We start from the raw sequence: 56,445 nt of genomic DNA on the forward strand, positions 1-56,445 counted from the left end.
CCGGGGGTGAAGACGCCGTAAGGCTGGCCGTTGCCCGGCGGCGCCGTGAGCGCGAACCCGGGGTAGCTGGCCAGCGCCATCTCGACGGCGACCGAGGAGAACGGCCGGCCGATCACCGCGGCATCCGGATCGCGAACCACGCAGCGCAGCAACGCCGTTGCCGTCTCCTCGGTGTCGGCGTCGGGATGGTCGGTGCGCGCGAGGGTCCACTCGAGCTCGGCGGGCCGGGTCGGCAGCCAGGCCTCGAGCTGCCGCTTGGCCAGCTCGGCCTTCGCCTCCACGTCCAGACCGGTCAGCAGGAACGTCGCCTCGTTGCGGAAGCCGGCGAGCGTGTTGAGCGAGACCTTGAGCTGCGGCGGCGGCGCTTCGCCGGTCACTCCGCTGATGAGGACGCGGTCGGGGCCGAGCTGGGTGAGCGTCGCGGTGTCGATGCGCGTCGTCACGTCCGGGCCGGCATACCGGGCGCCCGTGATCTCGTAGAGCAGTTGCGCGGTGACGGTGCCGACGCTGACCTCGCCGCCCGTGCCGTCGTGCTTGGTGATCACCGACGAGCCGTCCTCGCGGATCTCCGCGATCGGGAACCCGGGGCGGTCCAGGTTCGCCACCTCGGTGAAGAACGCGTAGTTGCCACCGGTCGCCTGGGTACTGCACTCGATGACGTGCCCGGCGGCCACCGCACCGGCCAGCCGGTCGAAGTCGTCGGGGCGCCAGCCGAAGTGGTACGCGGCCGGGGCCACGATCACGGAGGCGTCGGTGACCCGGCCGGTGACGACGACGTCCGCACCGGAGGCCAGGCACTCGACTATCCCCCACCCGCCGAGGTAGGCGTTCGCGGTCAGCGGGCTGCCGAGCCCGAGTTCCGCGGCCCGGGCGACCAGGTCGTCACCCTCGACGTGCGCGACGGTGGCGCCGAGCCCGAGCTTGTCGTTGACCCGGCGCAGCGCGGCGGCCAGGCCGGCCGGGTTGAGCCCGCCGGCGTTCGCGACGATCTTGACGCCCTTGTCCATCGCGAGGCCGAGGGTGTCCTCGACCTGCCGCAGGAAGGTCTTGGCGTACCCGAGCGACGGGTCCTTCATCCGGTCCCGGCCGAGGATGAGCATCGTCAGCTCGGCCAGGTAGTCGCCGGTGAGGTAGTCGAGTTCGCCGCCCTCGAGCATCTCACGCATCGCGGAGATGCGGTCGCCGTAGAAGCCGGAGCAGTTGCCGATCCGGACGCTCATGCGTCGGCCTTTCGTTCACGGCCGCCGCCGGACGGACCGGCGAAGACCTGCGCGATGCCGAGCCAGGTGGCGGCGTCCGGGCCGACCGCCACCAGGGCGAGGTCGTCGGGGTGCGCGCGCTGGGTCACCAGCAGGCAGAAGTCGTGGGCTGGTCCGGTCACCCGCTGGGCCGCGTCCTCGGGTCCCCAGGTCCAGAGCTCGTCGCCCTCGGGTGCGGTCAACTCGAACCGGAACTCCTCCGCGGGCGGGGCGAGAGAGTTGACGGCATAGGCGAAGTCGCGGGTCCGGACGCCGAGGTGCGCGATCGCGCGGAGCCGGTTGGTGGGCGCGGACGCGGCGCCGAGCGCCTCCGCGACGTCCTGCCCGTGCGCCCAGGTCTCCATCAGCCGGGCCGTGGCCATCGACATCGCACTCATCGGCGGCCCGTACCACGGGATCTTTGCGCCGGCGGGCACCGCGGCGAGCACTGCGGCCAGTCGGTCCCGGCCGTCGCGCCAGTCCGCGAGCAGTTCGGCGGGCGGCCGGGCCGCCTCCACCTCGGCGGCCACGTCGACAAATCCGGCCGGGTTCTGCCAGGCCTCGACCAGTCCCTCCGCGAAGGCATCGGGGTCGGTCACCGCCGTCAATGCGGCGCGGTCGGTCCACGCCAGGTGCCCCACCTGGTGCGCGACGGTCCACCGGTCGGCAGGGGTGGGCAACGACCACTGTTCGGGCGGCAGGGCCGCAACCAGCGCGTCCAGCGCGTCACCCTCGGCGCGCAGGTCATCGATGACGGTGCTCAGGTCGGCCATGCATACTCCCTCGACTGGACTGAGAGCAGCATCACACCGGCGGACAAAAAAAGCAAGCACGAATGCTTGTTATTTGACGGAGCCCGGCCGCCGGCAGTCGAGATGCGTACGCACAACAGGGACCCCCCGCCCGAACGAAGAGTCCCGACCCACCCGCCGGAGCCCGCGCATGGCAGGCCCCTGCACCACCGAGCCTCCGACCCGGTCGCCGCACAGACCTGCCCGCCATCACTACCAAGCACCGCAAATCACCCATTGGCGTTAATCACTACGGCCACAAATTATGCTGCGCTACAACATTTTCAGAGGTTTGCCCGAGATCGGAGATTCGGCCCCGCGGTGCGGTAGAACTGGTCCGGCGTCCAGCCCGGGCGCCACAGCGTGAGCTCACGACAACACAGGAGTGCGCATGCCCCCGTTCGACGCACTGTTCGCCGCATGGACCAACCTCATCAACACCTTTGGCACCTTCAATTTCGGCGCAAGCCCCGACGCCAACGTCGGCAGCAGTCTCGGCATCCCCTTCTTCCCCACCATCACCATCGGCAGCTGACCCGCGGAGCCCGATCGCGCCCACGCAGCGCCGGTTGCGTTCCAGCCGCTCGCGATGTGATATATGTCACAGACAGCAAGCCCCCGCGAACTGTCGGCTAATCAGGTACAAATAACGAACGCATGTCCAGGCGTATCACAATTCAGTAAAGAATCCGCAGCAGTAAAGTAACCACAGGAGCGCACATGTCGTCTGATTTCTCTGACCTGTTCGGCGGACTGAGCACGGTCTTCGCAGCCCTCGACAAGATCTCGTCGGGCAGCAGCGACGGCGGCAGCAGCAGCACCGGTTCGCTGTCCTCGATGTCGGCTTCGGGCCAGTAGCAGCCGAAGACCCATCGCGCTGTGGGGGCCACCGACATTCGTCGGTGACCCCCACAGTGCTTTCCGGGACATCCAGACATTCCGGAAATTGCCCGCATCTCGCCGGACCCAGTCGGACCTCCGATCCAGAAGGTTCCGTTTTCCCTTATGTCGCAGCGTCATTCGCATCAATCTCGACCGGCAGGCAGGCACCCGAAAACGCCGCCGGCAGGCGGCAAATGCGATAGAAATTGACGGCGCCGCATTCGCGGGTACCCCGTCAAGACACAAGCACCTAGGAGCGACCATGGACCTGACCGCCCTCATCACCCTGCTGTACCCCGGATTCACCTCCACCCCCACCTCGAGCAGCACCGGCAATATCGGCAGCACTTTTCCGTGATCCTCAGTCGGGTTCCGCGCGACTGAGAATCCGGCCCGTCAAGCTGCTCGAGGCGGTCGTAGCCCTCGGGGCTACGACCGCTGCGCGGCCGGCCCGCCGTCGAGCTCACCGAGCAGGCCGGACGCCCACCCCAGCAGGCCGGCCACATCGAGGCCGTACGGCGGCTCCGCCGCGTAGGGACGGACCCGACCCGCGCCGCGCTCGAGCAACGACCTCGCCCCCACCGCATTCCCTCGCAGCAGATGCGTCAGCCCGACCGCCAGCTGCGCCAGTCCCTGCCACAACTCCCGCTCGGCCTCCGGCGCGGACTTCCACGCCTCCTCGAACACCTCGTGCGCATGGAACGGCATTCCGGCGTCGAGTAGCTCCTGAGCTCGCGACACGGTCTCCACCGGGGTCAGCCCCAGTCCCTCGGGGACCCGCGGGACCCCGGTCGCGCCCCGCGGCAACAGCCTGCCCAGGCCGTCACGGGGCCGTGCGTTCAGCGGCCGTCCACTCGCGTCCCGCTCCCGACCGTCCATGAATCGACTGTAGCGGTTGACAATTCATACCCTAACCTTTACCTGACTCTGGTCCGGCACACTACCGTCGAGTGGAGGCGGCGCACGGAGGCCGCCGGGACACCGAGGAGAGAAATGGGCAAGATCCACCGCACCGCGATTGCTCGGGTGCCCGTCGAGGCGGGTTTCGCCTACGTCGACGACTACCGCAACGTGCCCGCCTGGATGTTCGGAGTCACCCGGTTCACGCCCATCGGGGCGCAGACGCAGGGACTCGGCGCCACCTTCGACGCCACCATGCAGCTCGGCCCCAAGGCCCTGCACTCGAAGGTCCGGATCACGCAGTGGGAGGAGAACCGCCTGATCACCCTGGAGTCGGTCGACGGCATCAGCAACAGCTCCTCCTGGCGGTTCGCGCCGACCGCCGACGGCCACACGGAACTCACGGTCGACTTCGACTACACGCTGCCGGGCGGGATCATCGGCAAGGCCCTGTCGAAGATCGTCGAGCCCATCGTGGGGACCGCGATCAAGCACACCGAGTCCACGCTGCGGGCGCGGGCCGAGGAGCTCGGCAGCGTCGCCTGACGACCGCCACCACGACGAAGAACGCCGGGCCCACCTGCCATCGGCTCAGCGACTTCGCGTCACGCGCGAGCTGCTCCACCTTGTACTCGGCCATGTAGCCGTTGCCGCCGAACAGCTGGACGGCCTCCATCGCCACCTCGGTGGCCGCACGCGAGGAGTACAGCTTCATCGCCGACGCCTCCGCCAGGGTCACCTTGTTCCCGGCCGCGGTGCGCTCGACCGCGTTGAACACCATGTTCTGCACGTTGAGGCGGGCGACCTCCATCTCGGCCAGCTTGAGCTGGATGAGCTGGAACTGCCCGATCTCCTTGCCCCACAGCTTGCGGGTCTTGGCGTAGTCGATTGACAGCCGCTGGCACTCGTTGATGATGCCGAGCGCGATCGAGGCGATGCCGATGCGCTCGGCCGCGAACGACTCCTTCGCGCTCGACTTGCCGTCGCCCTTGGCCGGGTTCTCGGTCTCGCCGAGCAGTCGGTCCTTGCTGATGCGGACGTTGTCGAAGAACAGCTCACCGGTGGGCGAGGAGTTCATTCCCATCTTCTTGAACGGCGGGCTCTGCGTGAAGCCCTCCATCCCCTTGTCGAGGACGAATCCGAGAACCTTGCGGTCGCGGCGGTCGACGGACGCGTCACCCTCGTCGAGCTTGGCGTAGACGATGGTGACGTCGGCGTAGGGACCGTTGGTGATGAAGGTCTTCTGGCCGTTGAGGATGTAGTCGTCACCGTCACGACGGACGTAGGACTTCATGCCGCCGAACGCATCCGAGCCGGAGTCGGGCTCGGTGATCGCCCACGCACCCACCTTCTCCATGGTGACCAGTTCCGGCAGCCAGCGCTTCTTCTGCGCCAGGGTGCCCCGGCTGCGGAGGGTGCCCGCGGCGAGGCCGGTGCTCACACCCATCGACGTGATCAGGCCGAGGCTCACGCCGGCGATCTCGCTGTTGAGGATGACGCCCATGCTGCCGGCACCGCTGAAACCGCCGGAGCCCTCACCCGACTCGGGCAGGGTCTCGCCGCGCTCCTTTGCCTCCTCCTTGGCAAATGCCCGCTCGAGTCCCTCACGGGCCATCTCGTCGATGCCGAAGGTCGAGTACAGCTTGCGGATGATGTCGAACGGGGGCAGTTCGCCGCTCTCCAGCTTGTCGACGTGCGGCTTGATTTCCTTCTCGATGAACCCACGCAGGGCGTCGCGGAACATCAGATCGGTATCGGACCACTCGTACATGTCGTGAACTCCAGAGATCGGCGGTTTTCGGGATATTCGCAAATATAGAACACGTTCCTATTCCGGGTGGCATTCCGCCCCGACCGGCGCACACTGGGAGCACGGCGTCAGCGAGCCTCGCACCGAAGACGCCCCAGGAGCGACGATGAGCCTCTCGTTCACGAGTCTCGGAATCACCAACCTCGGCTACACCCTGGCCTACCGGCTCCGGGTCACCCCCTGGGAGCACCCCGGCACCGGTCTGCGCGCCCAGCTGGCCACCTACCTCGACCACGAGGAGCGCGCGGGCGGCCCGCTGGGCAAGGCCCTGGACGCGGGTTGTGGCACCGGAGACCACTCCATCGAGATGGCCGGACGGGGCTGGCACGTCACCGCGATCGACGCGGTGCCGCTGGCGGTCGACCGGGCCCGGCGCAAGGCCGCCGCCGAGAACGTGAGCGTCGAGTTCCGCGTCGGCGACGTCACCGCCCTCGGCTACTCGGTCGGCTCGGGCTACCGGTTCGTGCTCGACGTCGGCTGCTTCCACGGGCTCACTCCCGCACAGCGTCGCGCCTACGCCCGCGAGATCACCGGCATCACGGAACCCGGGGCGGCGCTGCTGATGTTCGCGTTCGGACCGGGGCGGCGGGGGCCGCTGCCGCGGGGCGCCAGCCCCGCGGAGGTCGAGCGCACCCTCGCCCAGTGGCAACTCGACACCGACGACCCCGCCGACACCAGCGGGATGCCGCCGATGGTGCGCCGGTCGAATCCCCGCTGGTTCCACCTCACCCGCACCGCATGACTCTTGGCGGACAATGACGACATGACTCGTAAGAAAACTCTCGACCCGCGCTACCGCGTGACCGTCATCCTCGCCGGCGTCGTGCAGGTGACGCTGACCGCCGCCGCCCTGCTCGACCTCCGCCGGCGCGGCCCCGACGAGATCCGGGGCTCGCGGAAGGCCTGGGCCGCCGCGTCGTTCGTGAACTTCGTCGGGCCGATCGCCTACTTCGCGCTCGGGCGCAGGCGGTCGTGACCCGCGGTGGACGCACCGCGACGGTCGTCGGCGGGGGTGTCATCGGCCTGACCTGCGCGCTGGAACTCGCCCGTGCGGGCCACCTGGTCACGGTGCTGACCGCGGACCCCGCGGAGCGCACCACCTCCGCGGTCGCCGCGGCCATCTGGTTTCCGTACGCCGCCGCCCCGCCCGGGCCGGTGCTGCGCTGGTCCGCGGAGAGCGCCGAGGTCTTCGCGGACCTGGCCGCGAACCCCGACGCCGGGGTGTCGATGCGTACCGGGCGGCTACTCGAACGCACAGAACCCGACAGGTGGTGGGCATCCGCCGTGACGGGCCTCGCCGAGGTACCCGCCGCCGAACTGCCGGACGGCGTCACCAGCGCCGCCCGCGTCACGGTGCCGATCATCGACATGGGCGTCTACCTCGGCTGGCTGACGGCCCAGTGTGTGAGCGCCGGCGTGCGACTGAGCAGTACGGAGGTCGCCGATCTCGCCGAGGTCGACGGCGACCTGGTGGTGGTCGCGGCGGGACTGCGCTCGGGCGCCCTCGTCGGCGACGACACCCTCGCCCCACTGCGCGGGCAGGTGGTCCGGTTGGCCAACCCCGGCCTGACCGACTGGTTGATCGACGACGACAACCCCGCTGGCATGACCTACGTCGTGCCGCGTTTCGAGGACGTGGTCTGCGGGGGCACGGCGGACCTCGGCGCGTTCGACACCCGCGTCGACCCGGATGTCGAACACGCCATCCTGGCCCGCGCCCGCGCGCTGGTCCCGGCGCTGAGGGACGCGCCGATCCTCTCGCGGGCGGTGGGGCTGCGGCCGTCGCGACCGGAGGTGCGGTTGGAGTGGCTGCCGGGTGAGCGACCGGTGATCTGCTGTTACGGCCACGGCGGCGCCGGGGTCACCATGTCGTGGGGCTGCGCCCGGGAGGTCGCCCGGCTCGCCGGGTGACCCCCGGAACCGGGAACGGGGGGGGGGGGGGGGGGCGCGGCGGCCTTGCGCCGGGGCAGCAACATCGCCGGAATCAGCGTCAGCAGGATGAGTACCAGCGCGACCATGAAGGTGTTGCCGAAGGCGTCCGCGGCCTGGTCCAGGCCCTGTTCGACGGCGCCCGGCGGCATCTGCGCGGCGATCGACGGATCGTGCTGGGCCGCGGTGGCCGGACCGGCCAGCGGCCGGGACAGCATCTGGTTGGTCAGCACCACGGACATGACCGCGGTACCGACAGACCCGGCGACCTGCTGAACGATGTTCATCAGTGTCGAACCGCGTGCCACCGTGTGATCGGTCAGCGTCTGCATTGCCGCGGTCATGATCGGCATCATCGTGCAGCCCATGCCCAGGCCCATGACGAACAGCGCGCCGAGCAGCAGCGGGTAGGGGGTGTCGGCCCCGACCTGGGTGAACACTCCCATGCCGACCGAGATCACCGTGATACCGGTCAGCACGATCTTGCCGGGGCCGATCTTGTCGACCAGGAAGCCGGCGAGCGGCATGGTGACCATTGCACCGATGCCCTGCGGCGCGAGCAGCAGTCCGGCCGTCAGGGTGCTTTCACCGCGCACCTGCAGGAAGTAGCTCGGGAACAGCAGGCCGGCGCCCATGAACGCGATCGCGAACAGCGTCGAGGTCACCACGGCGATGGTGAGCTTGCGGTTCAGGAACAGGCGCAGGTCGATCAGCGGGTGCTTCGCCCGAAGCGCGTGGAAGACGAAACCGATCACCAGCGCGAGACCGATCACGGCCGGGACCAGCACCCGGGACGACGCCACGGTCTGGGTCTCCGGGATCGACGAGACGCCGAACAGGAACAGCGCCAGGCCCGGCGAGAGCAGCAGCATGCCGAGGAAGTCGAACGACTCCGACGGGCTCGGCTGGTCGGAGGGCAGCAGCTTGAAGGCGGCGAACAGCGCGATGATGCCGATCGGCAGGTTGATCAGGAAGATCCAGTGCCAGCTGGCCGCCTCGATCAGCCAGCCGCCGAGGATGGGGCCGGCGATCGGGCCGAGCAGCATCGGGATGCCCAGCACGGCCATGAGGCGACCGATGCGCTGCGGTCCCGCGGCGCGGGTCATGATCGTCATGCCCAACGGCATCAGCATGCCGCCGCCGAGTCCCTGCAGCACCCGGAAGCCGATCAGCGACTGGATGTCCCAGGCCATGCTGCACAGGACCGATCCGGCCACGAACAGCACCAGCGCGGTCATGTACAGGCGCTTGGTGCCGAAACGGTCGGCGGCCCAACCGGTAACCGGGATCACCGTCGCCAGGGCCAGCGTGTAGGCCGTCATCGTCCAGGCGACGGTGGCGTAGGTCGCGTTGAACTCGCTCATGAACGTCGGCAGCGCGACAGACACGACGGTCACGTCGAGGATCGACATGATGGCGCCGAGCACCACCACGCTGGCAACCTTCAGCACCGCGCCGTCGAGCTTGTCCGGGACCGCCGCTGGCGCTCCCGGGGGTGTCGGCGATGTCATCTGTTCTCCTGACAGTGGGCTCGCAGGGTGTCGCCCGCAAGAATGGATTTCAACGAGTCGAACAGCTGGTTGCGGTCCGACTCCGGCAACCGTGCGGCGAAGGCCCGCAGCTCGTTGCGTTTGGTCTCGAGATGTCCCGACGCGATGGTACGACCGGCCTCCGACAACGAAATTCGCTTGATCCGCCGGTCGCGAAGGTCCTCCCGACGCTCCAGCAGGCCCTGGTTCACCAACTGGTCGACACTGCGACCGGTCGCGGCGACGGAAAGACCCAACCGCTCGGCCACCTCGTGGATTGCCACCGGCGCACCGCACTGCGCGAGCACGAACAGCGCACGCACCTGGGTGAAGGACAGGTCCATTGCGACGAGGTTGTCCATCGCCTCGCCCTCGCCCATGCCCATCAGTCGCATGAGGAACTCGTCCAGGGCGAGGTAGAGATCGTCGGGCGAGGCAGTCACTCCGGAGATACTAGCGTTCGTGCAACTATTGCTCAATTGCTAGCAATGTGAGTGCCGTCACCGCGACCCGCCCATCCGACCACGTCGACGGCGCGCCGTGCAACGGAATTTTCCCGTACACCTCGCCGTCGCTCGGAGCGGCTACGGTCGGCAGCATGCCCCCCGGTCCGCATCTCCCACCCCGGACGCTGATCCTGCTCAGACACGGCAAGTCTGCCTACCCGCCAGAGGTCGCGGACCACCGACGGCCCCTGGCCCCGCGCGGCGAACGTCAGGCCGGGATGGCCGGCGACTGGATCCGGCGGACCCAGCCGCCGGTCGACGCGACGCTCTGCTCGACCGCCACCCGCGCCCGGCTCACGCTCGCGGCCGCGCGGATCGGCGCGCCGGCCAGGCTGGCCGACGAGCTCTACGGCGCCACCCCCGCCGAGGTGATCGGGGAGATCGCCCGCACCGCGGACGAGGTGCGAACCCTGCTCGTCGTGGGACACGAGCCGGGAGTTCCCGGAGCGGCCGTCGCCCTCGACCCGGCGTCCCCGCTGGCCGAGGGCATCGCGGACAAGTTCCCGACGTCGGCGATAGCCGTGCTGACGGTCCCCGCCCCCTGGTGCGACCTGCCGCGCTCCGGCGCCACCCTCGTCAACTTCCACGTCCCCCGCTGAGACCGACCGGCCGCGAGTGCCGGGGCCGGCCCGGCCCGGCCGTGAGTACGGGGGCCGACCCGGCCGCGAGCTCTGAGGCCGACCCGGCCGGGGGCCGGAGGGACCTCAGTCCCGGACCAGTACCGCCTTGCCGAGCACCTTCCCGGCCTCGAGGTCGGCCAGCGCCCGGGGCGCCTCCGCCAGCGGGTACCGCGCCTTGACCAGCGGGCGCAGCCCCTGTGCGACCAGCCTGGTCAGCGCCTCGTGCGTCTGCGCCATCGCCTCCGGATGCGAGCGGAGGAACTCACCCCAGGCCGCGCCGACGATGCTGATGTTGCGGAACAGCACGCGGTTGACCTTCACCGACGGAATCCCGCCGCCGGCGAACCCGATCACCACCAGCCGGCCCTCCGGCGCCAGCACCCGTACCGCGTCGTCGAAGGCGTCGCCGCCGACCGGGTCGACGACGACCTGGGCACCGACGTTCTCGGTGAGCTCACTGACGCGCGCGGCCCAGCCGTCCTCCAGCGCGACCACCTCGTCCGCGCCGAGCTCGCGCAGGAACTCCTCGGCGCCGGCCCGGCGAACCACCGCGATGACCCGGGCCCCGTGGGCCTTCGCCAACTGGATCGCCGCGGTACCGACACCGCCGGCAGCACCGAGCACCACCACCGTCTCCCCCGGCACCAGCCCGGCCCGCCGGGCCAGGGCGAACTCCATCGTCTGGTAGTTGATGATCAGCGAGGCCGCCTCGTCGAAGTCGAGACCCTCGGGAATGCGCATCACCCGGGCGGCCGGGATCGCGACCCGCTCGGCATAGCCGCCGAGGTCCGACATCGCGAGCACTCGGTCACCCGGCGCGAGCCCGCTGTCGGCGGGTGCGGACACGACCACCCCCGCGACCTCCGCGCCCGGCACGAACGGCGGCTCGGGTCGCAACTGGTACTTGCCGTAGCTGATCAGCAGGTCCGGGAAGCACACCCCGGAGGCCCGGACGTCGATCAGGACCTTGCCGTCGGCGTCGGGGTCCGGCACCTCCTGCATCGCCATCCCCGCCGGACCCGTCAACTCCGTGACCACAACTGCCTGCACCACTGACCTCCATCTCTCGTTCCGTCACTGTTCCCCGCCGGCCACCCGGTGCGCGGCGGGGCGGGCGACGGGTCTCCCCCGACGCTAGCCGCCGGGAGCCGACCGCAATCCGGAACGAGCCCGCGGCCGCGCCGCGGGAGACCCGAGCCGGGACTACCGTGTGGGGAGCGCACTCCCGCCCCCTCGGCAAGGACCACCGACGTGGACATCAGCACGAGAACGGAATCGGGCCTCTACCGGCCGCTCGCCCCGCCGCCCCCGGACGGCCTCGGCTTCACGGCTTCCTGGCCGGTGCGCACCGGCGACGTGGACCCGGGCCACCGGCTCCGGCTCGACGGGGTTTCCCGATACCTGCCGGACGTGGGGTCCGACAACCTCGACGCCAGCGAACTGGCCGACAGCGACCCGGTCTGGATCGTCCGACGCACCGTGATCGACGTGGTCCGGCCCGCGTCATGGCCGGACCGGGTGCACCTGCGGCGCTGGTGTGCGGGCCTGTCCACCCGGTGGTCCGCGATGCGGGTCCGGGTCACCAGCGACAAGGGCGCGCTGATCGAGACCGAGGGGTTCTGGATCAACATCAACCCCGACAGCGGCATGCCGGCACGGATCAGCGACCGCGGACTCGAACACCTCGGCCGGACCACCGACGAGCACCGTCTCAGGTGGCGCGCCTGGCTCGACGAGCGGGCCCCGGACGACGACGCCCGTGGCCGGTCTGCGGGCTCCCCCGCCGACGTCCCGTTCCCCCTGCGTTCGACCGATCTCGACCCGCTCGACCACGTGAACAACGCGGCCTACTGGCATGCCGTCGAACAGCACCTGCAGGGCTGGGCCGCGGCACCCGGACGGGCCGACCTGCTGGCCGGCCCGCACCGAGCGGTGCTCGAGTACCGGGCACCGATCACCGAGGGCGAGAACGTCCGGATCCGGGCCCGCCACGACCCCGGCTCGATGACCCTGTGGTTCCTGGTCGACGACGAGGTCCGGGCGGTCGCCCGGGTGGCGGTTGTCGACCACTACCGCATTGACGACCGGACCTGGGACGGCGCCGACGACCGTCCCCCGGACCGCGTCACCCCTGCGGGCGGCTGAGCGCGACCATCTCGTCGAGGTCGAGGAGCTTGACGCGGGACCGGCCCGCGGCCTTGCCGAGTTCGCGCTCGCGGGCGTCGATCGCCTTCCAGCCCGTCCAGTCGACCTCGTCGGGCTGACGCTCGGCCACCAGCGCCGCGAACGCCTCCCGGTCGCCCTTCGGCGGGTCCAGCCGGTCGGCCGCCAGGTCCTCGAGGATGAGCGCAATGGTGTCGTGCGCGCACTGCCGGTTGGTGCCGATGACACCCGACGGGCCACGCTTGATCCAGCCGGCCGTGTAGGTTCCGGGCACCGGTTCGCCGTCGAGTTCGGTGACCCGTCCGCCGACGTTGCTGATGGTGCCGCGGGCCTCGTCGAACGGCAGACCCGCAACGGGCACTCCCCGGTACCCGACGGACCGCAGCACCATGCCCGTCTCGAGCAGTTCGGTCTGTTCGGTGGTGCGGGCACGCATCGTGCCGTCCTCCCCGACGACCATCTCGTTGCGCGCCACCAGCAGGCCGGTGACGTGGTCGGTGCCCTGCACCTCCACCGGCGAGGTCAGGAACCGCAGGACGATCCGCTTCCGGTGGCCGGCGAGCGGACGCGCGGCATACTCGCGCAGGAGCGTTATCTTGAGCCGCTTCGCCGGGCTCGTGTCGACCTCCGCGGCGCTGGAGTCGTCGAGCTCGAGATCCGCGGCGGAGACCACGATGTCCACGTCCGGCAGCTGGCCGAGGGCCAGCAGTTCGGGGCTGGTGAAGGCCGCCTGCGCCGGGCCACGGCGCCCGAGCAGCACAACCTCTTCGATCGAGCTCTGCCGAAGCGCCTCGACGGCGTGCGGGGCCATGTCCGTCTTGTCGAGGACGTCCGGGTCGAGGACGAGCAGTCGTGCCACGTCGAGCGCGACGTTGCCGTTGCCGACGATTACCGCGCGGGAGGACGTCAGGTCGAAGCTACGGTCCGCGTAGTCCGGGTGGCCGTTGTACCAGGCCACGAACTCGGTGGCCGCGAGGCTGCCCGGCAGGTCCTCCCCGGGGATGCCGAGGTGCCGGTCGCTGGGCGCGCCGACCGCGTAGATCACGGCGTGGTGGTGCGCGAGCAGGTCCTCGTGGGTGAGATGCTTGCCCACCTCGACGTTCAGGTGCAGCCGGAACCCAGGCCGCCGCGCGACCTCCGCGAACACGTCGGTGACGGACTTCGTCTCCGGATGGTCGGGTGCCACGCCCGCGCGGACGAGGCCCCACGGGGTGGGCAGCCGGTCGAACATGTCGACCTCGATGCCGGAACGCTTGAACGCCAGCAGTTCCCCGGCCGCGTAGAAGGCCGAGGGGCCCGAGCCGACGATCGCCACCCGGAACGGGTCCTGGTCGGTCTTCGGGAACTTGAGCGCAGGCGCGGGATCCGCGTACTCGGGCTCGTTGTCGGCGAAGTAGTCGGCGTTGATCGTCGAGTAACGGGTCATCGCCTCCGGCAGGTCGTCGTCGCGGAAGATCGCGTCGACCGGGCAGGCATCGACGCAGAGTCCGCAGTCGATGCAGGTCTCGGGGTCGATGTAGAGCATCTCCGTGGACTTGAAGTCACGCTCGTCGGGCGTCGGATGGATGCAGTCCACCGGGCACACCTCGGTACAGCTGGCATCGTTGCAGCACGGCTGGGTGATCACGAACGCCACTGTGGCCTCCTCGAAACTAGAACATGTTCCTGCTCACATTACGCGGCCGTACAGTACACGTCACAGCGGATGGGCCGTTTGCCCGTTCCACGCCGCCGACCTGGCTGAAAACGGGTCCCGGGCGGCTCAGCCGAGGAACTTCTTCCCCGCCACCACGACCACCCCGAGCAGCACGGTCACCAGCAGTGCCGTGCCGAACCCGGTCAACCACCACAGCAGCCCGAACACCACGACCGCGGGCGCCACCACGATCGCCGTGATGGCCGGGCTCTCGCGGACCACCTCGAGTGCTGTCTGTGCCTTCGTCCGATCGATTCCCTTGCCAGCCATCTCCGCCTCCGGGGGTGTGTTGCAGCGCCGGCGCTGTGTGTCCGGTTCGTCCCCCACGGTAGACGCGGAACGGCCCCCACACCCAGTGCAGGGTGTGGGGGCCGTAGTCGTCCAGCGGGACCGCAGCTCCAGTCCCGGTGCCGAAGCCTTCCGGGCTGTAGTACTGGTCGTCGTAGGACGGCACGGCGTACGCCGCGGCGCGCGCCTCCTCGGTCGGCTGCACCTGGATGTTCCGGTACCGGTTGATGCCGGTTCCGGCCGGGATCAGCTTTCCGATGATCACGTTCTCCTTGAGACCGATCAGCTTGTCCGAGCGGCAGTTGATCGCCGCATCGGTCAGCACGCGAGTGGTCTCCTGGAAGGACGCCGCCGACAGCCACGAGTCGGTCGCCAGCGAGGCCTTGGTGATACCCATGAGCACCGGACGACCGGCTGCGGGCTCACCACCCTCGGCGACGACGCGACGGTTGGACGCCTCGAACTCGGCCCGCTCGGTGAGCGAACCGGGCAGGAACTCGGTGGCGCCGGAGTCGATGATCGTCACGCGACGCAGCATCTGGCGCACGATCACCTCGATGTGCTTGTCGTGGATCGACACACCCTGGCTCCGGTACACCTCCTGGACCTCGTTGACCAGGTGGATCTGCACCTGGCGCGGGCCCATCACGCGCAGCACCTCGTGCGGGTCGGCTGCACCCTCCATGAGCTGCTGTCCGACCTCGACGTGGTCACCGTCGGCCAGCAGGCGCTCGGAGCCGTCCTCGTGCTTGAACACACGCAGACGCTGACGCTTCGAGAGCTTGTCGTACACGACCTCTTCGCCGCCGTCGTCCGGGACGATGGTGATCTTGTAGAAGCGGTCGCCGTCCTCGAGCTGCACCCGGCCGGTGACGTCCGCGATCGGGGCCTTGCCCTTGGGGACGCGGGCCTCGAACAGCTCCTGGACCCGCGGCAGACCACCGGTGATGTCGTCTCCGGCGACACCACCCTGGTGGAAGGTACGCATGGTCAGCTGGGTACCGGGCTCACCGATGGACTGGGCCGCGACGATGCCCACGGCCTCGCCGATGTCCACCAGCTTGCCGGTCGCCATGGAGCGGCCGTAGCAGGTGGCGCAGACGCCGGTGCCGGTGGTGCAGGTGAGCACGGAGCGCACCTTGACCTCGGTGATGCCGGCCGCCAGCAGCGCGTCGATGGCCGGGTCGCCCAGGTCGTGTCCACGCTCGACGATGACCGTGCCGTTGGCGTCGACCGCGTCCGCGGCCAGCGTGCGGGCGTAGGTGCTGGTCTCCACGTGCGCGTCCCGGATCAGCGTGCCGTCGGGCTGCTTCTCCGCGATGGTGGTGACGATGCCGCGCTCGGTGCCACAGTCGGTCTCGCGAACGATGACGTCCTGCGAGACGTCCACCAGACGACGGGTCAGGTAACCCGAGTCGGCGGTACGCAGGGCGGTGTCGGCCAGACCCTTACGGGCACCGTGCGTGTTGATGAAGTACTCGAGAACGGTCAGGCCTTCCTTGAAGGAAGACTTGATCGGCCGCGGGATGAACTCACCCTTCGGGTTCGTCACCAGACCCTTCATGCCGGCGAGCGAGCGAACCTGAGTCATGTTGCCGGCGGCGCCGGACTTCACGATCATCGGGATCGGGTTGTCGTCGGGGAAGTGGGCCTCCATGGCCTTACCGACCTCGTCGGTGGCCTCGGACCAGATCTTCACCAGGGCGCTGTTGCGCTCGGTGTGGTTGAGGGCACCGCGCTGGTACTTCTTCTCGATCTGGTCGGCCTGCGCCTCGAACGCGTCCATGATCTCCGCCTTGTTCGGCGGCACGAGCACGTCGGAGATCGACACCGTGACGCCCGAACGGGTCGCCCAGTAGAAACCGGCGTCCTTGAGCTTGTCCACGGTCTGCGCGACCACGATCATCGGGTAGCGCTCGGCGAGATCGTTGATGATCGTCGCCTGACGCTTCTTCGGCATCTGCTCGTTGACGAACGGGTAGTCCGCGGGGAGCAGCTCGTTGAAGAGCACCCGGCCGAGGGTGGTCTCGGCGACCCAGCCCTCACCGTAGTTCCAGCCCTCGGGGAACAGCTGGTCCTCGAGGTCGCGCGGCGGACGCTGCTGGGTCAGGCGCACCTTGATCTTCGCCTGCACCTTGAGCGCGCCACGATCGACGGCCATCTGCGCCTCGGCGGGCGAGGAGTACGCGCCGACCTCGGGGCGGTCCGTGCCGGCCTCGACGAGCTCGCCCTCCACGCCCTCGTCCAGACGGGTCAGGTGGTAGAGCCCGGTCACCATGTCCAGACGCGGCATGGCCAGCGGGCGGCCCGACGCGGGAGACAGGATGTTGTTCGAGGACAGCATCAGGATGCGGGCCTCGGCCTGCGCCTCGGCGGACAGCGGCAGGTGCACTGCCATCTGGTCACCGTCGAAGTCGGCGTTGAAGGCCTCACACACCAGCGGGTGGAGCTGAATGGCCTTGCCCTCGACCAGCTGCGGCTCGAAGGCCTGGATGCCCAGGCGGTGCAGGGTGGGCGCACGGTTGAGCAGCACGGGGTGCTCGGCGATGACCTCTTCGAGGACGTCCCACACCTGGGCGCGCTGACGCTCGACCATCCGCTTGGCCGACTTGATGTTCTGCGCGTGGTTGAGATCGACCAGGCGCTTCATCACGAACGGCTTGAACAGCTCGAGCGCCATCAGCTTCGGCAGACCGCACTGGTGCAGCTTGAGCTGCGGGCCGACGACGATGACCGAACGGCCCGAGTAGTCGACTCGCTTGCCGAGGAGGTTCTGACGGAATCGACCCTGCTTGCCCTTGAGCAGGTCGCTCAGGGACTTCAGCGGACGGTTGCCCGGACCGGTGACCGGCCGGCCACGACGGCCGTTGTCGAACAAGGCGTCCACGGACTCCTGCAGCATCCGCTTCTCGTTGTTGACGATGATCTCGGGGGCACCGAGGTCGATCAGTCGCTTGAGGCGGTTGTTGCGGTTGATCACGCGGCGGTACAGGTCGTTCAGGTCGGAGGTGGCGAAACGGCCACCGTCGAGCTGAACCATCGGACGCAGCTCCGGCGGGATCACCGGCACGGCGTCGAGGACCATGCCCATCGGCGAGTTGCCGGACATCTGGAATGCCGCGACGACCTTGAGCCGCTTGAGCGCACGCAGCTTCTTCTGGCCCTTGCCGCTGCGGATGGTCTCCCGGAGGATCTCCGCCTCGGCGTGGATGTCGAAGTTGCGCATGAGGATCTGGATGGACTCCGCGCCCATCGCACCGGTGAAGTACTCGCCGTAACGGTCGACGAGCTCGCGGTACAGGCCCTCGTCCACGATGAGCTGCTTGACGCTCAGCTTGGTGAAGGTCGACCAGATCTCGTCGAGACGGTCCAGCTCGCGCTGGGCACGGTCACGGAGCTGACGCATCTCGCGCTCGCCGCCGTCCTTGACCTTGCGGCGCACGTCGGACTTGGCACCCTCGGCCTCGAGCTCGGCGATGTCCGCCTCGAGCTTCTGGGCGCGAGCCTCGAGGTCGGCGTCGCGCTGGTCGGCGACCGACTTCTTCTCGACCTCCATCTCCGCCTCGAGCGTGGACAGCTCGTTGTGGCGGAGCTCCTCGTCGACCGCGACGATGACGTAGGCGGCGAAGTAGATGATCTTCTCGAGATCCTTCGGCGCCAGGTCCAGCAGGTAGCCGAGGCGGCTCGGCACGCCCTTGAAGTACCAGATGTGGGTCACAGGAGCGGCGAGCTCGATGTGGCCCATGCGCTCACGGCGCACCTTGGCACGGGTCACCTCGACGCCGCAGCGCTCACAGATGATGCCCTTGAAACGGACGCGCTTGTACTTACCGCAGTAGCACTCCCAGTCCCGGGTGGGGCCGAAGATCTTCTCGCAGAAGAGGCCGTCCTTCTCGGGCTTGAGCGTGCGGTAGTTGATGGTCTCCGGCTTCTTGACCTCGCCGTAGGACCACTGACGGATGTCCTCAGCGGTGGCCAGGCCGATGCGGAGTTCATCGAAGAAGTTGACGTCGAGCACGTAACTTCCTTTCCCCTGTTCGGGTTTGTCGCTGCTAGTTGTCGCTATCGCTGCCGGGCCCCGGAGGAGGGCACCGCGGTACGTGACCGCTGCGGTGCACCTCCTCCGGGTCGGCTCCTAGTTCGCGAGGTCGTCGACCGTCGCGGCTTCGTTCCTGGACAGGTTGATGCCCAGGTTCGCCGCCGCCCGCTCCAGGTCCTCGTCGTCGCCGTCGCGCATCTCGATGGCAGCGCCGTCCGAGGACAGCACCTCCACGTTGAGGCAGAGCGACTGGAGCTCCTTGAGGAGCACCTTGAACGACTCGGGGATGCCCGGCTCGGGGATGTTCTCGCCCTTGACGATGGCCTCGTACACCTTGACTCGACCCACCACGTCGTCAGACTTGATGGTGAGCAGTTCCTGCAGCGTGTATGCCGCGCCGTAGGCCTGCATCGCCCAGCACTCCATCTCACCGAAGCGCTGGCCACCGAACTGGGCCTTACCGCCGAGCGGCTGCTGGGTGATCATCGAGTACGGACCGGTCGAACGGGCGTGGATCTTGTCGTCGACCAGGTGATGCAGCTTGATGATGTACATGTAGCCGACCGAGACCGGGTACGGGAACGGCTCGCCGGAGCGGCCGTCGAACAGGGTGGCCTTTCCGTCGGGGCCCACCATCTGCTCGCCGTCGCGGTTTGGCAGGGTCGCGCCCAGCAGACCGGTCAGCTCGTCTTCCTTGGCACCGTCGAACACCGGGGTGGCGATGTTCGAGTCGGCCGGGGCGGAGAGCATCTCTTCGGGCAGGGTCGCGGCCCAGTCCGGACGGGTGCCGTCAGCCGCGATCTGGATGTTCCAGCCGGTCTTGCCGATCCACCCGAGGTGGGTCTCCAGAACCTGACCGATGTTCATACGACGCGGGACACCGTGCGTGTTCAGGATGATGTCGACCGGGGTGCCGTCGGGCAGGAACGGCATGTCCTCCTGCGGGAGGATCTTGCCGATGACGCCCTTGTTGCCGTGCCGGCCGGCGAGCTTGTCGCCGTCCTGGATCTTGCGCTTCTGCGCCACGTACACGCGGACCAGCTCGTTGACGCCGGGGGGCAGGTCGTCGTCGTCGTCGCGAGAGAACACGCGGATGCCGATGACCTTGCCGGACTCGCCGTGCGGAACCTTGAGCGACGTGTCGCGGACCTCACGGGCCTTCTCGCCGAAGATCGCGCGCAGCAGGCGCTCCTCCGGGGTCAGCTCGGTCTCGCCCTTCGGCGTGACCTTTCCGACCAGCACGTCGCCGTCACGAACCTCGGCACCGATCCGGATGATGCCGCGCTCGTCGAGGTCCGCGAGGACCTCGTCCGAGACGTTCGGGATGTCGCGAGTGATCTCCTCGGCACCCAGCTTGGTGTCGCGGGCATCGATCTCGTGCTCCTCGATGTGGATCGAGGTGAGGACGTCCTCCTCCACGAGGCGCTGCGACAGGATGATCGCGTCCTCGTAGTTGTGGCCCTCCCACGGCATGATCGCGACGAGCAGGTTCTTGCCCAGCGCCATCTCACCGTTCTCGGTGCAGGGGCCGTCGGCGAGGACCTGTCCGGCCTCCACGCGGTCGCCCTCGTCCACGATCGGACGCTGGTTGGCGCAGGTGCCCTGGTTCGAGCGCGCGAACTTGCGCATCTGGTAGGTCCGGCGGGTGCCGTCGTCCGCCATCACGGTGACGTAGTCGGCCGAGACCTCCTCGATGACACCGGTCTTCTCGGTGACGACGACGTCGCCGGCGTCGACCGCGGCACGCAGCTCCATGCCGGTGCCGACCAGCGGCGACTCGGAACGGACCAGCGGCACGGCCTGACGCTGCATGTTCGCGCCCATCAGGGCACGGTTGGCGTCGTCGTGCTCGAGGAACGGGATCATCGCGGTCGCGACGGAGACCATCTGCCGCGGCGAGACGTCCATGTAGTCGACGTCCGTCGAGGAGACGAACTCCACCTCGCCGCCCTTACGGCGGACGGTGACGCGGTCGTCGGTGAAGAAGCCGTCCTTGTCGACCGGCGAGTTGGCCTGCGCCACGACGTGGCGGTCCTCCTCGTCGGCGGTCAGGTAGTCCACCTCGTCGGTGACCTGGCCTTCGACGACCTTGCGGTACGGGGTCTCGATGAAGCCGAACGGGTTGACCCGTGCGTACACCGACAGCGAACCGATCAGGCCGATGTTCGGGCCCTCAGGGGTCTCGATCGGGCACATGCGGCCGTAGTGCGACGGGTGCACGTCTCGAACCTCGAGGCCGGCACGCTCACGGGACAGACCACCGGGGCCCAGCGCCGACAGACGACGCTTGTGGGTCAGGCCCGAGAGCGGGTTGTTCTGGTCCATGAACTGCGAGAGCTGGGAGGTTCCGAAGAACTCCTTGATCGCGGCCACGACGGGACGGATGTTGATCAGGGTCTGCGGCGTGATCGCCTCGACGTCCTGGGTCGTCATCCGCTCGCGCACCACGCGCTCCATGCGGGACAGGCCCACCCGGATCTGGTTCTGGATGAGCTCGCCGACGGTACGCAGGCGACGGTTGCCGAAGTGGTCGATGTCGTCGACCTCGACGGGCACCTCGACGCCGCCGGGGGCGGTCATCGACGTGTCACCGGCGTGCAGGCGCACCAGGTACTCGATCGTCGCGACGATGTCTTCCTCGGTGAGGGTCGACGCGGTGATCGGCAGGCCGTGGTTCAGGCCCAGCTTCTTGTTGATCTTGTAACGACCCACGCGGGCGAGGTCGTAGCGCTTCTCCTTGAAGAACAGGTTCTCCAGCAGGGTCTGCGCGGACTCCTTGGTCGGCGGCTCGCCCGGGCGCAGCTTGCGGTAGATGTCGAGCAGCGCCTCGTCGGAGCCGGCGGTGTTGTCCTTCTCCAGGGTGGCCATCAGGATCTCCGAGAAGCCGAAGCGCTCGGTGATCTGCTCGGTGGTCCAACCGAGGGCCTTGAGCAGGACGGTGACCGGCTGGCGACGCTTGCGGTCGATGCGGACACCGACGGTGTCGCGCTTGTCGACGTCGAACTCGAGCCACGCGCCGCGGCCTGGGATGACCTTGACGCTGTGCAGGTCCTTCTCGGTGCCCTTGTCGACGCTGTGGTCGAAGTAGACGCCGGGCGAACGCACCAGCTGCGACACGACGACGCGCTCGGTGCCGTTGATGATGAAGGTGCCCTTGTCGGTCATCATCGGGAAGTCACCCATGAAGACCGTCTGGCTCTTGATCTCGCCGGTGTTGTTGTTGATGAACTCCGCGGTGACGAACAACGGCGCCGCGTAGGTCATGTCCTTGTCTTTGCACTCATCGGTCGAGGCCTTGACCTCGTCGAAGCGTGGGTCGGAGAAGGACAGGGACATCGAACCCGAGAAGTCCTCGATCGGGGACAGCTCAGTGAGGATGTCCTCCAGACCGCCGGTGGTGCCGCCGTCGCCGCGGGCCTCGGCCCGGGCACGGGAGGCCGGCGTACCGATCAACCACTCAAAGGAATCCGTCTGTAGATCAAGTAGCCCAGGAACGTCGAGAGGTTCGCGAATTTTCGCGAACGAGACCCTCTTCGGGGCTCCGGGGATTCCTGCCTTGGTCTGGCTAGAGACTGCCAAGATGCGTCCTTCCAGCACCTCACGCGGGCCGCTCGTGCTGTCGCGACCGCCGCTGTATCTGCTTCTTCTGTGGGGCGAATTCGCTGGTCACAACCCGAACGAAGCCCACAACCATGCAGGAAGCAAACGCTTCACAAGCAGTACGGCCGAGAGGGTGGACAGGAGGCAGCCAGCGCAACGTCCAAAGGTACCCGAAGAACGCCCAGAATACAACCGGCGTAAGGATCGAAACTAACATCCGAGCGCGTCGTCCGCACAACCTTCGCGCGCCCGGTGCCTCCATTTGCGCCGGCGCGAACCTGCACGGACCGCGATCTCTCGCATGTCTCGACCAATAGACTGACGCCTGATCCCCTCCGCGTCAAGGCTTGACGCGGCGATTCATCGCGGAACCGCCCCGCACGGCAGGCCGTCGGGCGCGTTCAGCGGTCGCGGATGTCCGCGAGCAGCCAGGTGCCGTCGACCTTCTTCATGGTCACCGACAGCGGCCCCTGCGCACTTCCCTGCGCCGCACCGTCGTTGGTGGCACTGACGGTCATGCTGCCGACAAGCTCGGCGTTCTCGTCCGAGAGAATCTTGACGCCGATGTCGCTGACCTGCGCCGACGTCGCCGTTTTCGTCTGCACGACGGCGTCGCGGGTGACCTGCGCGGTCTTGTCGAACTCGGTCCGCATGTTGTCGGCGAGGACCGCTCGGGCGTTGTCGAAGTCCTGGTCCACGGTGTCGAACTTGTAGGTGTAGAGGGTCTCGATGGCATGCCGAGCGTCCGCAGTCACCCGCGAGGTCGCGGCGGTGTCCACCCACGCCCGGTTTGCGACGTCTGCGCCCGGCTTGACGGCCGCGACGATCGCGAAGCCCGCCAGCACCAGTGCCACCACCCCCACCACTGCGACACGGCGCCAACCCGCCCGCGCGGCGTCCGTGTCGCCCGCCGACACGCTCTCGTCGGGCGCCTCGGCGGCGGCCGCGTCGTCGACCCCGTCGGCGTCGTCGACCTTGACGTCCGAACTCGCCGCCCGGGCCGGAGTGGCGTTCTCGACAGGCTTCGCGGCGGCGGCCTCGACCGGCACGCTCACGGGAACCTCCGGAACCTCGGGGGTCGCGACCGGCTTGGCCGCAGCCACCGCGACCGACTCCGCGGCGGGACCCTCGACCTGCGCCGGCGCAGTGTTCTCGACCGGTACCGCCGCCGTGTCCTCGATCGGCGAGGTCGGGCGTCCGGGCGCCTTTCCGGTCCCGGCCACCTTGGGCCTGCGGCCGCGCGGCTGCGGCGTGTTGCTCATGCGACGAGTTGGCGGCACTTTCGATACTCCTTGGATCTTCGACGGCCTGGATCTTCGACGGGAGGGCTCGAGCGCCTACTGGCCGCCGGAGTTCGCGTCGGGCGCGGCCGGCACGGGCGCCTCGGGGGCCGGCACAGGCGCCTCAGGGGCCACGGCGGGCGGCGTGCCCGGATCCATGGCGATGGGCGCCCCGACGTTCTCGACCTTCTCGGCCTTCCAGACGCCGTCGACGTCCGTCATCCCCAGCCGCATGGTGACCTTGACCTTGCTCGCCGGCCGGTCCGGCCACGTCGTGGTGGTCGAGAGCACCACCAGCGAGGTGGCGGTACCCTCGTCCCGACTGAACTCAGTGAGCGCGGCGTCGATGACGGCCGCCTCACTCTTCGCGCCCGTCTGCTTCACCTGGTCGGCCATCTGGCCCTTGGTGTCGTTGAGCGAGTTGGTCAGCTCGTCGCCGGTGATCGAGGACGCCATGTTCGCGAAGGTCTCGTCCAGGTTCGCCGAGTCCACCGTGTTGAGGTTGATCGCGGCCTGGCGAGCCCCCGTCAGCGCGTCGTCCCGGGCGGCCGCGGCCGGCCGGTCGACGAACAGGGCGCGGCCCCATCCGTAACCGAGCCAGACCGCGAACCCGAGGGCGACGAGCGCGAGCACACTCACCGCCGCCAACGCGGGCTTCTGCAGTTTCGTGCTACGCATCACTCTTCTACCCTACTGCCTAGTAACTTCCGGTCCCTGCCCTGTGCCGACGGCCACTACTTGGGCGTGATGCCGAGCAGCGGCGCCAACTGCGTCGCAATCGGGTTGAGGTTGAGCTTGTCGGGGTCCACCTTCGGCTTGTTGTCCCACGGCTGGGGATCGGCCGGATCCGCGTACGCAATCCTGTTGGCGCTGCGGACACCCGACACGCTACCGAGCGGTGTGGTGCAGTTGGCCTTCATGTTCAACGGGAACTCGTCCCGGGTCGGGTCGAAATTCGGGTTGTCCCGCTTCATCTGCGCCAGAATCTCGTAGGTGCCCTCGTAACCCTGGGTGCACGGCGGCGGGTTGTTCGTCTCCAGCAGCAGGCCCTGGTGCAGGGTGCCGTCGCCGGGTGCGGCGGTACTCGCACCGGCCGCGAGCCCGGGCAGGAACTTGAGCAGGATGTCCAGCGCCAGGGTGCGCGGGCCGAGTGCCGCCGAGACCTGCGCCAGGTTGGTCAGGTCCGTGGTGAGCGCGGGGCCCGCCATGTCGACAAGCGAGCCGACCTCGGTGCTGGCCGCGGTGCCGGTGTCGATCAGCCGCCGGACGTCGGGGTCGCTGGACCGGAGCTGCTGCGAGATCAGGTCCACGTCGGCGCTGAACTGCCGGATCGAGGAGGACTGCGCGGACTGGGTGTCCAGCACGGTCCGGCTGTCCCGGATCAGTTGCAGCGTCTGCGGCAGGTTCTCCAGGCCCGTCTCTGTGAACGAGTTCACGGAGTCGACCAGCACCTGCAGGTCGTCGCCCCGGCCGTCGAACGCCTTGCCCAGCTCGGTGACCGTCGTGTTCAGCGCGTCCAACGGCACCGACCGGACCAGGGCGTTGGTGCTCGCGAGCAGGTCCTCGACCGGTACCGGGACGGCGGTGTCCTGGCGGGCGATCAGCGATCCGTCCTCGAGGAACGGGCCCTGGTCGCTGCTCGGCTGCAGGTCCACGTACTGCTCACCGATCGCGGAACGGTTCGCCACCACCGCGCGCGCCGAGGAGGGCACCTGCGGGGCGCCGTCGTTGAGCTCGAGGTCCACCAGCACGCCGTCGTCGGTCAGGTGCAGGTCGCCGACCGTGCCGACCGGGACTCCCCGGTAGGTGACCTCGGCGTTGGTGAAGATTCCGCCGGAGTCGGCGAAGTCGGCCTTCACCGTGTACTGACCGAAGCCGAGCAGGTTGTCCAACCGCACGTACTTGGCGCCGACGTACAGCAGACCGACGATCGCGACGAGGACGAACGCCACCAGCTGAAAGCGCACCAACTTCGATCTCATCGGCCACCCACCCCAAACTTCTCGAGCAGCCCGCTCAACGGGTTCTGCGGCGCGTCCTTCTTGCCGGCCACCGGTTCGGTGCCCGGCGCAACCGGCGCACCCGGCGGCGGGGCCGGCGCGGGCACGATCGGCGGCAGCGGCAGCACCGAGACTGTCGGCCATCCCGGGCGCGGGCCGTTCCCGTTGTAGTACGGGTTCGACGGATCGACTGTCGGCACGTAGCCGCCGTAGCCCGGCTTCGGCGCGATGTACACCGGATCCGGCATCCCGACACCGAGGGCCTCGAACTGCTGGCCCAACCGCATGTCGATGGACAGGAACAGATTCAGCGAGTTGCCGTGGATGACCTTCTCCGCCCCGTCCGGGAACGGGAAGGTCGGGATCAGCGGCAGCACGGTCACCAGGTCGTCCCCGGAGTCGGCGAGGGCCTGCAGGGTGGGACGCAGCGCGCGCAGGTCGGCGATCAGGTTGTCCTTGGACTGGGTGAGCACGTCCGTGCCGACCGTGCCCAGCCGGTCCAGCTGGCCGAGCATCTGCACGAACTGCGGCTGCTGGTCCGCCAGCACCTGAACGGCGGGCGGGATCTCCGCGAGGATCTTGTCGATCTGACCGGTCTGCGCGACCACCCGACCGTTGAGGGTGTCGAGGCCGTCGAGCGCCCGGGTGATGTCGTCACGCTGCTGGTTCAGCCCGTCGATCAGCGTGTTCGCCTGCTCGAGCAGGCCCCGCGCCTTGGCCTCCCTGCCGTCCAGGGCCGTGGTCAGCTCATGGATGATCGGCTGGAGTTGGGCGACGCCGCCGCCGTTGAGCAGCAGCGACAGCGCACCGAGAACCTGCTCGATGTCGGTCGCGTGCCGGGTCCGATCCACCGGGATCGTCGCGCCGTCCTCGAGCCGGGCGACGGACGGGTTGTCCGCCGGCGCCTTCAGCTCGATGAACTTCTCGCCCAGCAGGCTGGTCTGCTGCACCGAGGCCACCGCGTTCGCGGGCAGGTTCACCGAGGAGTCCAGCACGGTCCGCACGGTCGCGGTCCAGCCGTCGTTCGGCACGGTGATCTCATGGACGCGGCCGACCGGGACGCCGTCCACCTTCACGGTGGACTGCGGCACCAGGTCCAGCACGTCGTCGAACTCCACGTTCAGGTGCATCGGGTTGCTGCCGACGTCGGCGCCACCGGGCAGCGGCACGCTGTAGATGCCCTGACCGCAGCCCGAGACGACCAACGCGAACGCGCAGGCCCCGGAACCGATCGCGACAGTGCGCTTCACCGCCCACCCCCTCTTCACTGCGCTGCCCCGCATCACTGCCCACCTCGGGGAATGTTCTGGTCACTGATGCCGGGGGCCTGCGAGTTGCCCAACCGCGGCGAGAGGACACCGGGTTGGGTGCCGGGAGCCGACGGCCGCTGCAGGTTGTCGCCGCTGAGGATGCCGAAGGGCAGGTTCAGCGTCGGCGTCTTCACGCCCGCTGTCACCTGGCCCATGATCGCCGCGCAGTTGTCCAGGAGCGGGCGCATCTGCCGCCCCAGCGCGTCGAAGTTCGGGTCCCCGGGCATCAGCTTGCCCAGGTCCATCAGCTTGCACACGGCACCGAACGGGTCCTGGGTCTCGGGCAGGTTGACCCGCGAGGCCAGGGTGCCGGACTCCGCGTCGTAGGAGTTCACGACGTTGCTCAGGGCCAACGGCAGCGTGGTCAACGCGTCCACCAGGTCCTGACGGTTGTCGGCCAGCGTCTGGGTCACCTGGACGAGGCCCTCCGCGTTGCTCGCGACCAGGTCCTTGTTGTCCTGGACGAACGTCGCGACGTCGCCGAGCGCGAACGACAGTTGGTTGAGCGCCTCACCGAGGTTCTGCCGCTCCCCCGCGAGGAAGCCGCTGAGGTCCGCGAGCTGGGTGTTGAACTGGCGCACCTGCGCGTCGTTCGCCGCCAGCGCGCCGACGAAGGTCTGCAGGTTCCGCACCGTGTCGAACAGGTCGCCGCGGTAGTAGTTGAGGGTGGCCGTGGCCTTCGACAGCTCGGTGATCGTCTCGCCGAGCGCCTCGCCGTTGCCGTCGAGGTTCTTCGAGGCGGTGTCCACCAGGTTCGAGAGCGCACCGTCCTTGTTCGCGCCGTTCGGCCCCAGCGCCTCGGACAGCCCCTCGATGCTCGCGTACAACTGGTCCACCTCGACGGGGGTCGCGGTGCGCTCGCGTGGGATCGTCGCGCCCGATGCCATCACCTCACCACCGGTGTACGCGGGCGCCAGCTGGATGTACCGGTCGGAGACCACCGACGGCGTCACCTGTGCGGCCTTGGCCTCGGCCGGGATCTCCACGCCACGGTCGACGCGCATCTCGACCCGGACCTGGTCGCCGAGCGGCTCCACCGAGCTGACCGACCCGACCTTCACACCGAGCACCCGCACGTCCGAGCCGGAGTAGATGCCGACGGACTTGTCGAAGTACGCGGTGATCTTCGTGGTGCCGGCGCGGGTGAGCAGCCACCACCCGCCGAAACCGAGGATCAGCGCGCCGACCAGCACCAGTGACGTGACCACGACCTGGTTCCGGCTGAACTGCTGCCGCTTGCCCGAACTCACCCCGGTCATCAGTTACCCCCCAGAGTGCGCAACGGCTCGCGGTATCCCGGGATGAGCGGGAGGCCGGGCGGTGTCAGGTTGACGACCACCTGGTCGAACCATCGGCCGTTGCCGACGATGTTCGCGTACAAGCGGGTGAACGGCGCGTACAGCTTGATCGAGCGGTCGAGATTGTCGTTGTTGTCCTGCAGGATCTGCACCACCCCGCGCAGCTGCTCCAGGGCCGGGCCGATCTGCTCCTCGTTGTCCTTGACCAGGCCGGTCAACTGCGCGGAGAGTCGCTTGGTGCCGTTCAGCAGGGTCTGAATCGACTGCTGGCGGCTGTTGAGCTCCTCGAGCAGCAGTCCCGCGCTGCCGATCAGCCTGGTGAACTCGGCGTTCCGGTCGGCCAGCACCTTGGTGGTCTGCGCGGTGGCCCCGAACAACTTGTTCAACTCCTTGTCCCGGCTCTCGATGGTCCTCGACAACCGGGTGACGCCGTCGAGCGAGGCCCGCACGTCCGCCGGGGTGCCGGCGAAGGCGTCGGCGAGCGTCTGCATACCCTCGGCGAGTTTCGGCGTGTCGATCTCCCCGAGTGTGGTCGCCGCGCTGGAGAACGCGTCGAGAACGTCGTACGGGGAGGCGGTGCGCTCCAACGGGATCGTGTCGCTCGCGCGCAGCGTGGACGACCCGCGCGGGTCCAGCGCCAGGTACTTCTGACCCAGGATCGTCTTGATCTGGATCGATGCCGTGGTCTGGTCACCGACCCAGGCGTCCTTGACCTTGAAGGCGACCTCGACCCGGTCCCCCTCGAGAGAGACGTCCGTGACCTTGCCTACCTTGACACCGGCGATGCGCACCTCGTTGTTCGGCTTGAGGCCCGCGGCCTCCGTGAACTCGGCCCGGTAGGTGGCGCCTGCGCCGATCAGCGGCAGGTCGTCGAGGAAGAAGGCGGACATGGTGGCAAGCAGCACCACGACGATGCCCAGCGCCCCGATGGTGGCGGGACTGCGACGTTGCTTCACTGTCCACTCCCGTCTGCGCTGCACCGCGCCGCGGCGTTGGTGTACAGGGGCTGGTTCACCGTCGGCAAACCGGTCGGCAGGTTCAGGTAGTTCGACTCACCCGGGCCGGCGACCACGTCGAGGCCGCAGAGGTAGAACTGGAACCACGAGCCGAAGCTGGCGATCCGGATCAGCTTGTCCAACTTGACCGGCAGGGTCGTGAAGATCTTGTCCAGCTGTTCGCTCTGCGCGTTCAACGTGCCCGTCAGGGTGTTCAGTGCGGACACCGAGCCCTGGATGGACGGACGGGTCGGCTCGAGCACGTCGGCGGTCGCGTCGGCGAGGCCGGCCAGCGACGTCACCGCGCCGCCGACCACCTCCCGCTCGTTGGCGAGACCGGTGACGAGCTTCTCGGTGTTGGTGATCAGCGAGCCCAACTCGTCGTCGTGCTCGTTCACTGTCTCGAGCACGACGTTGAGGTTGTTGATCACGTCGCCGATCACCCGGTCCTTGTCGGCGATGGTGTTGGTCAGCGAGGCGGTGTTGCGCACCAGCTCCGTGATCGTGCCGCTCTCGCCCTGGAACACCTGGATGATCTGGTACGACAGCTTGTTCACGTCGTCGGCGCTGAGCGTCTGGAACAGCGGACGGAAGCCGTTGAACAGCGTGGTCAGGTTGACGGCCGGATTGGTGTGGTCCAGCGGGATGGTCTCGCCCGCGGTCAGCTTCATCCCCTGCTGCCCCTGGCCCTGTTCCAGCGCGATGTAGCGCTGTCCCACCAGGTTCCGGTAGCGGATGGTCGCCGTGGACCCGGCGGGCAGCCAGTCCCGGTCGGTCAACGAGAACTGGACCTCGGCCTCGCGTTCGTTGACGATGGCGATCTTGTCGACCTGACCGACGCGGACACCCGCGATCCGCACCTCGTCACCCGTGTTGAGCGAGGCGACGTCGCTGAAGATCGCGTTGAACTTGGTGCCGCCGCCACCGCTGGTGTTCGCGATGGTGAAGGCCAACATGGCGGTCGCGATCACCGTGACGACGGCGAACACGATGAGCTTGGTCAATGGCGCTGCGAGCCCTCTCATCGGACGCTCACCTCCGTCCCCCTCAGTGCCGGTGCGCCCAGCAGTGTCGTCCAGCCGGGTACGTCCTCCGGCAGCGTTCCGGTGCCCTCGCCGTAGATGACGGCCAGCGTGTCCTGTTCCAGCGCGGAGCCGGTGTAGCTGACCGGGGTCGGCGCTCCGCCCGCGGTGGGCACCACCGAGTACTGCGCGGCCGGCATGTCGGGCACGTTCTGCGGTCCGGGGTTGCGCGAGGGCACCTGGTACGAGCCGTCGTTGAACGACCCGCCCGGGTACTGCCCGAACTTCTCCCCCGGCGCGGCGGGGGTGTAGCACTTGGGGCCGCGCTCCTCGAACAGCCGTGGCTCGTCCTGGTTGGGCAGGTACCGGCCCTTCGGGTTCACGAACACGGTCGCCGCGCGGGCACCGGGATGGTCCTGCAGGCTGCCGTCCTCGTTGAGACCGAGGATCGCGGTCGCGCTCTGCACGATCGGGACGAACTGCGAGAACATGCAGCCGAAGGTCGGCGAGGCGTCCGCCAGAACCTCCAGCGCCTCGCGCGAGTCGGCGGCGATCGAGATCAGCGATTCCTGGTTGGTGACCAGGAAGTCCGCCGTACTGCCCGCGGTCGCCGTCACCGACGACATCAGGGCACGGATCTGGTTCTGCTGCGAGACCACGGTCGCACCGGTGGTGCGCAGGCTGTCCAGCGCGTTGACCAGTTCGGGCGCGGCCTCGGCGTAGGTCTGCGAGAAGTCCGCGAGACCACGCAGGCCCTGCTGCAGGTTCGGCAGCTCGGTGTTCACGCCCCGGAAGATCTCCTCGAGCCGGTCGATCCCCAGACCGATGTCCTGGCCGCGACCGCTGAGCGCCTGGTTCAGCGCGCCCAGCGTGTTCGCCAGGTCCTGCGGGGGCACTGCCTGCAACAGCGGGAGCAGCCCGTCGAGCAGCTCACCGATCTCGACCGCGTGACCGCTCGAGTCCTGCTGCAGGGTGTCGCCCTCGCTGATCGGCGGCGCGGTGTCCCCCGGCGGCACGATCAGCGCGACGTACCGCTCGCCGAACAACGTCTTCGGCAGCAGCCGCGCGGTCGTGTTCGACGGGATCAGGTCGGCCTTGTCCGGATCGATCGCCAGGACCGAGGTCACCTTGCCGTTCTCCGTCGACGCGGACCGCACCTCGCCGACGATCAGGCCGCGCACCTTCACGTCCGCGTGGTCGGGCAACGAGTTGCCGACCGTGTCGGTCACCAGGTTGATCTCGACGACCTTCTTGAAGGACTTCTGGTACATCCCGATCGTGAACGCCACGAACAGCGCCAGAACAAGGAAGAACACCAGGCCGAGCACCCGACGGCGCACGACCGAACCACCGTTGGTCATCCCGCAACCCTCACTGTGGTTGTCGTGCCCCAGATGGCGAGGCTGAGGAAGAAGTCGAGCACCGCGATCGTGACGAGCGCCGTACGGACGGCGCGGCCCACTGCCACGCCCACGCCGGCCGGCCCGCCGGTGGCGTTGTAGCCGTAGTAGCAGTGGATCATGATCAGCACGAAGGCGAAGACCAGCACCTTGCCGAACGACCACAACACGTCGACCGGCGGTAGGAACAGGTTGAAGTAGTGGTCGTAGGAGCCACTCGACTGCCCGTTGAAGACCGTGCTGATGAGCCGGGACGCGAAGTACGACGCCAGCAGGCCGACAATGTACAGCGGGATCACCGCGACGAATCCGGCGATCATCCGGGTGGTGACCAGGAACGGGATGCTGGGCACCGCCATCACCTCGAGGGCGTCGATCTCCTCCGAGATCCGCATCGCTCCCAGCTGCGCCGTGAACCCACAACCGACCGTCGCGGACAGGGCCAGCGCCGCCACGATCGGCGCGATCTCGCGCGTGTTGACGTACGCGGACAGGAAGCCGGTGAGTACGGAGCTGCCCAACTGGTCCAGCGCGGCGTAACCCTGCAGGCCGACGACGACGCCGGTGAACCCGGACATCATCACGATCACGCCGATGGTGCCGCCGATCACCGCCAGCGCACCGCTGCCGAAGGTCACCTCGGCGAGGAGTCGGAGCACCTCGCGGCTGTAGTGCGTGGCGGTCTTCGGGATCCAGCCGATCGCCCGGCCGTAGAACGACATCTGGTCGCCGGCCCGGTCGAGGACGTTGAGCGGCGCGCGCCCGGCCCGGCGCACGCGCATCAGCGTGCGGTCACCACGGCCCTTCGCGATGGTCATGGGTCAGCCCCCCTTTGCAGGAACGACCTGCAGGTACACCATGGTCAGGATCAGGTTCGCAAAGAAGAGCAGCAGGAAGGTGATGACAACCGTCTGGTTGACGGCCTCCCCGACTCCCTTCGGACCGGGGTTCGGGTGCAAACCCTTGTAGGCGGCGACGATGCCGGCGATCACACCGAAGATCGCGGCCTTGGCCTCGGCGATGTACAGGTCCGGCAGCTGCGCGAGGGCCGAGAACGACGCCAGGTACGCGCCGGGCGTGCCGCCCTGCAGGATCACGTTGAAGAAGTAACCACCCGCGATGCCGACCACCGACACCAGGCCGTTGAGCAGCACCGCGACCAGCACCATCGCGAGCACGCGGGGCACCACGAGACGCTGGACCGGATTGATGCCCAGCACCTCCATCGCGTCGATCTCCTCGCGAATGGTCCGGGAACCGAGGTCGGCCGTCACCGCGGAACCGGCGGCGCCGGCGATCAGCAGCGCGGTCACGATCGGACTGCCCTGCTGGATCACCGCCAGCACGCTGGCCGCACCGGTGAACGACTCCGCACCGAGCTGCTTGATCAGGGAACCCGTCTGCAGCGAGACCACCGCGCCGAACGGGATCGCCACGAGCGCCGTCGGCAGGATCGTCACGCTCGCGATGAACCAGGCCTGCTCGATGAACTCGCGGAACTGGAACGGACGGCGGAAGAGATTACGGACGACGTCGATGAAAAGCTGAACAATCAGACCGGCCTGAGTCAGCGCGGCTGCAATCGGTCCGAGCAGCCGGCTCGTGGTTCCCCCCATCGATGCGTGCTACCCGTTGTACCCGGCCGGCGACTGCGCGCCGTAGCCGTCGTACGCGGGCATCACCACGGTCTGGTCCTCGTTCAGGCTCACCAGGATCTCCTGCTGCGCCTCGGGCGGCAGCGTGTGCAGGATCTCCCGCACGCGCGCCTGCCGGCGGCCGACGGCCTGGCGAACCGGGAGCCCGGGGGTCGCCTGCATCTGGCGGACCACGCCGCTGACGTCCTCGGTGCCGCCGTGGTGGTGACCGGCGTCGACGAGGGCCTGCTCCTGGGCCATCTGCGCGTCGTCCTTCTCCTCCGACATGCCGATGGGGCCGATCTTGCTGCCGTTGAGGAACTGCTTGACCACCGGCTCCTCACTGGTCAGCAGCACCTCGCGGGGGCCGAACATCACCAGGTGCTTGCGGAAGAGCATGCCGAGGTTGTCGGGCACCGTCCGGGCCAGGTTGATGTTGTGCGTGACGATCAGAATCGTCGCGTCGATCTGCGCGTTGATGTCGATCAACAGCTGCGAGAGGTAGGTGGTGCGGACCGGGTCCAGACCGGAGTCCGGCTCGTCGACCAGGATGATCTCCGGATCGAGGACCAACGCCCTCGCCAGGCCGGCGCGCTTGCGCATACCACCGGAGATCTCGCCGGGGAGCTTCGTCTCGGCGCCGATCAGGCCGTTGAGGTCCAGCTTCTCCATGACGATCTTGCGGATCTCGGACTCGGACTTCCTCGTGTGCTCACGCAGCGGGAAGGCGACGTTGTCGAACAGGTTCATCGACCCGAACAGCGCGCCGTCCTGGAACAGGACGCCGAACATCTTCCGGATCTCGTAGAGCTCCTTCGAACTGCACTGGAGGATGTCCGTGCCGTCGATGACAATCGAGCCCTCTTCCGGCCGGAGCAGACCGATCAGCGACTTCAGGAAGACCGACTTACCGGTACCGGAGGGACCCAGCAGCGCGCTGACCTCACCGGCCGGCAACGTCAACGAGACGTCCTGCCAGATCTTCTGAGTTCCAAAGGACTTGGTAAGCCCCTCGACCGAGACCTCTACTCCCACCGCTAACCTCCACGCTTATTTCGGCACACCGGACCCATTGTGGGTTGGGTCACTGTATCGCATCGATGTGGCAACCAAGACTCGCGATACTACTCATGAGTAAGGTCACCCCACAAGACCGTCGTTTCGACGGACCCGCGGCGCCGGCCGGCGAAACAGGGCCTTGTTGACGCAACGTCAACAATGCTGGTACGTCAACCGAGACGACAAAAGAGGGCCGCTCCCCGACGAACGGGGAACGGCCCTCTTCAAAGCCTTGGAACCAAGGCGCTACAAAACCGTCTTACTTGACGGTGATGGTGGCGCCGGCAGCCTCGAGCTTCTCCTTGGCGGCCTCAGCGGCGTCCTTGGCAACCTTCTCCAGGATGGCCTTCGGCGCGCCCTCGACGAGGTCCTTGGCCTCCTTCAGACCCAGACCGGAGACGACCTCACGGACGACCTTGATGACCTGGATCTTCTTGTCGCCAGCCGACTCGAGGACGACGTCGAACTCGTCCTGCTCCTCAGCGGCCTCGGCACCGGCGGCCGGGGCACCGGCAACGGCAACGGCGACCGGCGCAGCGGCGGTGACCTCGAAGGTCTCCTCGAACGCCTTCACGAACTCAGAGAGCTCGAGGAGGGTGAGCTCCTTGAACTGGTCCAGCAACTCTTCGGTGGTGAGCTTCGCCATGATGGCGGTCCTTCCTGTAAGTCCCATGTCGCTGATCCGCGACCGGGCGGGTTTGGAGCAGTGATGCGCGGGTGCGGATCAGCTTTCGGCAGCAGCCTCGGCGGGAGCTTCGACAGCTCCGCCTTCGGCTGCCTTCTTCTCCTGCAGCGCGGCGGCCAGACGGGCCATCTGCGATGCGGGGGCGTTGAACAGGCCAGCGGCCTTTGCCAAGTTGCCCTTCATTGCGCCGGCAAGCTTGGCCAGCAGGATCTCGCGGGACTCGAGGTCCGCAATCCTGTTGACCTCGTCCACGGACAGCGCAGCGCCGTCCATGTAGCCGCCCTTGATGACGAGCGCCTTGTTGTCCTTCGCGAAGGCCTTGATGGCCTTCGCAGCGTCGACCGGCTCGCCCTTGATGAATGCAATGGCGGTCGGTCCGACGAACAGGTCGTCAAGGCCCTCGACGCCCGCCTCAGCGGCGGCACGCTTGACCAGGGTGTTCTTGGCGACGGAGTAGGTAGCGCCTGCTCCGAGCGCACGACGCAGCTGCGTCAGACTGGTCACCGACAGACCACGGTATTCCGTGATCACGGCGGCAGTCGAACCCTTGAACTGCTCAGTGATCTCCGCGATCGCGGTGACCTTTTCGGGCTTTGCCATACTTCGCCTCCTCTCGTGACATCGTGTTGGTGCGCCTGCCGTGCAGGCGTGGCCACAACATGCAAAACGCCCCGGTGCAGGGCACACGGGGCGTACACGAGGAGATCCGCACCGGCTTGCGCCGGACACTCACTCCCCTACCTCGTCCTCCTGCGTGGGTCGTCGGGCATGTCCCGAACCTTCAACCGATGCCGCGAGCGGCACCGATGACCAACGGTCTTGGGTAGAACTTCTTGGGGTGAACTCGAAATAGCTCTCGAACTCTTCGGGTCACGGTACCCGACGCCGCAACCGAACTCCAAAACGACCGGGCGCCATCGGGCCCCGATGTGAGGCACCTCACGATCACCGTGGACGAAGCGCCGGCGGCGCCGGGGCCGGGGCCGGGCCGAGGTTCCAGGCCGGGACGAGGTGCCGAGCTGAGACGACACGCGCCGCGGCGACCGCCCCGAAGTGGCCGACGGGCCCCGACAAAGCCAGAAGGGCCGGTGGGGAGAAACCCCACCGGCCCTTGGCGAAATGTCGAGACTTACTCGGCAGCATCCTCGAGGAGGTTGCGGGTCCGGTTCGGATCCACCGGGATGCCCGGTCCGGTGGTGGTCGAAACGGTGACCTTCTTGACGTACCGGCCCTTCGCGGAGGACGGCTTCGCACGCAGGATCTCGTCCAGTGCGGCGCCGTAGTTCTCCACCAGCTGGGCGTCGTCGAAGGACGCCTTGCCGATGACGAAGTGCAGGTTGGCCTGCTTGTCGACGCGGAAGTTGATCTTTCCGCCCTTGATCTCGTTGACAGCCTTGGTCACGTCGGCGGTGACGGTGCCCGTCTTCGGGTTCGGCATCAGGCCACGCGGTCCGAGGACGCGGGCGATGCGGCCGACCTTGGCCATCTGATCGGGGGTGGCGATCGCGGCGTCGAAGTCCAGCCAACCGCCCTGGATGCGCTCGATCAGGTCCTCGGCACCGACTGCGTCGGCACCGGCGGCCTCGGCCTCGGCGGCCTTCTCGCCGACGGCGAACACGATGACACGGGCGGTCTTACCGGTGCCGTGCGGGAGGTTGACGGTGCCACGGACCATCTGGTCCGCCTTGCGGGGATCGACGCCCAGGCGAACGGCGACCTCGACGGTCGCGTCCATCTTCGACGAAGAGGTCTCCTTCGCAAGCTTCGTAGCCTGCAGCGGGCTGTAAAGCTTGTTCGGGTCGATCTTCTCGGCGGCGGCGAGATACGCCTTGCTGCGCTTTGCCATTTGTTCTGTCCTAACTTCTCACCACAGTGTGTGACCGACTGCAGTGGTGAATGGTTCAGTTGTGGTAGCGGGCCTGGCAGGCCCTCCCACGCGTGCTGGAGTTCTTAACCCTCGACCGTGATGCCCATGGAGCGGGCGGTGCCGGCGATGATCTTCGCGGCCTGGTCGATGTCGTTCGCGTTGAGGTCTTCAGCCTTGGTCTTCGCGATCTCGCGCACCTGGTCCATGGTCACCGTGGCGACCTTGGTCTTGTGCGGCTCGCCGGAGCCCTTCTGCACACCAGCGGCCTTGAGCAGCAGCTTGGCGGCCGGAGGGGTCTTCAACTTGAAGTCGAAGGTCCGGTCCTCGTAGACGGAGATCTCCACGGGGATCACATTGCCGCGCTGCGACTCGGTCGCCGCGTTGTAGGCCTTGCAGAACTCCATGATGTTCACGCCGTGCTGACCAAGCGCGGGACCCACGGGCGGGGCAGGGTTAGCCTGACCGGCCTGGATCTGGAGCTTGATGAGCCCTGCGAGCTTCTTCTTCTTGGGGGGCATCTTCGTTCCTAATTTCTTGCTGGTTGTGTTTCTTGCTGCAGTGCAAGTGTGTGGGGCGCGACCTTCGAACCCGTCAGATCTTCGAGACCTGGGTGAAGGACAGCTCGACCGGGGTCTCGCGACCGAAGATCGAAACCAGGACCTTGAGCTTCTGCTGCTCCGCGTTGACCTCGCTGATGGAGGCGGGCAGCGTGGCGAACGGGCCGTCCATGACGGTGACCGACTCGCCGATCTCGAAGTCGACCTCGATGAGCGGCTTGGCAGCGGCACCGGAGGTGTCGCCGGCGGCGACGGCAGCCGCGGCGGGCTTCTTCGCGCCCTGCTGCGGCATCAGGAACTTGACGACCTCGTTGATGGTCAGCGGCGAGGGCCGCGAGGTGGCGCCGACGAACCCGGTGACACCGGGGGTGTTGCGCACCGCGCCCCAGGACTCGTCGTTCAGCTCCATGCGCACCAGGATGTAGCCCGGCAGGACCTTGCGGTTGACCTGCTTGCGCTGGCCGTTCTTGATCTCGGTGACCTCTTCGGTGGGAACCTCCACCTGGAAGATGTAGTCACCGACGTCGAGGTTCTGGACGCGGGTCTCGAGGTTGGCCTTGACCTTGTTCTCGTAGCCGGCGTAGGAGTGGATGACGTACCAGTCGCCGGGGGCGCGCCGGAGCGCGGCCTTCATCTCGGCGACGGGGTCGACAGGCTCCTCCTCGACCGCGGGGGCCTCGTCGGCTGCCGCATCGTCGGACTCGGGAGCGCCCTCGTCGTCGGCGTTCTCGTCGACGACCACGTCGTCAGCGTTCTCGTCGACGACCAGGTCGTCGGCGACTGCGCTGTCAGCGGACTCCGCAGCGACCGCGTCATCGGCTACATGCTCGTGCGCTGCGGCCTCAATTGCGTCGTTCTCGGGGGTGCTCACTGGCGCACTCGCTTCCTCTCATTGCATTTCTGTGTCCGGGGTCAGCCGAACAGCCACCTGACGCCCCTGATGAACGCCAGGTCCAATCCGAAGACATACGCCACCATGAAGGAGACGAAGACCAGGACAATCGTGGTGTAGGTGATCATCTGCTTGCGGTTCGGCCAGATCACCTTGCGGAGCTCCGACATCACCTCGCGCAGGAACTTACGCAAGCGCTTGAAGAGATTCTCCTTGCGCGGTGCGTCAGCCTTCGACTTCTTCGCGGCGGGCTTGCCCGCGGCCGCGGAGCCGGTCGTCACGGCGACGGTATCCGTTGCTGCGCCTGCGGCGCGGCTACGTCGTCCCGGACGCTTACCAGTCGGCTTCGAGGTCTCCGGTGCGTGAGCGTTCGCGTCGACACTGGCTTCGCGGTCCGAGGACCCCGCCGCACTATCGGCCTTTCCGCGATCTTCGCTCACCCGTAGATCCTCTCAGTTGCTGGCATCCAGGGCAGGGGCGACAGGACTTGAACCTGCAACCTGCGGTTTTGGAGACCGCTGCTCTGCCAGTTGAGCTACGCCCCTTTGGTTGGCCGGCGCATTCGACTCGTCACGACATTCCAGCCGTCACGATCCGAACCGGTCAACCACTCTGTGACCACACAACGCGCGCGCCACCCTCATCGGCCCGAACCGGCACCGTAGGGCAGCGCGCAGTGCTGAGTAATCCCAGAAATCTCAGTGTACTTCACGGTAGCCGAACAACCCAATCGGCTGGATACTCAGCCAAATCGCACGGTCGCAGTGGCCCGTCCGAAGATCTTCTTCTCGTCTACCTTAGCCACGATAGCAATGACGGCTGTCTGCGTGTCGTCATCTACCGAACGAACCTTACCCGTCAGGAGGATCTCCGCGCCAACGCCGTCGTTGGGCACGAAAACGGGGCTGGTGAAGCGCACGTTGTACTCGACGACGGCGCCGGGGTCGCCGACCCACTCGGTCACGTAGCCGGCCCCGATGCCCATGGTGAGCATGCCGTGCGCGACCGCGGTCGGCAGGCCGACGGCCTGTGCGACGGCGTCGTCCCAGTGGATCGGGTTCGGGTCACCGGACACACCCGCGTACTGCACCAGGTCGGACCTGGTGAGCTTGACGGACTTCTCCGGCAACTCCTCGCCGGCCGCGATCTCGCCGAACGTGCGTACCGCCATCACTCGCCCTCCTCGACGTGCCGGCCCATCAGGGTCGTGTACGTGGTCTGCACCAGTTCACCGTTCTGGTCGGTGATGTCATTGCGGGTGACGATGATGTCGCTGCCGCCCATCGTGCGGAGCGAGTCGACGTACACGTCGCAGTACAGCCGGTCACCGACCTTGATCGGACGGTGGAACACCAGGCGCTGGTCGGTGTGCAGGATGCGGCTGAGGTCGAGCTCGACCTCCATCGCCTTGAAGAACTCCTCCTGAGCGAGGAACCCGAACACCGAGATGAAGGTCAGCGGCGCGACCAGTCCGTCGTAGCCGAGTTCGGCGGCCGCGGACTCGTCCCGGTACGCCGGGTCGTCGCTCTTGACTGCACGCGCGTACTCGCGAACCTTCTCGCGGCCGACCTCGTAGTAGTCGCTGAACCTGTGGTGCAGGCCAACGAGATCAGGAGTCAGTTTCACCGAATTAGCACCCTATCTGCACTGGACGCAGGAACGCGACGGTGACCGGCGACCCCCGACAGAATCGGATCGGGTCGCGGTGTCACCGTCGCGCCTGCGTCGACACCCCAAAAAAAATCGCGTGCCCCGCGATGAAATCTGCGGGGCACGCGATGAAGACTACTTGGATTCGCGATGCGCCTGATGCGTTCCGCAGTTGGGGCAGAACTTCTTGATCTCGAGGCGATCCGGATCGTTGCGCCGGTTCTTCTTCGTGATGTAGTTGCGGTGCTTGCATACGTCGCAGGCCAAGGTGATCTTGGGTCGAACGTCAGTCGAGGCCACGGTATGCCTTCTTTCGGGTGAATCTGATCGGGATCAATCAGGGTGTGTTGCCTTGTGTCATTTGTGTAGCGATGGCCGGACTTGAACCGGCGACACAACGATTATGAGTCGTTTGCTCTACCAACTGAGCTACACCGCCTCGGTGCATCGATGCCAGTCTAATAGGCACCCAATCCAGCGAGCCCCCTAACGGAATCGAACCGTTGACCTTTTCCTTACCATGGAAACGCTCTGCCGACTGAGCTAAGGGGGCGTGCTTCGCTGCACTTTGTCTGTGCGTTGAAGCCTCCAAGAGGTTACACAGTCTCGGCTCCGAGTACCAAATCGGCTGGTGAGGAGCCATTTTCAAACTGTCTAACCACCGAGCCCCGGCGAGCTTGCGCTCACCGGGACCCAGGTGTGGCAGGTGTAGGATTCGAACCTACGTAGGCATAAGCCGACGGATTTACAGTCCGCTCCCATTGGCCGCTCGGGCAACCTGCCTGGTGTCATCCAGGGTAGTACCTGCTGACCGTTGCCGGCCCGCTGGTCTTCCCTGACGCGTTGAGAAGAATACAACGACCGGGGAGGGTAAATGCAAACCGGGTGGATATCGTGGGTTCTCACGCCCCGGCGTCGGGTCCGGGGGTTGTTCGAGAACTAGGAGTTGTCGTGGCGGATTCGTCCTTCGATGTGGTGAGCAAGGTTGACCGGCAGGAAGTTGACAACGCGCTGCACCAGGCCGGCAAGGAGCTGTCGACGCGATTCGACTTCCGCAACACCGGTGCGAGCATCGACTGGTCCGGCGAGGAGGCCATCACCATCACCGCGGACACGGAGGAGCGACTGGTCGCGGCCCTCGAGGTGTTCAAGGAGAAGCTGATCCGGCGGGACATCTCGCTCAAGGCGTTCGACGCCGGCGAGCCCGCGCAGTCCGGGAAGATCTACAAGCTGACCGGCACGCTCGTGCAGGGCATCAGCTCCGAGAACGCGAAGAAGATCTCGAAGAAGATCCGCGACGAGGGCCCCAAGGGCGTCAAGGCGCAGATCCAGGGCGAGGAGCTGCGCGTGAGCAGCAAGAAGCGTGACGACCTGCAGGCGATCATCTCCCTGCTCAAGGGTGAGGACTTCGGCATCGCGCTGCAGTTCGTCAACTACCGCTAGCCCGCCCGACGCGCCGGCACGGCGGTTGCAGACAGGTCCGCCCGGACCCCTCGGGGATCCGGGCCGCCGCCACGCCACGCTCGAGCTTTCGCAACGCGGAGGCCAGGGCGAGCGGGTCGCCACAGAGCTCGGCGCCGGACTGGTCGGCCTGGTACTCCCGCGAACGCGAGACCGCCATCTTGACGACCGACGCGGCGATCGGGCCGAGCAGCGAGACCAGCAGCAGCGCGAGCGGGTTCGGCCGGTTCTCGCCGCGCCCACCGAACATCGACGCGAACATCGCCATGTTGGCAAGGCCGGAGATCACCGCGGCCATCGCACCCGCCACCGACGAGATCAGGATGTCGCGGTTGTAGACGTGTGAGAGCTCGTGCCCGAGCACCGCACGCAACTCCCGCTCGTCGAGGATCTGCAGGATGCCACTGGTGCAGCAGACCGCCGCATTGCGCGGGTTGCGGCCGGTGGCGAACGCGTTCGGCGCCGCGGTGGGGCTGATGTAGAGCCGGGGCATCGGCTGGTGCGCGGTGGTGGCCAGCTCCCGCACGATCTTGTAGATGACCGGCGCCTCGACCTCGGTGATCGGCTGCGCGTGCATGGCCTTGAGCGCCAGCTTGTCGCTGTTGAAGTACGCGTACGCGTTCATGCCGACGGCCAGCAGCACCGAGAAGAGCAGGATCGTCGGGTTTCCGAACAACGCCCCGATGAACACGATCAGCGCCGACATGCCGATCAGCAGTCCGGCCGTCTTCAGCCCGTTCGAATACCGATGCACCGTCGCCTCTTCTCTCGTGGAACTCTCACGAAATCAACGAAGGAACCCCGGGACTCGTTCCCTGCGGAACGCGGACCCGTACCCAGGTGCAACCTACCGTCAGCCGACCCGCTCGACCGTGTAGTCGACGAGGCGCTTGAGTGCCTCGTTCGCGGGTCCCTGCGGCAGTTCCGCCAGCTGGACCTGAGCCGCATCCGCGAACTCCCGCAGCTTGGCCTTGGCCGCGACCATGCCCGGCGACCGCTCCAGGAGGGCGAGCGCCTCGTCGACCGCGTCGTCGTCGGTGACCGGGCCGTCGAGCAGCACCCGCAACCGGTCGGCGTCCGGGCCCTGCTCGCGCAGCGCGTACAGCACCGGCAGGGTGTGCACGCCCTCCCGCAGGTCGGTGCCCGGGGTCTTGCCGGACTGTGCGGCCACCGAGGAGATGTCGATGATGTCGTCGGCGATCTGGAAGGCCGTGCCGACCGCGTCGCCGAGCCGCTCGAGCCGCTCGACGTCCTCGGCGCTGGCCCCGGAGAAGGTGCCGCCGAAGCGGCCGCACGCGGCGATCAGCGACCCCGTCTTCTCCCACACCACCTTCAGGTAGTGCTCGACCGGGTCCTGGTGGTTGCGGACGCCGATGGTCTCGCGCATCTGCCCGGTGACCAGCTCGGCGAACGTCTCGGCGATGACGCGCACTGCCTCCGGTCCGAGCGTCGAGGTCAGCCGGGAGGCGTGCGCGAACAGGTAGTCCCCGGCCAGGATCGCGATGCTGTTTCCCCATTGGGCATTGGCGCTCGGCGCCCCGCGGCGCATGGACGCCTCGTCCATCACGTCGTCGTGGTACAGCGTCGCCAGGTGCACGAGCTCGACGACGGTGGCCGCGGTGACGGTCGCCGGGTCGGACGGGTTGGGCCCGAGCTGCGCCGTCAGCAGGGTGAACAACGGGCGGAACCGTTTGCCGCCCGCCTTCGCCAGGTGCAGCGCCGCCTCGGTGAGGAAGTCCTCGCCGTCGGACAGCTCCCCGACAAGCAGGGCCTCGACGTCGACGAGTCCCTGACGCACGGACTCTGCCAGGGCCTGGTCGCCCAGGTCGACGCCGGCAACGACGGTGTTTGTCGCTTCGCTCGTGCTCACGATCTCAGTACCCATCCTGTATCTCCGCGATGACCAGCAACCGATGCCTTTCCTGTCACGGTAGTGAACCTAGCCGGTGCCCGGCCCGCCGGGCCGATCGCCGCGGCCGTCCGGCCCCGTCGAGCCGCCCACTGGGGTCCGGCCGGGTGCCGACACAGTGCCTGAGAAGATACGTCCGTGACGTCCCCCGTTGCCGACCAGAACCCGTCCGCCGAACCTCCGCCGGGCGGTGCCGACGTGCCCTCCGAGACCGAGGTACTGGTCGTCGGCGCAGGTCCGGCCGGGTCTGCCGCCGCCGCGTGGGCCGCCCGCGCCGGTCACGACGTACTGCTCGTCGACGCGGCGGCCTTCCCCCGGGACAAGACCTGCGGCGACGGCCTCACTCCGCGCGCTGTCGCGGAGCTCACCCGGCTCGGTCTCGGCGACTGGCTCGCCGCACGCACCGTCAACCGCGGGCTGCGGCTGTCCGGGTTCGGGCAGGAACTGCAGTTGCCCTGGCCCGGCGGCTCGTTGCCCAGCACCGGCAGCGCCGTTCCGCGCACCGAACTCGACGACCGGATCCGGCGGGTCGCCGTCGACTCCGGCGCTGCGATGGTGCAAGGCGCCAAGGCCGTGGACGTGACGCTCGACGGCGGCCGGGTCCGTGCGGTGACGTTGCAGACCGCGGGCGGCCCGGTCTCCGTCCGGTGCCGGCGCCTGATCGTCGCGGACGGCGTCCGGTCCACCCTCGGCAAGCGGCTCGGCAGGCAGTGGCACCGTGACACCGCCTTCGGTGTCGCGGCCCGCGCCTACGTCGACTCGGGCCGCAGCACCGACGAGTGGATCACCTCGCACCTGGAGCTGCGCGACGCCGAGGGCACCGTGCAGCCCGGCTACGGCTGGGTGTTCCCACTAGGCACCGGCGAGGTCAACCTGGGCGTCGGCACGCTGGCCACCGCCAAACGGCCCGCGCCGGGCGCGCTCCGGCCGCTGATCGAGCTGTACGCGCGGCAACGGCGCACCGACTGGGAACTCGACGGCCCGGTGCGGTCGGTGGCATCCGCGCTGCTGCCGATGGGCGGCGCGGTCTCGGGTGTCGCGGGCGCCAACTGGATGATCATCGGCGACGCCGCGGCCTGCGTGAACCCGCTCAACGGCGAGGGCATCGACTACGGACTCGAGACCGGGCGGATGGCCGCCGAGGTGCTCGGCGAGGCGGACCTCACCGAACTCTGGCCGACCCTGCTCCGCGAGCACTACGGGCAGGCGTTCTCCGTGGCGCGGCGGCTCGCCGGACTGCTCACGGTGCCGAGGATGCTGCCCACGTCGGGCCCGGTGGCGATGCGCTCGCGGGCGCTGATGACCGTCGCGGTCCGAGTGATGGGCAACCTGGTGACCGAGGCCGACCGGGACCTGACCGCGCGGGCGTGGCGGGCGGCGGGCACTGCCTCGCTGCGCATCGACACCCGGCCGCCGTTCAGCTGACCCGGCCGTTCGGTTGGACCCGCAGGCCCGCGCGCGCTACACGCGACGAGTGACGAAGAGCGGGAACCGCTCCCCCGATTCGATGCACCGGAAGACCGCGCGACGGCCCGGACCGGGCGGCGTGGTCTCGCCGTCGAGCCAGGCGTAGATCCAGGGGCCCTCGTCGAGCGCGACGATCGCTAGGGCACACGGCACCAGCCCGGCGGCCTCGCCCGCCTGGGAGCAGTCCACGACCGTCCAGGACACGATCGTCCCGGCGCCGGACGAACGGACCCGTTCCAGGTCGTCGTCGCCGCAGCTCGTGCACGCCGACCGGTCCGGGGAGAGCAGTTCGTCGCAGGTGCGACAACGCAGGATCATCAGCGGCGCCGCCATCGCGCTTCGGTGCAGGACGCTCACGGCACTCACGCTGTCTCCGCCGCAGTGACACCGGTCGTCGCGAGCACTCCCGCCATCGCGTCCCCGAAACGCGCCGGGTCGTCGATCAGCCAGCCGTGATGGCCCGGCACCGTGACCACGACGGCGTGGTGCAGGCGCGCGCGCAGCGACTCGAAACTGGCCCTCGGGATGACCGTGTCGCCGCGTCCCCACAGCAGCGTCACCGGCAGGCCCCGGGCCGCAAGTTCGTCGAGTTCGCTGGTCAGGTCGGCGGTGCGGGCCAGGTGCGCGGTTCGCCAGAACGCCCCGGGACTGCGCACCACGTTCAGCAGCGCGTCCACCGCTACCGCCGCGAGTCCCGCGGCGGAGGGCCGGACCGACAGCGCGTCCCCGGTCGCCGCGGCACCCCAGTACCAGAGCGGCCGGTCCGCGATCGGGCGTACGCCCGCCGGACCGTCGGACCAGGCCGCGCCGCCGACCGAGTTCACCAGGGTCAGGCCCTCGACCCGGCCGGGGAGGTCGTGAGCGGCCTGGGCTGCCACCCCGCCGCCGAAGGAGTGCCCGACCAGCGTCACCGGTCCGACCACACCCACCGCGTCCAGGAACCGTCCCAGCCAGTGCGCGTAACCGGGCAGGCTCCGCTGCTCCATCGGGAGTTCCGGGGTGCCGCCGAGGCCCGGCAGTGCCGGCGCGAGGACCCGGACGCCGCGGCCGGCCAGATGTTCGAGGGCTCGGCCGTAGGTGCGGTGGGTCAGTCCCCAGCCGTGCAGGAAGACCACCGTGCGTCCCGAGCCGGCAGCCGCGTAGGAAACCGACTCCCCGTCGACGCGCGCCTGGTGCCAGCGGAGCTCGGCGGCAGCCACGACATCCTCGGCGTCAGCGCGGTCCCCGGTCTCCGCGACCGACGGGGGCGCCGGGGACGGGAGTGCCGCCGTCAGCGGACGGGGGTGCCAGTGATGCAGGTGGGGCCGGGGCCGGCACCTCGGTACGGTCTGGGTCATCGGTGACATCAGGCGAACCTCATCCTTGTGGTCTGGGAACGATTACTACAGTCCACTTCGGGACGCGCCGAGACCACGGTCGAACGGACGGGTGACATACCTGTTTTCTGGCGGGGGACATACCTGGTTGCGGTTGCAGAACCCGACGCGTACGGACTCTCCTTGCAGGTCAGGCGCCCCGCGCCTGCCCCTGCTCGACCACCCAGGCGGCAATCTGCGTACGTGAGGTGAAGCCGAGCTTGGCCAGGACGTGCTCCACGTGCCCCTGCGCGGTGCGCTGCGCGATCACCAGTTTCTCGGCGATCTCGCGGTTGGTCAGACCCTGCGCGACCAGATCCGCAACCTGCCGCTCCCGGCGCGTCAGGCTCACTGACGCGTCGTCACCGGAATGTGCCGTGGTCGGGACGTCCTCGTCGAGCGCGAAGGCGAAGGCCTCGGCCGGGGTCAGGCCACGACCCCGGCGGAACGCCGCGTCGTACCCGCGCACACCGAGCGCCTGCCGCGTCCGCCGCTCCAGCTCGTCGTGCCGGCCGAGCAGCGTGGGGACGATCACCGTCGGGCCGCTGAGTCCCCGGCGCAGCACCTCGGTGGCACCCATCAGCACGGCGGCCCGCTCCCACCGGTGCTCGGTCGCGGTGATCCATGCCAGGATCTGCAGGCACCAGCCGGCGCTGACCGCATCACTGGCAATCCGGGTGTGGTGCAAGCCCTCACGCACCAGTTCCTCGGCGCGGGCGTTGTTGTCACCCATGTCCCACAGGACCAGCCCCAGCGTCCACAGCGCCCGCGCCCGGCACAGGGACTCGCCGCGAGGCTCGGTGAGGGCGAGCACCCGCTCACACGCGGACAGGGCCTGGTCCGTGACCCCGAGCAGACCGCTGGCCATCGCGAGTCCCTGCAGCGCGGTGATCTCCATGAGCAGGTCGTCGAGGGACCGGAAGGTGGTGGCCGCATCCTCGAACGCGGCATGCGCATCCGCGAGACGGCCACTGCGCAGCGCAAGTCTCCCCTCGGCGCAGGTGGCGAACGCCCGAGACTCCTCGTCCCCCAGCCGGCCCGCCAACTCAATTGCCTCCTGCACCAGTTCGATGCCCACGGGGAGGTCGCCCTGCATACCGACCAGCACGCTGGCGTCGTACAGCGCCCTGACCCGTTCCAGGGTGGGTCGACCGCCCTGCGCTGCCAGCAGCCGATCCAGCCAGCGCCTTCCCTCGCCGTACTGGCCCCGGCTCAGCCAGAACTGAAACATCGCGTCGGCCGTCCGCAGGCCGATCTCGCCGGCTTCCGGGTCGTCGAGACAGAAGTCCAGCGCGGCGCGCACGTTCGGCTGCTCGCTGCAGAGGCGGTCGATCCACTCCAGTTGCCGCGGGCCGATCCACTCGGCCTCCGCGCGCACCGCCAACTCCGCGTACCAGTCCCGGTGCCGCCGCCGCAGCACCTCGCCCCCGCCTGCCTCCTCCAACCGCTCCCGGCCGTACTCACGGATGGTCTCGAGAATCCGGAACCGCACCACCGTGCCCCGCTGCTCGCTGATCAGGATCGACTTGTCGACCAGCGAGGCGAGGGTGTCGAGCAGGTCGTCGCCGTGCAGGTCGTTGCCGTGCAGGCGGTCGGGCAGATCACCGAGACAGATCCCCTCGACCGCGTCCAGTTCGAATCCGCCGTCGAACACGGACAGCCGACTCCACAGATCCCGTTCGCACGGAGTGCACAGCTCGTAGCTCCAGTCGATACACAGCCGCAGGGTCTGCTGCCGGCTCGGGGCCGCGCGACTGCCGCCGGTGAGCAGCCGGTAGCGATCGGTCAGCCGGGCAAGGATCTGCTCCGCGGACAGCGACCGCAGGCGCACCGCTGCCAGTTCGATGAGCAGCGGGAGACCGTCCAACTGCTGGCAGATACCCGTGACCGCGGCCCGGTTGTCCTCGCTGATCCCGAATTCCGGCACGGCGGCGGCGGCCCGCTGCTCGAACAGCGTCACTGCGTCGAACCCGGGCAGTCCCTTCAATGTCGGCGGCTGGGACGGATCGGGAACCGACAACGGCGGCACACGCAGCACCGACTCCCCGCCGATCCCCAGCGCCTCCCGACTGGTGGCCAGGATCCGCAGCTCACTGCAGGACCGCAGCAGCGTCTCGACGAGCACGGCCGCGTCCGCCACCACGTGCTCGCAGTTGTCCAACACCAACAGCAGTCGCCGATCCCCGATCTCCTCGACCAGCGACTCGACGGTTGTCATCGCGGCCTGCTGCTGGAACCCGAGCGCGCCGGCGACTGCGTCCGCGGCCAGTGCCCCGTCGTGCAGCTCACCGAGTTCGCACAGCCACACCCCGTCCTCGAACGAGCGTCGTGCGTCGTCGGCGACGCGCAGGGCCAACCGGGTCTTGCCGACGCCGCCGATCCCGGTCAACGTCACCAGCCGCGCGGACGCGAGCAGTCGCCTCGCCTCGGCCACCTCGTGGCGGCGGCCGACGAAGCTGGTCAGTTCGAGGGGCAGGTTACCGACCTTGACTCGGACAGCTGTCGCCATCGGACCGTCACTCTCGCGCTAAACGGTTCCCCCAACGGCCAGGTTACGCCCGCGTGACGCTCGTCACCTCTCGCCGCAGAAACACCATGCGCCTCGCTATCGCAAGCCGCAGAAACGTCGCGTGTCTCGCTACCGCTCGCCGCGGTGCAACGCCACGACTCCGCCGGTCAGGTTGCGCCACTTCACGTTCTTCCAGCCGGCCGCCTCGATCTTGAGGGCCAGCTCCTCCTGCGTGGGCCAGGCCCGGATCGACTCGGCGAGATACACGTAGGCGTCGGGGTTGCTGCTCACCGCCCGCGCCACCATCGGCAACGCCTTCATCAGGTACTCCATGTAGACCGTGCGGAACGGGCCGAACGTCGGGGTGGAGAACTCACTGACCACCAGCCGTCCGCCGGGCTTGGTCACTCGGGCGATCTCCCGCAGACCGGCCTCGAAGTCGGACACGTTGCGCAGACCGAACGAGATGGTCGCGGCGTCGAACACCGCATCCGCGAACGGCAGGGCCATCGCGTCGCCGGCGACCATCGGCACCCGGCGGCCGACGCCGGCCTGCAGCATCCCCTTGGAGAAGTCCGTGGCCACCACCCACGCGCCGGAACGACCGAGCTCGACGGTGGACACGCCGGTGCCGGCCGCCAGGTCCAGCACCCGCTCCCCCGGCTTGAGGTCGAGCGCCGCACGCGTCGCCTTGCGCCAACTGCGGTCCTGCCCGAACGAGAGCACCGTATTGGTCAGGTCGTACCGCTTCGCGACGCCGTCGAACATCGACGCGACCTCGTGCGGATCCTTCTCGAGCGAGGCCCTGGAACCGTGTGTTGTTGCCACGCCGTTGACGGTACAAGGCCCGCCGGGACGGGTGCTCACGCGGTGCGGGTCACCGGAAACCGCGCGTCCGCCCGCACCGCCGCGTAGTGGCCCAGCAGTTCCTCGCACACCGTGGGCCAGGTCCGGTGCAGCACCGAGCGGCGGGCCGCGGCGCCGAACCGGGCCCGCACCGCCCGCTCCCGAAGCGCCGCGACCGCCCCCGGGAGCAGTTCGGCGAACCGGTCCACCCGCAGCAGGTACCCGTTGTGACAGTCGGTGACCAGATCCCTCGGTCCCCCCGCGTCCGGGGCCAGCACCGGCACGCCGCTGGCCAGCGCCTCCTGGACCGCCTGACAGAAGGTCTCGTGCTCGCCGGGGTGGACGAATATGTCGAGGCTCGCGTACGCCGCGGCGAGTTCCGCACCGTCGAGTTGGCCGGTGAACACGGCCGTCGGCAGCAGTCGCTGCAGACGCGACCGTTCCGGGCCGTCACCGACGACGACCAACCGCAGTCGCGGATCGTCCGCCAACGCGGCCAGTCGCTCCACATGCTTCTCCGGCGCGAGCCGGCCCACGAAGCCCACCACGATCCGGTCGGCCCGCACCTGCCCGTCGACGCCGCCGCCTGCGACACCCCACTGCGCCCTCAGCGCCGCGCTGCGCCGGGAGGGGGCGAACCGGGTGGTGTCCACTCCCCTGCCCCAGCGGTACACCCGCGGCACGCCGTGCGAGACGAGCGCGTCCACCGCGGCCGTCGACGGCGCCAGGGTGCGGGCCGCGCCGCGGTGCAGACGCCGGGTCCAGCGCCACGCCGCCCGGCTGGCCAGGCCCAGTCCGTAGCTCTGCGCGAAGCCGGCGACGTCGGTCTGGTAGACGGCGACGGCCGGCACGTCGAGGCGACGGGCGGCGGCCAGACCCCCGGCCCCGAGCAGGAACGGCGAGGCCAGGTGCACCACGTCGGGGGCGAACTCCCGCAACGCCGCGGTCAGGCCCGGGCGCGGCAGGCCGAGCGGCAGCGAGCTGACTCCGGGGACCATCACCGCGGGCACTCGGTGCACCGTCACCCCGTCGTGTTCGGTGGCGGCCGGCGGCCTGCCGGCGACGGTGTCCGGAGCCACGATCAGCGTCCGGTGCCCTCGGCGTTCGAGATGCTCGGCGACCCGCAGCACCGAGTGGGTCACACCGTTCATGTTGGGCAGGAACGACTCCGCAACGATGGCTACTCGCACCAGGTCAGTGTCGGCGCCGCCGCGGTCCGCCGGGGGCGTGGAACGTGACGGGTGGACGAAGTTCCGGCGAACGGTCTGCCGGGGCGTTCAGTCGGCGGCAGCGTCGGAGGACGGCCGGAGTCGCCGGACCCACCACAACGCGGGCGCGGCCAACAGCCAGGTCACCACGATCACCGACCCGGCCGGCACCAGCGCCACCCGGGCGTCGCGGCCGGCCACCCGCACCAGGTCCGGGTCCGACTTCGCGTACTCGACGTCGATCCGCTGCCCGACGGTCAGCTTGGTGGGGTAGAGCACCCCGAGCTTCGGGTTGTGGGTGACCCCGTCCGGGGTGACGAAGCTGATCGCCGACCGACGGGCGCCCGCGGAGAGCACCTCGGCGGTCGCGACGCCCTTGTCCGAGGCGATGGTGTGGTCGTTGCGCCAGGCCGCCAGCACCAGCAGCACCGCGAGCGAGGAGATCCCGATCGCGACCACCAGGACCCCGATCCGGACCCGCCGCGCGACCTTCCCGCTCATCCGCGGCCGGCTCCCCCGCCCTCCAGCGCCCATCGGCCCTCCCGCGCCCATCGGCCCTCCAGCGCTCACCGGCACAGCGCTCACAGCTGTGCCCGCACCGAGGCGTGCAGCTCACGCAGCCCCGACCGTTCGGTCGCGACCTCCAGCACCCTGATGCCCGAGATGTTCGGCTCGCCCAGTGCCACCGAGAGCTGGTCCGGGTCCAGCGCCCGGTGCGCGACCCGGTAGGCGGCGCACAGCGCGGACAGGTCCATCCCGTGCGGCGTCCCGAACACCCGCTCGAAGACCCCGGCATACTGCGGATCGCCCTGCTCGAGCAGCTCGAAGATGCCGCCGCCGTCGTCGTTGGCCACCACCACGGTGAGGTCGCGGGGCCGGGGCTCGCCGCTGCCGATCAACAGGCCGGACGCGTCGTGCAGGAAGGTCAGGTCGCCCATCAACGCGATGGTGCGGATGCCGGCGCCGGTCCGCGGGTCGGGTCCGCGGCGGTCCGCGGCCATCGCCGCGCCGACCGCGGTGGACACGGTGCCGTCGATGCCGGCGACGCCGCGGTTCGAGAGCACCCGCACGCCCGGTCGCGGGTAGCTGACCAGGGCGGCGTCCCGCACCGGGTTCGACGCACCCAGCACCAGCTGGTCGCCGTCGGCGAGCGATTCCATCACCACCCGGGCCACGTGCAGCCCGGTCGGCTGCCGGTGCACCGAAAGCTGTTGCCGTACCGCCTTGTCCGCATGCTCGGTCAGGTGCCGGCAACGCTCGAGCCAGGCCTGGTCGGGGGTGCCGGACACCACGGCGCGGGTGCCGGTGGCAAGCACGTTGCCGGAGACGTCTGGCCAGCGCGGCCCGGTGGTGAGCGCGTAGACCGCCACCCGAGGGTCCGCGAGCAGCGCGGAGACCGGGCGGTGCAGCGTCGGCCTGCCGGTGATCACCGCCTGCCGCGGGGCGAGCTGCGGCAGCGCCAGCGGGTGCAGCGGCACGCCGTGCATCGGCGCGGTCGGCTCGGCGACGGTGGGCAGCCCGGCCAGTTCGGGGTGGTGACCGGAACCGTGGCCGGAGATCACCACCGTGTCCGCGGTCAGGTCCAGTTCCACCGGGACGTCCAGGGTGGCCTGTGCGGTGGTCGTCCACGCCGCGTCGCCCGGCCGGCCCTGCGGCACCGGGCCCTGCGGGTGCACGTCGGGCACCAACGGCTCGCGCAGCGGCATGTCGAAGTGCACCGGACCGGCGTTGCCGGAACGGGTCCCGCGGGCGGCGGCGAGCACCCGGCACACCGCCGAGCGCCACTGGCTGTTCTGCTCGTGGGAGCGGAGCCCGCGCGACGACCCGGGCTCACCGCCCTCCTCGGCCAGGCCCAGGCTGATCGTGGCGCGTACCTGGCTGCCGAACATGCCCAGCTGCTCGATGGTCTGGTTGGCGCCGGTGCCGAGCATCTCGTAGGGCCGGTTGGCGCTGAGCACCACCAACGGCACCCGGGCGTAGTTCGCCTCCAGCACCGCCGGACCGAGGTTGGCCACGGCCGTCCCGGAGGTCATCACGATCGGCACCGGGCGGCCGTCCGAGACCGCCAGACCCACCGCGAGGAATCCCGCGGTGCGCTCGTCGATCCGCATGTGCAGGCGCAGGCGCCCCGCGTTGTCGGCGGCCTGCAGTGCGAAGGCGAGCGGGGCGTTGCGCGAACCCGGGCACAGCACCACGTCGCGGACGCCGCCGCGAATCAGCTCGTCGACGACAGCGGTGGCCTGGGCGGTGGACGGATTCACAGTTCCAGGGTGTCAGACCCGCCGGAGCCCACCGGCGGCGGCTGGCAGCATGGTCCGGGTGCGCACGCTCTTCGAATCCGCCGACCTCCCCGACGAGCAGATGTACCGGCTCCTGACCGCGTCGGTGGTGCCACGTCCGATCGCGTGGGTCTCCACCCGCTCCGCCGACGGTGTCACCAACCTCGCGCCGTACAGCTTCTTCACCGTGTCGAGCTCGGCACCGCCGGTGGTGCAGTTCACCTCGGTGACCCGCAAGGACAGCCTGCGCAACATCGAGGAGACCGGCGAATTCGTGGTGAACCTGGCGACGGCCGCGCTGATCGACCGGGTCAACGCCAGCTCGGCGACGTTCGAGTCCGGGGTCAGCGAGTTCGATGCGGTGGGCGTGACGGCGGAGCCGAGCGAGACGGTCGGGCCGCCGCGGGTTGCGCAGTCGCCGATCGCCATCGAATGCGGCCTGCACCGGGTGGTGGAGGTCGGCAACAGCTTCGTGGTGATGGGCGCGGTGCGCGCGATCTCGGCGCGCACCGGCACGCTCGCCGAGGACGGCCTGCCGGACTTCGCCGCGCTGGCCCCGGTCAGCCGGCTCGGCCGTGCCGAGTGGGGGCTGCCTCCCGAGGTCCGGGTGCTGCGGCGGCCGGGCCGACCGTCCTGAGCCAGCCTTCGGTTAGGCTTGCCTGACTCAGCCCGATCGTGACATGACCCCGATCTGACATGACCCAGCACCGAGGAACCGAGGACATGGCCAAGCGCAGCAAGTTCGTCAAACCCGAGAACCGGCACGTCACCACCGCGCGGGTGCTCGGCAGCAAACAGGTCAGCCCCCACTTCGTCCGCGTCACGGTCGGCGGCGAGGACCTGCGCGGTTTCACGCCGATGGGCTTCGACCAGTGGTTCCGGCTGTTCCTCCCGCAGCCCGGGCAGAGCGAGCTGCGGCTGCCGTCCAAGGCGAGCAACCTCTGGTACGCCCAGTACCTGGCGATGTCGAAGAGCACCCGGCCCGTGGTCCGCAACTACACGGTCCGCGCGTACCGGGACGCGGAGCACGCCACCTTCGGCGAGGCCGTCCCGGAGATCGACATCGACATGGTGCTGCATGCCGCCCTCGACGGCGCGGAGATCCCGGAGCACGCCGGGGACACCGACGACTCGGTGGGTGACGGCAGCGGACCGGCTTCGGAGTGGGCCCGGACCGCGGTCGCGGGCGACCGTCTGGCGCTGCTCGACGAGGGCCTGATCTACAACCCGACGCCGGACGCCGCCTGGCAGCTGCTGGTCGGCGACGAGAGCGCGCTGCCCGCGATCGCCGGCATCCTGGCGTCGTCGCCCGCAGACCTGCGGGCGGAGGTGTACCTCGAGATCCCTGACGCCGCGGACGCCCAGGAACTGGCCGCACCGGCCGGGGTGAACCTGCACTGGCTGGTGCGCTCGGACCCGCACGACCGACCGGGGGTGCTGGCGCTGGAGACGGTGCGGGCGGCGCAGTTGCCCGCCGGGCCGTCGTACACGTTCGTCGCCGGCGAGAGCGAGCTGCCGACCGGGCTGCGCCGACACCTGGTCAACGACCGCAAGGTGCCCAAGTCCGACATCTCGTTCACCGGGTACTGGCGCCACGGCCGCGCCGCCTACTGAGCACAACGCCCGCGTGCCCCTCCAGGTTGCGGTGGCAACCGGAGGGGCACACGGGCCCCGTTCGAACGTCTCTAGCCGGCGTGCTTCTGGACCAGCGCGCCCAGGCGCGGCAGTGCCTCGACGACGTTCTTCTTCGCCGAGGGACGCATGGTCGAGTAGACCTTCTTGATCGCGGACTTGTCCGAGCCCTCGATCTTCTCGTCGGTCACACCCAGCAGTGCGTCCGCGACCTCCTCGCCGCGGGCGGCCAGGTAGTCACCGAAGCCGGCGCCACCGTTCGCCGCGAAGTCCGCCCAGAACGGCTCGAGCCGCTCGAGGAAACCGGGCAGCAGGCCCTCCACCGCGTCCGGCACGATCGACGGCCCGACCTTCTTGACGGCGCCGTAGCCCGCCTTGACGGCCAGCCCCGAGGCACCCTTCTTGTCCGAGACCTCGGCGTCGATCAGCTCCTGCGCGTCCGCGACGACGGCGGACAGCCGCGACGGGTCGAGCAGGGTTTCGTGCAGCGCTGCAACCACTTTCAATTCCTCCGATGTTGACTTGGGTGTCGACGCCGAACCTTATACGACGAAGAGCACTTCGAGTTCCGTCAACTGGTCCGCAGGAGTTCGTGACAGCGCGCGAGCCGGGCCAGCCACCACTGAGCACGCTCCGGCGCGGCCCGCAACGCGGCCAGTCGTTCGGGGTCCGGCGCCACGGCCGCGGCGGCCAGCGACCCGCCAGTTACGACGCGGGGCGCGGCGACATCCGCTGCGAAGAAGCCACCGGTGCCGAGCCCGGAGGCGTACCCCGAGTCCGGCAGCGCGGCCGCCGCGGCCAGGCCGGCGCCGATCCCCACCGCGGAGTCGAGGGCGCTCGAGACCACCACCGGCACCCCGTGCCGGGACAGTTCCCCGGCCAGTCGCAGCAACGCCCGCATGCCCCCGAGCGGCGCGACCTTCACCACCGCGACGTCCGCTCCGCCGGCCCGGACCACCCGCAGCGGGTCCTCGGCCCGGCGGATGCTCTCGTCCGCGGCGACGGGCACCGGCAGGCCACCCGAGGCGGCCGCCTGCTGCGCCAGGCGCCGTCGCACCTCGACCAACTCGGGCACTGTGGCGCAAGGCTGTTCGGCGTACTGTAGTGGACCGTCGGCGGTCAGCGCCGCCAGCGCCGCGGTGGCGTCCTCGACGGTCCACCCGCCGTTCGCGTCGACCCGGACGTGCTCGACATGCTCGCGGACCGCGGCGACTCGGGCGAGGTCGTCGGCCAGGGTCTGGCCGCGCTCGGCAACCTTCACCTTCGCGGTCCGCGCGCCCGGGAACCGCGCGAGGATCTCGGGGACTCGGGCCGCGTCCACCGCGGGCACCGTGGCATTGATCGGCACGGTCGCACGCAGCGCGGGCGGCGGGCCGAGCCAGGCGGCCTCGACTGCCGACCGCAGCCATGCGGCCGACTCGGCATCGTCGTACTCGGGGAACGGCGCGAACTCCCCGTAACCGGCGGGCCCGCGCAGCAGCAGTACCTCTCGGCTGGTGATGCCGCGGAACCGGACCCGCATCGGCAGGCTCACCACCACCGCGCCGTCGAGCAGTTCGCCGAGCGTCGGCACCGCCAGCTCCGTTGCGGCCGACGAATTCTCGGTCATGTCGATTCGCTCCCGTCCTCGAATGCGTCGCCCCGCAGCACCGGCACGACCGTGGTGGCGTCGAACTCGGCGGCGATCGCCACGTCCTCGGCGAAACCCTTGTCGATCAGTTCGCGCCCGCTGGCGCACTCCCACAGCCGTCCGGCGAGGTCTCCGGAGGCGGCGACGAATGCCTCTGCCGCCGAACGCGACTCCGGCGAGGCTTCCGCCGGGTCGAGCGGGCCGAGTGCGTGCAGGAACGCCCCGGCGCCCCACAGGTCCTCCGCGGCCGGCCGCAGTGAACCGTCGGGCCATCGCTCCCCCGCCGCGATCACCGCCACCCTCGCGCCTTTGCGCCGTCGCACCCAGCGCGCGACCGCCGAGGCGTTGCGCAGGGAGGCACCCACCACCGTCACCCCCGTCTCGGCCAGACCGAAGCACAGGGCGGAACCGTTGGGCGAGGGCAGGACCAGCCGCCCGCCGCCCGCGGCGGCGCGCACCGACAGGGGCGAGAGGCTCACCTTGCCCGCACCCCCGCGCGAGCGGCCGAC

At 68.9% G+C, this 56,445-nt stretch carries 51 protein-coding genes, 4 tRNA genes and 3 pseudogenes (2 of these 58 only partly in view); 12 read left to right on the top strand and 46 right to left on the bottom strand.

Translation table 11 applies throughout. From position 1 onward, the window contains the following. Together AC1DWC_RS13295 and AC1DWC_RS13300 are read right to left on the bottom strand one after the other, a co-directional pair. A protein-coding gene (locus AC1DWC_RS13295) for an acyclic terpene utilization AtuA family protein (protein ID WP_477908686.1) crosses the window boundary here: on the bottom strand, window positions 1-1,220 show its 5' portion. The gene continues 499 nt to the left of window position 1, outside the view; 1,220 of the gene's 1,719 nt are visible here — the first part of the coding sequence; its start codon is at window positions 1,218-1,220; its stop codon lies beyond the left edge, outside the window. Beyond that, window positions 1,217-2,011 carry a TIGR03084 family metal-binding protein gene (locus tag AC1DWC_RS13300; RefSeq protein ID WP_477908688.1) on the bottom strand — a complete coding sequence of 265 codons (795 nt, stop codon included), beginning with the start codon at window positions 2,009-2,011 and terminating at the stop codon, window positions 1,217-1,219. The genes AC1DWC_RS13295 and AC1DWC_RS13300 overlap by 4 nt, the downstream gene beginning before the upstream one ends. Window positions 2,012-2,420: 409 nt before the next feature. On the opposite strand from AC1DWC_RS13300, the gene AC1DWC_RS13305 reads away from it, so the two are divergent. After that, a complete protein-coding gene (locus AC1DWC_RS13305; RefSeq protein WP_477838619.1) occupies window positions 2,421-2,564 on the top strand; it encodes a hypothetical protein in 144 nt (47 codons plus the stop codon). A gap of 185 nt (window positions 2,565-2,749) precedes the next feature. Next, a complete protein-coding gene (locus tag AC1DWC_RS13310) occupies window positions 2,750-2,887 on the top strand; it encodes a hypothetical protein (protein WP_169888103.1) in 138 nt (45 codons plus the stop codon). A 453-nt stretch (window positions 2,888-3,340) separates the two neighbouring features. Here AC1DWC_RS13310 and AC1DWC_RS13315 read toward each other — a convergent pair whose 3' ends face one another. Further along, the gene (locus tag AC1DWC_RS13315; protein ID WP_477908691.1) at window positions 3,341-3,790 is read right to left on the bottom strand and encodes a DUF309 domain-containing protein; all 450 of its coding nucleotides are present in this window, start codon (window positions 3,788-3,790) and stop codon (window positions 3,341-3,343) included. A gap of 114 nt (window positions 3,791-3,904) precedes the next feature. On the opposite strand from AC1DWC_RS13315, the gene AC1DWC_RS13320 reads away from it, so the two are divergent. Next, the gene (locus AC1DWC_RS13320) at window positions 3,905-4,357 is read left to right on the top strand and encodes an SRPBCC family protein (protein WP_477908693.1); all 453 of its coding nucleotides are present in this window, start codon (window positions 3,905-3,907) and stop codon (window positions 4,355-4,357) included. On the opposite strand, the gene AC1DWC_RS13325 is transcribed toward AC1DWC_RS13320, so the two are convergent. After that, complete coding sequence (locus tag AC1DWC_RS13325) at window positions 4,299-5,582, bottom strand: acyl-CoA dehydrogenase family protein (RefSeq protein WP_477908695.1); 1,284 nt, start codon at window positions 5,580-5,582, stop codon at window positions 4,299-4,301. The genes AC1DWC_RS13320 and AC1DWC_RS13325 overlap by 59 nt on opposite strands. 145 nt (window positions 5,583-5,727) lie before the next feature. Between AC1DWC_RS13325 and AC1DWC_RS13330 the strand changes: the two genes are divergently transcribed. The 3 genes from AC1DWC_RS13330 to AC1DWC_RS13340 are packed head-to-tail and all read left to right on the top strand — an operon-like array spanning window position 5,728 to window position 7,532. Further along, a complete protein-coding gene (locus AC1DWC_RS13330) occupies window positions 5,728-6,363 on the top strand; it encodes a class I SAM-dependent methyltransferase (RefSeq protein ID WP_477908697.1) in 636 nt (211 codons plus the stop codon). 21 nt (window positions 6,364-6,384) lie between these two features. After that, a complete protein-coding gene (locus AC1DWC_RS13335) occupies window positions 6,385-6,597 on the top strand; it encodes a PLDc N-terminal domain-containing protein (protein WP_477908699.1) in 213 nt (70 codons plus the stop codon). Next, window positions 6,525-7,532, top strand: coding sequence for an FAD-dependent oxidoreductase (locus tag AC1DWC_RS13340; protein WP_477908934.1), 1,008 nt, complete (start codon window positions 6,525-6,527; stop codon window positions 7,530-7,532). Before AC1DWC_RS13335 ends, AC1DWC_RS13340 begins: the two co-directional genes overlap by 73 nt. Before the next feature lie 32 nt (window positions 7,533-7,564). Here AC1DWC_RS13340 and AC1DWC_RS13345 read toward each other — a convergent pair. Together AC1DWC_RS13345 and AC1DWC_RS13350 are read right to left on the bottom strand one after the other, a co-directional pair. Continuing rightward, window positions 7,565-9,061, bottom strand: a pseudogene (locus AC1DWC_RS13345) (DHA2 family efflux MFS transporter permease subunit); the annotation flags it as partial. Continuing rightward, entirely contained in the window at window positions 9,058-9,474 is a 417-nt protein-coding gene (locus tag AC1DWC_RS13350) for a MarR family winged helix-turn-helix transcriptional regulator (protein WP_477908936.1), read from the bottom strand. The pseudogene AC1DWC_RS13345 and the gene AC1DWC_RS13350, both read right to left, overlap by 4 nt. Before the next feature lie 203 nt (window positions 9,475-9,677). Here AC1DWC_RS13350 and AC1DWC_RS13355 point away from each other — a divergent pair, with 203 nt between their 5' ends. Next, window positions 9,678-10,184, top strand: a complete 507-nt coding sequence (locus AC1DWC_RS13355) for a SixA phosphatase family protein (RefSeq protein ID WP_477908701.1) — start codon at window positions 9,678-9,680, stop codon at window positions 10,182-10,184. 105 nt (window positions 10,185-10,289) lie between these two features. Here the strand turns inward: AC1DWC_RS13355 and AC1DWC_RS13360 are convergent, their stop codons facing one another. Then, window positions 10,290-11,255, bottom strand: a complete 966-nt coding sequence (locus AC1DWC_RS13360) for an NADPH:quinone oxidoreductase family protein (RefSeq protein ID WP_477908938.1) — start codon at window positions 11,253-11,255, stop codon at window positions 10,290-10,292. A gap of 201 nt (window positions 11,256-11,456) precedes the next feature. Here AC1DWC_RS13360 and AC1DWC_RS13365 point away from each other — a divergent pair, with 201 nt between their 5' ends. Then, window positions 11,457-12,350, top strand: coding sequence for an acyl-[acyl-carrier-protein] thioesterase (locus AC1DWC_RS13365; protein ID WP_477908703.1), 894 nt, complete (start codon window positions 11,457-11,459; stop codon window positions 12,348-12,350). Here AC1DWC_RS13365 and AC1DWC_RS13370 read toward each other — a convergent pair. From AC1DWC_RS13370 to AC1DWC_RS13500, 27 genes and pseudogenes are all read right to left on the bottom strand, one after another. Continuing rightward, complete coding sequence (locus tag AC1DWC_RS13370) at window positions 12,331-14,004, bottom strand: 4Fe-4S binding protein (protein WP_477908705.1); 1,674 nt, start codon at window positions 14,002-14,004, stop codon at window positions 12,331-12,333. The two genes, AC1DWC_RS13365 and AC1DWC_RS13370, sit on opposite strands and share 20 nt — an antisense overlap. Before the next feature lie 430 nt (window positions 14,005-14,434). Continuing rightward, window positions 14,435-18,370 (bottom strand): annotated as a pseudogene (locus AC1DWC_RS13375) (DNA-directed RNA polymerase subunit beta'); the annotation flags it as partial. A gap of 117 nt (window positions 18,371-18,487) precedes the next feature. Continuing rightward, window positions 18,488-21,988 carry a DNA-directed RNA polymerase subunit beta gene (gene rpoB, locus AC1DWC_RS13380; RefSeq protein WP_477908707.1) on the bottom strand — a complete coding sequence of 1,167 codons (3,501 nt, stop codon included), beginning with the start codon at window positions 21,986-21,988 and terminating at the stop codon, window positions 18,488-18,490. 404 nt (window positions 21,989-22,392) lie between these two features. Beyond that, complete coding sequence (locus AC1DWC_RS13385) at window positions 22,393-23,253, bottom strand: hypothetical protein (protein ID WP_477908709.1); 861 nt, start codon at window positions 23,251-23,253, stop codon at window positions 22,393-22,395. 75 nt (window positions 23,254-23,328) lie between these two features. Continuing rightward, window positions 23,329-23,949 carry a hypothetical protein gene (locus AC1DWC_RS13390; protein WP_477908940.1) on the bottom strand — a complete coding sequence of 207 codons (621 nt, stop codon included), beginning with the start codon at window positions 23,947-23,949 and terminating at the stop codon, window positions 23,329-23,331. 56 nt (window positions 23,950-24,005) lie between these two features. After that, window positions 24,006-25,253: an MCE family protein gene (locus AC1DWC_RS13395; protein ID WP_477908711.1), complete on the bottom strand. Its 1,248-nt coding sequence runs from the start codon at window positions 25,251-25,253 to the stop codon at window positions 24,006-24,008. Continuing rightward, window positions 25,250-26,521, bottom strand: coding sequence for an MCE family protein (locus tag AC1DWC_RS13400; protein ID WP_477908713.1), 1,272 nt, complete (start codon window positions 26,519-26,521; stop codon window positions 25,250-25,252). Before AC1DWC_RS13400 ends, AC1DWC_RS13395 begins: the two co-directional genes overlap by 4 nt. Window positions 26,522-26,553: 32 nt before the next feature. Further along, window positions 26,554-27,840, bottom strand: a complete 1,287-nt coding sequence (locus tag AC1DWC_RS13405; protein WP_477908715.1) for an MCE family protein — start codon at window positions 27,838-27,840, stop codon at window positions 26,554-26,556. Beyond that, window positions 27,840-28,835: an MCE family protein gene (locus AC1DWC_RS13410; RefSeq protein ID WP_477908717.1), complete on the bottom strand. Its 996-nt coding sequence runs from the start codon at window positions 28,833-28,835 to the stop codon at window positions 27,840-27,842. Before AC1DWC_RS13410 ends, AC1DWC_RS13405 begins: the two co-directional genes overlap by 1 nt. Continuing rightward, a complete protein-coding gene (locus tag AC1DWC_RS13415; RefSeq protein WP_477908719.1) occupies window positions 28,832-29,899 on the bottom strand; it encodes an MCE family protein in 1,068 nt (355 codons plus the stop codon). The genes AC1DWC_RS13410 and AC1DWC_RS13415 overlap by 4 nt, the downstream gene beginning before the upstream one ends. Beyond that, entirely contained in the window at window positions 29,896-31,257 is a 1,362-nt protein-coding gene (locus AC1DWC_RS13420; RefSeq protein ID WP_477842239.1) for an MCE family protein, read from the bottom strand. Before AC1DWC_RS13420 ends, AC1DWC_RS13415 begins: the two co-directional genes overlap by 4 nt. After that, entirely contained in the window at window positions 31,254-32,114 is an 861-nt protein-coding gene (locus AC1DWC_RS13425) for an MlaE family ABC transporter permease (protein WP_072842709.1), read from the bottom strand. Before AC1DWC_RS13425 ends, AC1DWC_RS13420 begins: the two co-directional genes overlap by 4 nt. A gap of 3 nt (window positions 32,115-32,117) precedes the next feature. Continuing rightward, entirely contained in the window at window positions 32,118-32,912 is a 795-nt protein-coding gene (locus tag AC1DWC_RS13430; RefSeq protein ID WP_072842708.1) for an MlaE family ABC transporter permease, read from the bottom strand. A gap of 9 nt (window positions 32,913-32,921) precedes the next feature. Beyond that, window positions 32,922-33,965 carry an ABC transporter ATP-binding protein gene (locus AC1DWC_RS13435; RefSeq protein ID WP_072842707.1) on the bottom strand — a complete coding sequence of 348 codons (1,044 nt, stop codon included), beginning with the start codon at window positions 33,963-33,965 and terminating at the stop codon, window positions 32,922-32,924. Window positions 33,966-34,248: 283 nt separating this feature from the next. Then, complete coding sequence (gene rplL / locus AC1DWC_RS13440) at window positions 34,249-34,635, bottom strand: 50S ribosomal protein L7/L12 (RefSeq protein ID WP_477842244.1); 387 nt, start codon at window positions 34,633-34,635, stop codon at window positions 34,249-34,251. A 78-nt stretch (window positions 34,636-34,713) separates the two neighbouring features. Further along, the gene (gene rplJ, locus AC1DWC_RS13445; protein ID WP_477842246.1) at window positions 34,714-35,274 is read right to left on the bottom strand and encodes a 50S ribosomal protein L10; all 561 of its coding nucleotides are present in this window, start codon (window positions 35,272-35,274) and stop codon (window positions 34,714-34,716) included. Between the two features lie 529 nt (window positions 35,275-35,803). Further along, window positions 35,804-36,520 (bottom strand): 50S ribosomal protein L1, encoded by a 717-nt coding sequence (gene rplA, locus AC1DWC_RS13450; protein WP_477908722.1) that lies wholly within the window; start codon window positions 36,518-36,520, stop codon window positions 35,804-35,806. A 104-nt stretch (window positions 36,521-36,624) separates the two neighbouring features. Continuing rightward, entirely contained in the window at window positions 36,625-37,059 is a 435-nt protein-coding gene (rplK, locus tag AC1DWC_RS13455) for a 50S ribosomal protein L11 (protein WP_477842248.1), read from the bottom strand. 73 nt (window positions 37,060-37,132) lie between these two features. Further along, window positions 37,133-37,969, bottom strand: a complete 837-nt coding sequence (nusG, locus tag AC1DWC_RS13460; RefSeq protein ID WP_477908724.1) for a transcription termination/antitermination protein NusG — start codon at window positions 37,967-37,969, stop codon at window positions 37,133-37,135. 41 nt (window positions 37,970-38,010) lie between these two features. Then, window positions 38,011-38,430 carry a preprotein translocase subunit SecE gene (secE, locus tag AC1DWC_RS13465; protein ID WP_477842252.1) on the bottom strand — a complete coding sequence of 140 codons (420 nt, stop codon included), beginning with the start codon at window positions 38,428-38,430 and terminating at the stop codon, window positions 38,011-38,013. A gap of 32 nt (window positions 38,431-38,462) precedes the next feature. Beyond that, window positions 38,463-38,535: transfer RNA gene (locus AC1DWC_RS13470), tRNA-Trp, on the bottom strand. 197 nt (window positions 38,536-38,732) lie between these two features. Further along, window positions 38,733-39,161, bottom strand: a complete 429-nt coding sequence (hadB, locus tag AC1DWC_RS13475; RefSeq protein ID WP_072842700.1) for a (3R)-hydroxyacyl-ACP dehydratase subunit HadB — start codon at window positions 39,159-39,161, stop codon at window positions 38,733-38,735. After that, on the bottom strand, window positions 39,161-39,616 hold the full coding sequence (gene hadA / locus AC1DWC_RS13480) for a (3R)-hydroxyacyl-ACP dehydratase subunit HadA (RefSeq protein WP_072842699.1): 456 nt from the start codon (window positions 39,614-39,616) through the stop codon (window positions 39,161-39,163). The genes hadB and hadA overlap by 1 nt, the downstream gene beginning before the upstream one ends. A 159-nt stretch (window positions 39,617-39,775) precedes the next feature. Beyond that, entirely contained in the window at window positions 39,776-39,940 is a 165-nt protein-coding gene (gene rpmG, locus AC1DWC_RS13485) for a 50S ribosomal protein L33 (protein WP_072842698.1), read from the bottom strand. Window positions 39,941-40,006: 66 nt separating this feature from the next. Next, window positions 40,007-40,079: transfer RNA gene (locus tag AC1DWC_RS13490), tRNA-Met, on the bottom strand. 41 nt (window positions 40,080-40,120) lie between these two features. Further along, window positions 40,121-40,193: transfer RNA gene (locus tag AC1DWC_RS13495), tRNA-Thr, on the bottom strand. A gap of 147 nt (window positions 40,194-40,340) precedes the next feature. Beyond that, window positions 40,341-40,423, bottom strand: a tRNA-Tyr gene (locus tag AC1DWC_RS13500). Between the two features lie 168 nt (window positions 40,424-40,591). Between AC1DWC_RS13500 and AC1DWC_RS13505 the strand changes: the two genes are divergently transcribed. Next, window positions 40,592-41,083, top strand: a complete 492-nt coding sequence (locus AC1DWC_RS13505) for a YajQ family cyclic di-GMP-binding protein (RefSeq protein WP_477842255.1) — start codon at window positions 40,592-40,594, stop codon at window positions 41,081-41,083. Between the two features lie 52 nt (window positions 41,084-41,135). Here AC1DWC_RS13505 and AC1DWC_RS13510 read toward each other — a convergent pair. Both AC1DWC_RS13510 and AC1DWC_RS13515 read right to left on the bottom strand, forming a co-directional pair. Further along, window positions 41,136-41,855: pseudogene (locus AC1DWC_RS13510) on the bottom strand (M48 family metalloprotease); the annotation flags it as partial. 99 nt (window positions 41,856-41,954) lie between these two features. Continuing rightward, complete coding sequence (locus AC1DWC_RS13515; RefSeq protein ID WP_072842695.1) at window positions 41,955-42,986, bottom strand: polyprenyl synthetase family protein; 1,032 nt, start codon at window positions 42,984-42,986, stop codon at window positions 41,955-41,957. A gap of 222 nt (window positions 42,987-43,208) precedes the next feature. Between AC1DWC_RS13515 and AC1DWC_RS13520 the strand changes: the two genes are divergently transcribed. Then, window positions 43,209-44,435: a geranylgeranyl reductase family protein gene (locus AC1DWC_RS13520; RefSeq protein WP_477908942.1), complete on the top strand. Its 1,227-nt coding sequence runs from the start codon at window positions 43,209-43,211 to the stop codon at window positions 44,433-44,435. A 36-nt stretch (window positions 44,436-44,471) separates the two neighbouring features. Here AC1DWC_RS13520 and AC1DWC_RS13525 read toward each other — a convergent pair whose 3' ends face one another. The 7 genes from AC1DWC_RS13525 to menD form a co-directional block, all read right to left on the bottom strand. After that, window positions 44,472-44,843 (bottom strand): Zn-ribbon domain-containing OB-fold protein, encoded by a 372-nt coding sequence (locus AC1DWC_RS13525; RefSeq protein ID WP_139191232.1) that lies wholly within the window; start codon window positions 44,841-44,843, stop codon window positions 44,472-44,474. Continuing rightward, the gene (locus AC1DWC_RS13530) at window positions 44,840-45,676 is read right to left on the bottom strand and encodes an alpha/beta fold hydrolase (protein ID WP_477908727.1); all 837 of its coding nucleotides are present in this window, start codon (window positions 45,674-45,676) and stop codon (window positions 44,840-44,842) included. The genes AC1DWC_RS13525 and AC1DWC_RS13530 overlap by 4 nt, the downstream gene beginning before the upstream one ends. A gap of 307 nt (window positions 45,677-45,983) precedes the next feature. Next, complete coding sequence (locus tag AC1DWC_RS13535; RefSeq protein ID WP_477908729.1) at window positions 45,984-48,341, bottom strand: ATP-binding protein; 2,358 nt, start codon at window positions 48,339-48,341, stop codon at window positions 45,984-45,986. 129 nt (window positions 48,342-48,470) lie between these two features. Then, complete coding sequence (locus AC1DWC_RS13540) at window positions 48,471-49,169, bottom strand: demethylmenaquinone methyltransferase (protein ID WP_477842265.1); 699 nt, start codon at window positions 49,167-49,169, stop codon at window positions 48,471-48,473. Between the two features lie 35 nt (window positions 49,170-49,204). After that, window positions 49,205-50,377 carry a glycosyltransferase family 4 protein gene (locus AC1DWC_RS13545; protein ID WP_477908731.1) on the bottom strand — a complete coding sequence of 391 codons (1,173 nt, stop codon included), beginning with the start codon at window positions 50,375-50,377 and terminating at the stop codon, window positions 49,205-49,207. 87 nt (window positions 50,378-50,464) lie between these two features. Continuing rightward, window positions 50,465-50,896, bottom strand: a complete 432-nt coding sequence (locus AC1DWC_RS13550; RefSeq protein ID WP_477908733.1) for a DUF3592 domain-containing protein — start codon at window positions 50,894-50,896, stop codon at window positions 50,465-50,467. 80 nt (window positions 50,897-50,976) lie between these two features. After that, the gene (menD, locus tag AC1DWC_RS13555; protein WP_477908735.1) at window positions 50,977-52,656 is read right to left on the bottom strand and encodes a 2-succinyl-5-enolpyruvyl-6-hydroxy-3-cyclohexene-1-carboxylic-acid synthase; all 1,680 of its coding nucleotides are present in this window, start codon (window positions 52,654-52,656) and stop codon (window positions 50,977-50,979) included. Between the two features lie 49 nt (window positions 52,657-52,705). Here menD and AC1DWC_RS13560 point away from each other — a divergent pair, with 49 nt between their 5' ends. Both AC1DWC_RS13560 and AC1DWC_RS13565 read left to right on the top strand, forming a co-directional pair. After that, window positions 52,706-53,311 carry a flavin reductase family protein gene (locus AC1DWC_RS13560; RefSeq protein WP_477908737.1) on the top strand — a complete coding sequence of 202 codons (606 nt, stop codon included), beginning with the start codon at window positions 52,706-52,708 and terminating at the stop codon, window positions 53,309-53,311. 86 nt (window positions 53,312-53,397) lie between these two features. Continuing rightward, window positions 53,398-54,288 carry a siderophore-interacting protein gene (locus AC1DWC_RS13565; RefSeq protein WP_477908944.1) on the top strand — a complete coding sequence of 297 codons (891 nt, stop codon included), beginning with the start codon at window positions 53,398-53,400 and terminating at the stop codon, window positions 54,286-54,288. A 71-nt stretch (window positions 54,289-54,359) separates the two neighbouring features. Here the strand turns inward: AC1DWC_RS13565 and AC1DWC_RS13570 are convergent, their stop codons facing one another. From AC1DWC_RS13570 to AC1DWC_RS13580, 3 genes are all read right to left on the bottom strand, one after another. Then, complete coding sequence (locus AC1DWC_RS13570; protein WP_477908739.1) at window positions 54,360-54,806, bottom strand: DUF6918 family protein; 447 nt, start codon at window positions 54,804-54,806, stop codon at window positions 54,360-54,362. Window positions 54,807-54,877: 71 nt separating this feature from the next. Then, window positions 54,878-55,915, bottom strand: coding sequence for an o-succinylbenzoate synthase (locus AC1DWC_RS13575; protein WP_477908741.1), 1,038 nt, complete (start codon window positions 55,913-55,915; stop codon window positions 54,878-54,880). After that, window positions 55,912-56,445 carry the 3' portion of a 2-phosphosulfolactate phosphatase gene (locus AC1DWC_RS13580; RefSeq protein ID WP_477908743.1) on the bottom strand. Its footprint extends 225 nt past the window's final position, so the window shows 534 of its 759 coding nt (coding positions 226-759); its start codon lies off the right edge, out of view — the gene reads right to left on this strand; the stop codon is at window positions 55,912-55,914. The genes AC1DWC_RS13575 and AC1DWC_RS13580 overlap by 4 nt, the downstream gene beginning before the upstream one ends.

This window comes from Rhodococcus sp. P4_C10 (assembly GCF_056402135.1).

Bases quoted from the DNA above. Each gene is read 5' to 3' on its own strand.
- AC1DWC_RS13300 (WP_477908688.1), bottom strand. From the start codon at position 2,011: ATGGCCGACCTGAGCACCGTCATCGATGACCTGCGCGCCGAGGGTGAC.
- AC1DWC_RS13305 (WP_477838619.1), top strand. From the start codon at position 2,421: ATGCCCCCGTTCGACGCACTGTTCGCCGCATGGACCAACCTCATCAAC.
- AC1DWC_RS13310 (WP_169888103.1), top strand. From the start codon at position 2,750: ATGTCGTCTGATTTCTCTGACCTGTTCGGCGGACTGAGCACGGTCTTC.
- AC1DWC_RS13315 (WP_477908691.1), bottom strand. From the start codon at position 3,790: ATGGACGGTCGGGAGCGGGACGCGAGTGGACGGCCGCTGAACGCACGG.
- AC1DWC_RS13320 (WP_477908693.1), top strand. From the start codon at position 3,905: ATGGGCAAGATCCACCGCACCGCGATTGCTCGGGTGCCCGTCGAGGCG.
- AC1DWC_RS13325 (WP_477908695.1), bottom strand. From the start codon at position 5,582: ATGTACGAGTGGTCCGATACCGATCTGATGTTCCGCGACGCCCTGCGT.
- AC1DWC_RS13330 (WP_477908697.1), top strand. From the start codon at position 5,728: ATGAGCCTCTCGTTCACGAGTCTCGGAATCACCAACCTCGGCTACACC.
- AC1DWC_RS13335 (WP_477908699.1), top strand. From the start codon at position 6,385: ATGACTCGTAAGAAAACTCTCGACCCGCGCTACCGCGTGACCGTCATC.
- AC1DWC_RS13350 (WP_477908936.1), bottom strand. From the start codon at position 9,474: ATGCGACTGATGGGCATGGGCGAGGGCGAGGCGATGGACAACCTCGTC.
- AC1DWC_RS13355 (WP_477908701.1), top strand. From the start codon at position 9,678: ATGCCCCCCGGTCCGCATCTCCCACCCCGGACGCTGATCCTGCTCAGA.
- AC1DWC_RS13385 (WP_477908709.1), bottom strand. From the start codon at position 23,253: ATGAGCAACACGCCGCAGCCGCGCGGCCGCAGGCCCAAGGTGGCCGGG.
- AC1DWC_RS13390 (WP_477908940.1), bottom strand. From the start codon at position 23,949: ATGCGTAGCACGAAACTGCAGAAGCCCGCGTTGGCGGCGGTGAGTGTG.
- AC1DWC_RS13395 (WP_477908711.1), bottom strand. From the start codon at position 25,253: ATGAGATCGAAGTTGGTGCGCTTTCAGCTGGTGGCGTTCGTCCTCGTC.
- AC1DWC_RS13405 (WP_477908715.1), bottom strand. From the start codon at position 27,840: ATGACCGGGGTGAGTTCGGGCAAGCGGCAGCAGTTCAGCCGGAACCAG.
- AC1DWC_RS13415 (WP_477908719.1), bottom strand. From the start codon at position 29,899: ATGAGAGGGCTCGCAGCGCCATTGACCAAGCTCATCGTGTTCGCCGTC.
- AC1DWC_RS13420 (WP_477842239.1), bottom strand. From the start codon at position 31,257: ATGACCAACGGTGGTTCGGTCGTGCGCCGTCGGGTGCTCGGCCTGGTG.
- AC1DWC_RS13425 (WP_072842709.1), bottom strand. From the start codon at position 32,114: ATGACCATCGCGAAGGGCCGTGGTGACCGCACGCTGATGCGCGTGCGC.
- AC1DWC_RS13430 (WP_072842708.1), bottom strand. From the start codon at position 32,912: ATGGGGGGAACCACGAGCCGGCTGCTCGGACCGATTGCAGCCGCGCTG.
- rplL (WP_477842244.1), bottom strand. From the start codon at position 34,635: ATGGCGAAGCTCACCACCGAAGAGTTGCTGGACCAGTTCAAGGAGCTC.
- rplJ (WP_477842246.1), bottom strand. From the start codon at position 35,274: ATGGCAAAGCCCGAAAAGGTCACCGCGATCGCGGAGATCACTGAGCAG.
- rplA (WP_477908722.1), bottom strand. From the start codon at position 36,520: ATGGCAAAGCGCAGCAAGGCGTATCTCGCCGCCGCCGAGAAGATCGAC.
- rplK (WP_477842248.1), bottom strand. From the start codon at position 37,059: ATGCCCCCCAAGAAGAAGAAGCTCGCAGGGCTCATCAAGCTCCAGATC.
- hadB (WP_072842700.1), bottom strand. From the start codon at position 39,161: ATGGCGGTACGCACGTTCGGCGAGATCGCGGCCGGCGAGGAGTTGCCG.
- AC1DWC_RS13515 (WP_072842695.1), bottom strand. From the start codon at position 42,986: ATGGGTACTGAGATCGTGAGCACGAGCGAAGCGACAAACACCGTCGTT.
- AC1DWC_RS13535 (WP_477908729.1), bottom strand. From the start codon at position 48,341: ATGGCGACAGCTGTCCGAGTCAAGGTCGGTAACCTGCCCCTCGAACTG.
- AC1DWC_RS13550 (WP_477908733.1), bottom strand. From the start codon at position 50,896: ATGAGCGGGAAGGTCGCGCGGCGGGTCCGGATCGGGGTCCTGGTGGTC.
- AC1DWC_RS13560 (WP_477908737.1), top strand. From the start codon at position 52,706: ATGGTCCGGGTGCGCACGCTCTTCGAATCCGCCGACCTCCCCGACGAG.
- AC1DWC_RS13565 (WP_477908944.1), top strand. From the start codon at position 53,398: ATGGCCAAGCGCAGCAAGTTCGTCAAACCCGAGAACCGGCACGTCACC.
- AC1DWC_RS13575 (WP_477908741.1), bottom strand. From the start codon at position 55,915: ATGACCGAGAATTCGTCGGCCGCAACGGAGCTGGCGGTGCCGACGCTC.